The following is a 48,102-nucleotide window of genomic DNA, read 5'->3' as shown; positions in this document are numbered from 1 at the left end:
GGGGGGGGGGTGGGGCGCGCCCCCCCACACCCCGCGCGTGGGGCGCCGCACCCCCCCCGCCCCGCCCGCGCGGGGCGGGGGGGGGGGGGGGCGCCCGCCCCCCGGGGCACGGCCCGGGCCTCGGCCCGGGCGATCTCGCAGAACAGCGGGTACGCGTCGAAGCAGGGCGCCGAGTGCACCACGTTGTCGCCGGGCTCGACGACGGCGTGGAAGAGGTCCAGCGCCACGCCCGCCGAGCCGTGGCCGACCACGACCTGGCCGGCCGGGACGCCCTGCCAGCCGGCGATGATCCCCTCGATCCGCTGCGGGCGGAAGTCCGGGTACCGGTGCAGGTCGCCGGCGGCCGCGGCCAGGGCGGCCACGACGGACGGCAGCGGCGGGCCCGGGTGCTCGTTCTGCGCCAGCAGGTGTCTGGCGGCGGGGGCGGCGGCCATCAGTCGGCCTGGAGGACGTAGAGCCAGGAGTGCGGGGTGGCCAGCGCCTCGACGCGGTCGATCCGCAGCCCGGCGTCGGTGAACAGCTCCTCGTACGTCTCCTTGGTGTGCAGCGGCACGCCCATCATCGCGTGCGCCAGCTCGAAGCCGACCGAGAAGACCGGCAGGGCGCTCTGGGACTCGCCCGGGCCGCGCAGCATGGTGTCGCCGAGCACGAAGGTGCGGGCCTTCGGGAAGGCCTCCCGCATCCGGGTGAAGATCGAGGAGCGGGTGGCCGGGTCGGCCAGCAGGTCGTGCAGCAGGAAGAAGCTCATCACGGTGTCGACCTCGGCCACCTCGGTGGCTTCGGCGTCGTTGTCGATCTGGGTGCCGAGCAGGCCCAGGACGTCGGCCCGGACGGCGGTGACGCGGTCCTGCATCCCGGCCGTGGCGATGTCGCGGCGGGCGATGTCGGTGGCCGGGCGGCTGATGTCGATGCCCAGGCCCCGGGTGCCCTCGCGCTGCCCGACCACCCGGCGCACCCGGGCGGAGGTGCCGCTGCCCAGGTCGGCGATGGTGCGGAAGTCGATGCCGGAGAGCACGTCGGTCAGCTGCGCGGCGAACAGCGACTGGTCGCACTGGGCGGAGCCGAGGGCGACCATCGCCTCGTCGCGCAGGACGTCCTCGCTGTAGCGGTGCGTCCCCGCGCTCAGGTGCCCGGCGCGGCCGAACACGTCGTGGTACCCGCCGACGGCCCAGGTGAAGTAGCCGCGTGCGGCGGCGACTTCGAGACCCACCTCGGTGGGCACGTAGGCGGCGCCGTCGGCCTTGACGTAGCCGCAGTCGGCGGCGGCGCGCAGGACGGCCTCGGTCCGGGCGGTGTCGCCGCCCTGGGCGGTGGCCTCGACGGCCGAGAGCGGCTCGCCGCGCCCGAGCTTCTCCAGGACGCCGATCCGGTCCAGCGCGAAGATCACGTTGGCGGCGATGAAGCCGTTATAGGCGTCGGTCGACGTGATCGGCGACGGGGTGACGCCGCGCCAGGTGTCGGGGATGGCGGCAGTGGTCATGGTGGTGTCCGTTTCTCGGTGGGCGGGCCGGGTGCGGCCCGCGCGGTGGGTGCAGGTCGGTGGCCTGCGGTCGGAAGGGATGCGAAAGTCGGCGGGTCAGGAGGCCGGTCGCGAGGCCGGTCAGAGGCCGGTCGGTCAGGAGGCCGGTCGGGCGGTCAGGCGGGCGGCGAGCACCGGGCCGATGACGGCGAGCGCCTCGGGGCCCGTCATGGCGCCGTGGGTGCTCGGCACCTCGTGGACGTCGATCCGGCCGCCCACGTGGGGGCGCCAGCCGTCCGGGTCGGGGGCGTCGGCCGGGCGGTCCTTGGCGGCGGTGAAGACCACCGCGTCGCCGTCGTAGCCGGGCAGCGGGAGCGCGTGCGCCAGCTCGGCGTTGGCCTGGAAGACCGCGACCACCCGGGCCACCGCGGCGCCGCTGAGGCCCGCGAGCGGGCCCTCGCCGTGCCGGACCAGCTCGGCGTAGCCGTCCTCGTCCTCGGGCCAGGCGCCGATCTCCCCGGCCGGGTGGCCGAGCGAGTCGAGGATCACCGCCAGCTGCGCCGGGTCGTCCCGCCACTGCTCGGGCCCGGCCTCGCCGGCGCCCGGGTAGGCGTCCAGCAGGGCCAGCAGCCGGACCTCCTCGCCCTGGTCGCGCAGCAGCGCGGCGATCGCGTGGGCGACGGCCCCGCCGAAGGACCAGCCGAGCAGGGCGTACGGGCCCTCGGGGCGGACGGCGCGGATCTGCGCGAGGTAGTCGCGCGCCAACTCCGCGACGGAGGAAGGGCGGTGGCTCGGATCGGCCAGGCCCGGGGCCTGGAGGCCGTAGATCGGCTGCTCGGCGTCGAGGTGGCGCAGCAGCCCCGTGTACACCCAGCTGATGCCCGCGGCCGGGTGGACGCAGAACAGCGGCGGGCGCGAGCCCCGGGTGCGGATCGGCAGCAGGACGGGGAAGCTCTCGGCGCCCGGCCCCCGGGCGAGCCGCTCGGCGAGCCCGGCGACGGTCGGCGCCTCGAACACGGTGCGGACCCCGATCCCCTCGCCCGCGCCGACCAGCTCCCGCAGCCCCGCGACCAGCCGGGCGGCCAGCAGCGAGTGCCCGCCCAGTTCGAAGAAGTTGTCGTCCACTCCGACCCGTTCGAGCCCGAGCACGTCGGCGAACAGCCCGCAGAGCACCTCCTCCTGCGGCGTGCCGGGCGCCCGCCCGGCGCCGGGCCAGGCGGCGGTGTCGGGGGCGGGGAGGGCGCGGCGGTCGACCTTGCCGTTGGCGGTGAGGGGGAGGGCGTCCAGGGCCACGACGGCGGAGGGCACCATGTAGTCGGGCAGGGTCGCGCCGACGTGGGCCCGCAGGAGGGCCTGGTCGACCGTCTGGCCGGGCCGGGCCACGGCGTAGCCGACCAGGCGCCGGTCGCCGGGGCGGTCCTCGCGGACCAGGACGAAGGCCTGGGCGAGGGAGGGGTGCCGGACGAGGGCGGCCTCGATCTCTCCGGGCTCGATGCGGAACCCGCGGACCTTGACCTGGTGGTCGGTGCGGCCGAGGTACTCCAGGGAGCCGTCGGCCCGGCGGCGGGCGAGGTCGCCGGTGCGGTACATCCGGCTGCCGGGGGCGTCGTACGGGTTGGCGACGAAGCGCTCGGCGGTCAGGCCGGGCCGGTTGAGGTAGCCCCTGGCCAGGCCGGCGCCCGCGAGGTAGAGCTCGCCGACGACCCCGGCGGGGACGGGCCGCAGGGCGGCGTCGAGGACGTGCAGCCGGGTGTTCAGGATGGGCCGGCCCAGCGGCGGTGCGATCCGGCCGGACAGCGGGGTGGTCATGCTGGCGCAGACGGTGGACTCCGTCGGCCCGTAGGCGTTGACCATCCGCAGGCGGGCGGACCAGTGCTCGACGAGGTCGGGCGGGCAGGCCTCCCCGGCGACGGCCAGGGTCTCGACGTGCGCGAGCGCGTCGGGGGGCAGGACGGCCAGGGCGGTGGGCGGCAGGGTGACGTGGGTGACGCCCTGCTCGGCGATCAGTTCGGCCAGGGCCGGGCCGGGCAGCAGCTGGTCGGCGGTGCCGAGGACGGCGCGGGCACCGGTGAGCAGGGCCATGCTGAGCTCGGCGACGGCGGCGTCGAAGGAGGGGGAGGCGAACAGCAGGACGCGGCTGTCGGGGGTGGGCGCCAGGCTCTCGCGCTGGCTCTCGATCAGGGAGGCGAGGCCGGTGTGGGGGACGACGACGCCCTTGGGGCGGCCGGTGGAGCCGGAGGTGTAGATGACGTACGCGGCGGCGTCGGGGGTGGGGGCGGTGGCGGTACCAGGTTCGGCGTCCGTGAGGTTGTGCGCCGGGTGGCCGGAGGTGTCGAGGTCCTCGACCAGCAGGCGCGGGACGGCACTGTCGGCCGGCAGACCGGCGGCCACCGCACCGGTGGTGAGGACCAGGACGGGGGCGGCGTCGGCGAGCATGTAGGCGATGCGGTCGGCCGGGTAGCGCGGGTCGAGCGGGAGGAAGGCCGCGCCGGCCTTGAGGACGGCGAGCTGGGCGACGATGAGCTCGGTCGAGCGGTCCAGGGCGATCGCGACGAACCGCTCGGGGCCCGCGCCGTGTGCGGTGAGCAGCCGGGCGAGGCGGTTGGCGCGTCCGTTCAGCTCGGCGTAGGTGAGCTGCTCGGCGCCGAAGGCGAGGGCGACGGCGTCGGGGCGGGCGGCGGCCTGGGCCTGGAAGAGCGCCGGGAAGGTGGCGGGGGCGACGGGGTGGTCGGTGTCGTTCCAGGCCGTGATCAGCTGCCCGCGCTCCTCCGGGGCCAGGATCTCCACCTGGCCCACCCGCTGGTCCGGGTCGGCCAGCACCGCGCGCAGGGCGCGCTCGAACCGCGCGGCCGTCGCCGCCGCCGTGGCCCGGTCGAACAGGTCGACGGCGTACTCGACCGACAGATCCAGCCCGGCGGGGGCGCCGTCGCGGTCGAAGGTCTCGCCGAAGGCGAAGGTCAGGTCGAACTTGGCGAGGTCCGAATCCAGTGCCTCGACCCGGCCCGGCAGGCCGCCGAGGCGGATCTGTCCGGCGTCGCCGCCCGAGGTCAGCATCACCTGGCAGAGCGGGTGCCGGGCCGTCGAGCGCGCCGGGTTGAGCAGCTCGACCAGGCGCTCGAAGGGCACGTCCTGGTGCCCGAAGGCGTCCAGGGTGCCGATCCGGACGCGCTCCAGCAGCTCCCGGAAGCTCGGGTCGCCGGACGTGTCGGTGCGCAGCACCAGGGTGTTGACGAAGAAGCCGACCAGGTCGTCGAGGGCTTCGTCGGTGCGCCCGGCGACGACGGTGCCGATCGGCAGGTCGGTGCCCGCGCCCAGGCGGCCCAGCGTGGTGGCGAGTGCCGCCTGCATCACCATGAACACGCTGGCCCGGCTCTGCTGCGCCAACTCGACCAGGGCGCCGTGGAGTTCGCCGTCCAGGTGCAGTTCCACCGCCGCGCCCCGGCGGGTGGGCGCGGTCGGGCGGGGGCGGTCGTAGGGGAGCGCAAGCTCTTCGGGGAGGCCGGACAACGTCTGCTGCCAGTGGGCGAGTTGTTCGGTGAGCAGGGTGGTGGGCTGCTGCGGGGTGCCGAGGAGTTCGTGCTGCCAGAGGGCGTAGTCGGCGTACTGCACGGGGAGCGGCTGCCACTGCGGTGCGGTGCCGGCGAGGCGGGCTTCGTAGGCGGTGGCGAGGTCGCGCAGGAGGGGGGCGACGGACCAGCCGTCGGTGGCGATGTGGTGCATGAGGACGAGCAGGACGTGTTCGTCGTGCGGGAGGGAGAGCAGCGTCGCGCGGACGGGCAGGTCGTGGGCGAGGTCGAAGACCTGCCCGCCGGCCTCGGTCAGGGCGGCCTGGAGCTCGGCCTCGGTGGCCACCGACACGGTGTGCAGCGGGAGTTCGGTGCGCTCGACGATCAGCTGGTGGGGCTGGCCGTCGGTGGTCGGGTAGACGGTGCGCAGCACCTCGTGGCGGTCGAGGACGTCCGTCAGCGCGGCATGGAGGGCGGGGGCGTCGACCCGGCCGGTCAGGCGCACCGCGCACGGGGTGTTGTAGAGCGCGCTCGGGCCCTCGAACTGCTCGATGAACCACAGGCGTTGCTGCGCCGGCGAGAGCGGGATGCGCTCGGGCCGGTCGACGGGCCGCAGGGCCGGGCGGGCCGCGCCGGAGGCGGGTAGGACGGCGGCCAGGGCGGCCACCGTGGGAGCGTCGAACAGGGCCCGGATGGGCAGTTCGGTGCTGAGGGCGGCGCGGATGCGGCTGACCAGTTTGGTGGCGAGGAGGGAGTGGCCGCCGAGGTCGAAGAAGCGGTCGTCGATGGTGACGGTGGTCAACCCGAGGACGTCGGCGAAGAGTTCGCAGAGGGTTTGTTCGGTGGTGTTGCGGGGGGCGCGGCCTTCGGTGGTGCCGGTGTAGTCGGGGGCGGGGAGGGCGCGGCGGTCGACTTTGCCGTTGGCGGTGACGGGGAGGGTGTCGAGGATGACGACGGCGGCGGGGAGCATGTAGCTGGGGAGGGTGTCGGTGACAGCTGCGCGCAGTTCGCCGGCGGTGACGGTGTCCGCGCCTGTGCTGGCGAGGGTGGTGTAGACGACGAGGCGTTTGTCGCCGGGCTGGTCTTCGCGGACGTGGGCGAGGGCTTGGCCGACGGCGGGGTGGGCGGTGAACGCGGTTTCGACTTCGCCGAGTTCGATGCGGAAGCCGCGGATCTTGACCTGGTCGTCGGCGCGGCCGAGGAATTCCAGGATGCCGTCGGTGGTCCAGCGGGCGAGGTCGCCGGTGCGGTACATCCGCTCACCGGCGATGAACGGGCAGGCGACGAAGCGTTCGGCGGTGAGGGAGGGGCGGCCGGTGTAGCCGCGGGCGAGTCCGGCGCCGGCGATGTACAGCTCGCCTGCCACGCCGGCTGGTACGGGCTGCAGTGCGGTGTCGAGTACGTACGTCCGGGTGTTGGCCAGCGGGCGGCCGATCGGCACCACGTTCGGGACTGCTGAGGAGGGGGTCATGGTGAAGGTGGTCTTGATGGCCGTCGTCTCGGTGGGCGCGTAGACCGCGACGACGGAGGTGTCCGGGCACGCCTGGAACAGCCGGCGGACGGCCTCGGGCGGGACGACGTCGCCGCCGGTCCACACCTGCCGGACGGCCCGGAAGGCCTCCGGCGTCTCTTCGGCCATCAGCCGCAGCAGGCCCGACGGCGCCTGGACCAGGGTCACCCGGTGGGTGGTGATGGTCTCGGCGAGGCGCCGGATGTCCAGCTCGCCGGGCTCGGCCAGCACGATCGCCCCGCCGGTGACGAGCGGCGCCCAGATCTCGGTGGTGGAGGCGTCGAAGGCGGTGGGCGAGTGCAGCAGGACGCGCTCGTGGTGGCCCGTGCGGAAGTGCTGGTTGCCCAGCAGGTCCACCACGTTGCGGTGGGTGACGGCGACGCCCTTGGGCAGGCCGGTCGAGCCCGAGGTGTACATCACGTAGACCAGCTGGCCGGGGTGCACGGGCACGGCCGGGTCGCCCGCCTCGGGGGCCATGGCGAGCAGCGCGTCGGTGACCTCGACGGTGGTGAAGCCGCCGGTGGCGAGGACCGGGTGCCCGTGGTGGGCCGGGTCGGTGAGCAGCAGGCCGGTGCGGGTGTCGGTGAGGATGTGCTGGAGCCGGTCCAGCGGGTAGCGGTCGTCCAGCGGGACGTACGTGCCGCCCGCCTTGGCGATCGCGAGGACGGCCGTGAGCAGCCCGGCGGAGCGCTCCATCAGCACCGCCACCGGCTGCTCGGCGGTCAGGCCGCGCGCCAGCAGCAGGGCGGCGAGGCGGTTGGCGCGGCCGTTCAGCTCGGCGTAGCTGAGCTGTTCGGCGTCGGTGATCAGGGCGGGGGCGTCGGGGGTGGCGGCGGCCTGGGCCTCGAACAGCCGGGGCAGGCTGGTGTCGGGCACCGGGGCCGTCGGTCCGTTCCAGCCGGTGAGCAGGTGCTCGCGTTCGGCCGGGTCGAGGATCTCGATGCTGCCGATCGGGGCGTCCGGGTCGGCGGCGACGGCGCGCAGGATGCGCAGCAGCCGCTCGGCGAGGGCGGTCGCGGTGGCGTGGTCGAAGAGGTCGGCCGCGTAGTCGACGGCGCCGCGGACGCCGAGGCAGTCGCCGTCCGCCGTGAGGTGCTCGACGAAGTTGAAGTTCAGGTCGAACTGGGCCTGGGCCTCGCCGGCCTCGACCGGCCGGGCCGTCACCGGGCCGAAGGCGAGATCGCCGGCCCGCTCCGTGTTCAGGGTGACGAGCGACTGGAAGAGGGGGTGGCCGGCGGTGCGGGTGGGGTTGAGGTGTTCGACCAGGCGCTCGAAGGGGATGTCCTGGTGGTCGTAGGCGTCGAGGTCGGTGCGGCGGACGCGGTCCAGCAGTTCCCGGAAGCTCGGGTTGCCGCTGGTGTCGGTGCGCAGCAGCAGGGTGTTGACGAAGAAGCCGACCAGGTCGTCGAGGGCTTCGTCGGTGCGCCCGGCGACGACGGTGCCGATCGGCAGGTCGGTGCCCGTACCGAGGCGGGTGTAGAGGGCGGCGACGGCGGCTTGCAGGGCCATGAAGAGGCTGGCGTTCTGCGTGCCGGCCAACTCGGCCAGCGCGGTGTGCAGTTCGACGTCGAGTTCCAGCTCCGCGGCGCCGCCCCGGCGGGTGGGCGCGGTCGGGCGGGGGCGGTCGTACGGGAGCGCAAGCTCCTCGGGGAGGCCGGACAACGCCTGCTGCCAGTAGGTGAGTTGCAGGGAGACGACGCTCTCGGGGTCGTCCTCCTCGCCGAGCAGCTCGCGCTGCCAGAGGGTGTAGTCGGCGTACTGCACCGGCAGCGGCTCCCACTGCGGCTCGGTGCCGGCGAGCCGGGCCTCGTAGGCGGTGGCGAGGTCGCCGAAGAGCGGGGCGACGGACCAGCCGTCGCTGGCGATGTGGTGCGTCAGCAGCAGCAGGACGTGCTCGCCCGGCGAGGGGAGGGCGTACAGCCAGGCGCGGACGGGGAGATCGGCGGCGAGGTCGAAGACCTGCCCGGCGTCCGCGCGCAGCCGCTCGGACAGCTCGGCCTCGTCGGCCACCGGCACCCGGTGCAGCGGCGGGCGCCCCTGGTCGAGGATGTGCTGGTGGGGCTGGCCGTCGGTGGTCGGGAAGACGGTGCGCAGCACCTCGTGCCGGGCCACCACGTCCCACAGCGCGCCTTCGAGGGCGGCGGCGTCGAGCTCGCCGGTCAGCCGGAGGGCGAACGGCGTGTTGTAGAGGGCGCTCGGGCCCTCGAACTGCTCGATGAACCAGAGCCGCTGCTGGGCGAACGACAACGGGATCAAGGTCTGCCTCCGACTGGCGACTTACGGGTGCTGTGACTGCTGGGGCTGGTGTGGCTGGTGGGGTTCGGCGGTCGCGGGACGCGGCGGGCCGCGCCGCCGGCCGGGCCGGCGGCGGGCGCGCGTCCTGCGGTGGACGGGGCCGCGAGGTGGGCGGCAGGTCAGGCCGGACTGCCTGGGCGGCGCATCGGCCGCAGGGCCGGGCGGGCCTTCTTCGGCGTGGCCTTCTGTTCGCGCTCGGGCAGGACGGCGGCCAGGGCGGCGACCGTGGGGGCGTCGAACAGGGTGCGGATCGGCAGCTCCGTACCGAGGGCGGCGCGGATGCGGCTGACCAGTTTGGTGGCGAGGAGGGAGTGGCCGCCGAGGTCGAAGAAGCGGTCGTCGATGGTGACGGTGGTGAGTCCGAGGACGTCGGCGAAGAGCGCGCAGAGGGTTTGTTCGGTGGTGTTGCGGGGGGCGCGGCCTTCGGTGGTGCCGGTGTAGTCGGGGGCGGGGAGGGCGCGGCGGTCGACTTTGCCGTTGGCGGTGACGGGGAGGGTGTCGAGGATGACGACGGCGGCGGGGAGCATGTAGCTGGGGAGGGCTTCGGCGACGGCGGCACGCAGTTCGCCCGGAGTGACACTGTCTGTCGAAGTGGTGGTGTAGACGACGAGGCGTTTGTCGCCGGGCTGGTCTTCGCGGACGTGGGCGAGGGCTTGGCCGACGGCGGGGTGGGTGGTGAACGCGGTTTCGACTTCGCCGAGTTCGATGCGGAAGCCGCGGATCTTGACCTGGTCGTCGGCGCGGCCGAGGAATTCCAGGATGCCGTCGGTGGTCCAGCGGGCGAGGTCGCCGGTGCGGTACATCCGCTCGCCGGTGATGAACGGGCAGGCGACGAAGCGTTCGGCGGTGAGGGAGGGGCGGCCGGTGTAGCCGCGGGCGAGTCCGGCGCCGGCGATGTACAGCTCGCCTGCCACGCCGGCGGGTACGGGCTGCAGTGCGGTGTCGAGCACGTACGTCCGGGTGTTGGCCAGCGGACGGCCGATCGGCACCACGTTCGGGACCGCCGAGGCGGTCGGCATCGGGAACTGGGTCGCGCACAGGGTCGTCTCGGTCGGCCCGTAAAGCGCTCGCACCGCGATGCCCGGGACGGCCTCCAGCACCCGGCGGACGGCCGGGGCGGAGACGACGTCCCCACCGGTCAGCACCTCGCGCACACCGGTGAAGATGCCCGGGTCCTCCTCCGCGATGACGCGGAACAGCCCGGCGGTGACGTGCACGTGGGTGAGACCGTGCGCCCGGACCAGCTCGCGGATGGCGGAGGCGTCCAGGTCGCCCTGCGGCGCGACGACCACCTGGCCGCCGGAGAGCAGCGGCGCCCACAGTTCGTAGGTCGAGGCGTCGAAGGCGTGCGGCGCGTGGAAGAGCACCCGCAGCCCGTCGGGGTGGTGCCAGCACGGGTCCGTCGCGAGCTGCACCACGTCCCGGTGGGTGATGGCGATGCCCTTGGGCACCCCGGTGGATCCGGAGGTGAACATCACGTACGCGAGCTGCTCCGGGTGGAGCCCGGCGGGCTGGGCGCGCCGCCTGCGCGGGCCGTCGAACCAGCCCTCGGTGAGCGGCAGGACGGGGCAGGGGGCGTCGGTGGCCAGCGGGTGGCCCTGGTGCGCGGGATCGACCAGGACGAGCGCCGCCCGCGTCTCGGCGGTGATCTGCCGCAGCCGCTCGGCCGGGTGCCGGTCGTCCAGCGGGACGTAGGTGCCGCCGGCCTTGGCCACCGCCAGGATCGCCGTCACCAGGTCGGCGGAGCGGTCCATCAGGAGGATCACCGGGGTGTCGGCGCCGACGCCCGCCTCGGCGAGGTGGGCCGCCAAGTGTTCGGCCCGGGAGTCGAGTTCGGCGTAGCTGAGCTGTTCGGCGCCGGTGATCAGGGCGGGGGCGTCGGGGGTGGCGGCGGCCTGGGCCTCGAACAGCTGCGGCAGGGTGGCCTCGGGCACCGGCGCCGCCGGTCCGTTCCAGCCGGTGAGCAGGTGCTCGCGTTCGGCCGGGTCGAGGATCTCGATGCTGCCGATCGGGGCGTCCGGGTCGGCGGCGACGGCGCGCAGGACGCGGAGCAGCCGCTCGGCGAGGGCGGTGACGGTGGCGTGGTCGAAGAGGTCGGCCGCGTACTCGACCGCCACCGACAGGCCCGCCTGGGAGCCCTGTTCGGTGAAGCGGAAGGACAGGTCGAACTTGGCCACGTCCAGCTCGAAGGGGTGGTCCGCGCAGGCCAGGTCGCCGAAGGCGGCGGGCACCGCCGGGCCGCTCTCCAGGGCGATCAGCGACTGGAAGAGGGGGTGGCGGGTGGTGCGCGGGGGGTTGAGGTGTTCGACCAGGCGCTCGAAGGGGATGTCCTGGTGGTCGTAGGCGTCGAGGTCGGTGCGGCGGACGCGGTCCAGCAGTTCCCGGAAGGTGGGGTTGCCGCTGGTGTCGGTGCGCAGCAGCAGGGTGTTGACGAAGAAGCCGACCAGGTCGTCGAGGGCTTCGTCGGTGCGTCCGGCGACGGGGGTGCCGAGCGGGAGGTCGGTGCCCGCGCCGAGGCGGGTGTAGAGGGTGGCGACGGCGGCTTGCAGGGCCATGAAGAGGCTGGCGTTCTGCCGGCCCGCCAACTCGGCCAGGGCGGTGTGCAGTTCGGCGCCGACCTCGAACTCGGCGGAACCGCCCCGGTGGCTGGGCGCGGCCGGTCGCGGCCGGTCGTAGGGGAGCGCCAGTTCCTCCGGGAGGCCGGACAACGCCTGCTGCCAGTAGTCGAGTTGTTCGGTGAGCAGGGTGGTGGGCTGCTGGGGGGTGCCGAGGAGTTCGTGCTGCCAGAGGGCGTAGTCGGCGTACTGCACCGGCATCGGCTGCCACTGCGGTGCGGTGCCGGCCAGTCGGGCCTGGTAGGCGGTGGCGAGGTCGCGCAGGAGCGGGGCGACGGACCAGCCGTCGGTGGCGATGTGGTGCATCAGGACGAGCAGGACGTGTTCGTCGTGCGGGAGGGAGAGCAGCGTCGCGCGGACGGGCAGGTCGTGGGCGAGGTCGAAGACCGCCCCGCCGGCCTCGGCCAGTGCGTCCCGGAGCGCCTCCTCGGTGGCCACGGGTATGGTCCGCAGGATCGACTCGGGGGCCTCGGCGACCAGTTGGTGCGGCTGGCCGTCGGTGGTCGGGAAGACGGTGCGCAGCACCTCGTGCCGGGCCACCACGTCCCGCAGCGCGCCTTCCAGCGCGGGGCGGTCGAGGGCGCCGGTCAGTCGGAGGGCGACGGGCGTGTTGTAGAGCGCGCTCGGGCCCTCGAACTGCTCGATGAACCACAGGCGTTGCTGCGCGGAGGACAGCGGGACGCGCTCCGGTCGGGCGGCGGGCCGCAGGGCCGGGCGGGCCGCGCCGGAGGCGGGCAGGGCGGCGGCCAGGGCGGCCACCGTCGGGTGGTCGAAGAGCGCGCGGATCGGCAGCTCCGTGCCGAGGGCGGTGCGGACGCGGCTGACCAGCTTGGTGGCGAGCAGCGAGTGGCCGCCCAGGTCGAAGAAGCTGTCGTCGATGCCGACCGAGGCCAACCCGAGGACCTCGGCGAAGAGTTCGCAGAGCGCCTGCTCGGTTTCGGTGCGCGGGGCCCGGCCGGCGGCGGCGCCGCTGTAGTCGGGGGCGGGCAGGGCGCGGCGGTCGACCTTGCCGTTGGGGGTGACGGGCAGCGCGTCGAGGGTGACGATCGCGGCGGGCGCCATGTAGCCGGGCAGGCGGTCGGCGACGAAGGCGCGCAGTTCGTCGGGCCGGACGGGGCCCGTGACGTAGGCGACCAGGCGTTTGTCGCCCGGCTGGTCCTGGCGGACCACGGCGACGGCCTGGCCGACGGCCGGGTGGGCGGTGAACGCGGCCTCCACCTCGCCGAGTTCGATCCGGAAGCCGCGCAGCTTGACCTGGTCGTCGGCGCGGCCGACGAACTCCAGTTCGCCCGTGGTGGTCCAGCGCACCACGTCGCCGGTGCGGTACATCCGGCCGCCGGGCTCGCCGAAGGGGCAGGCCACGAAGCGCTCGGCGGTCAGGCCGGCGCGGCCGACGTAGCCCCGGGCCAGCCCGGCGCCCGCGACGTACAGCTCACCGGCGACGCCGACGGGGACCGGGCGCAGCCCGGCGTCCAGCGCGTACACCCGGGTGTTGGGCAGCGGCCGCCCGATCGGTACGGCGGCCGGGACCTCGGCGGCGGTGGCCATCGGGTGGCGGGTCGCGAAGGTCGTGGTCTCCGTCGGTCCGTAGCCGTTCACCACCCGCAGGCCGGGGCAGTGCTCCAGCACCCGCCGGATGGCGGCCGGCGAGACGATGTCCCCGCCCGTCCACACCTCGCGCAGCCCGGCGAAGGTCTCCGGGGCCTCGGCGGCCAGCACGTTGAAGAGCCCGACCGTCATCCAGGCGGCGCCGACCTGCCCCCGGCCGATCGCGGTCGCCAGCTCGGCGACGCCGAGCCGCCCGGCGGGGGCGACCACCACGCGGCCGCCCGAGAGCAGCGGCACCCAGAGCTCGTAGGTGGAGGCGTCGAAGGCGACGGGGGAGTGCAGCAGGACGCGCTCGTGGCCGCCGCCCGCGAACGCCCCGCCGAGCGCGAGGTCGACCACGGACCGGTGGGTGACGCCGATGCCCTTGGGCACGCCGGTCGAGCCGGAGGTGTGCATCACGTACGCCAACTGGTCGGCGCTCAAGGGGAGTCCGAGGTTCCCGGCGGTGTCGTCGCCCTCCGGGTCTCGTGCGCCCTCGGGGTCGAGCACGTCCAGTCCGGTCAGCGCGGTGTGCGCCCGGTGGGCGGTGTCGGCCAGCGCCAGCCGGGCCCCGGAGTCCGCGAGGACGGCCCGCAGGCGCTCGGCCGGCTGCGCGCCGTCCAGCGGCACGAAGGCGCCGCCGGCCTTGAGCACGGCCAGGATCGCCACCACCAGGGCGGCCGAGCGCTCCATCAGCAGCGCGACGGGGGTCTCCGGGCGGACCCCGGCCTCGACCAGCCGAACGGCCAACCCGTTGGCCCGCGCGTTGAGTTCGGCGTAGGTCAGCTCGACGTCGTCGGCGGTGAGCGCGACCGCGTCGGGCGTCGCGGCGGCCCGCGCCTCGAACAGCTCGGGCAGTGCGGCCTCCGGCAGTGGCGCGGTGGCGCCGGCCCCGCCGGTCAGCAGCCGCTCGCGCTCCTCCTCGGTCAACACCTGGACGGCACCGACGAGTTCGGCCGGGTCGGCGACGATCCGGTCGAGCAGGGCGAGGAAGCGGTCCAGCAGGGTGCGCGCCTCGGCGGGGGTGAAGGCGTCGGGCCGGTGGTCCAGGCGCAGTTGGAGGCCGTCGCCCGGGGTGAGGGCCAGCAGCAGCGGGTAGTGCGCGCTGTCGACGTCCTCGACCAGGGTGACGTGGGTGGCGCCGCTCGGGTCGGCCTCGTCCAGGGCGGACGGGTCCGGGTAGTTGCCGTACACCGTGACGGTGTCGAACAGGCTGCCCACTCCGGCGAGTTGCTGGATCTCGGTGAGGCTGAGGTGCTGGTGGTCCAGCAGTGCGGACTGCTCGTGCTGGAGGCGCAGCAGCAGCTGCCCCCAGCTCTCGGCCGGGTCGAGGGTGACGCGCACCGGCACGGTGTTGATGAGCAGGCCCACCATCCGCTCCACGCCCGGCAGGTCGTGCGGCCGGCCGGAGACGGTGGTGCCGAAGAGCACGTCCTCGCGCCCGGTGAGCCGGGCCAGCAGCACGCCCCAGGCGGCCTGGACAAGGGTGTTGAGGGTGACGCCGTAGCGGCGGGCGGTGCGGGCCAGCGCCTCGGTGGCCGCCGGGGTGAGGCCGGTGTGCAGGCGCAGCGGCAGCTGCGGGGCGGCGGCGGAGCGGCCGGGGGCCAGCAGGGTGGGCTCGTCGGCGCCCGCCAGGGCCTGGGTCCAGACGGCGCGGGCGGCGGCGCCGTCGCGCCGGGTGAGCCAGCGCAGGTACTCGCGGTAGGGGGCGGCCGGGGGCATCGGCTGCTGGAAGTACAGGCCCCACAGCTCCTCGGCGAACAGCGGGGTGGACCAGCCGTCCAGCAGGATGTGGTGCGCGGCGGCGATCAGCTGGTGGCGCCCGGGGGCGAGGGTGAGCAGGGTGTAGCGCAGCAGCGGCGGCCGGGCGAGGTCGAAGCGGCGGCCGTACTCGGCGGCGGCGATCCGCGCGGCCTCGGCCTTCGGGTCGGCGTGCGCCGTCAGGTCGATGGCGGTGAAGGGCAGTTCGACGCCGTCCGGTACGGCCTGCACGGGCGGGCCGTCGGGGCGCTGGTGGAAGCCGGCCTTGAGGTTGGGGTGGCGCAGCAGCAGCGCCTCGGCGGCGGCGCGCAGCCGGTCGGCGTCCACCGGGCCGGTGAGGTCGAAGGTGCAGACGGAGGTGTAGACGTCGGCGCCGTCGGTGTCGTACGCCGCGTGGAAGGCCATGCCCTGCTGGAGCGGCGAGGTGGGCCAGACGTCCACCAGGCGGGCGGGGGCGTGGTGTCCGGCGAGCTGGTCCAGTTCGGACTGGCCGAGCGTGACGAGCGGGAAGTCGGAGGGGGTGTGTCCGCCCGCGTCCGGCCGGTCGGCGTGCTCGGCGAGCGCGCGCAGCGCGGTGAACCACGCCTCGGCGAGCGCGGCCACGCGCTCCTCGGCGAGCAGCCCGGTGGCGTAGGACCACTGGGCGACCAGCAGCGGGCCCTGCGGGGTGTCGACGGTGGTGGCGTCCAGGCCGAGCACCCGGCCGAGCGCGAGGCCGGTCGCGGCGCCCTCGCTCATCGCCTCGGTGCCGGCGAGCACGTCCTCGGCGGTGACGCCCTCCGGCGCGAAGCGGCCCAGGTAGTTGAACTCGACCTGCGGATCGGTGTACCCCTCCAGTACGGCGGCGGTGGCCGGGTTGAGGTGGCGCAGCAGGCCGTAGCCGATGCCGTTGTCCGGGACGGCGCGCAGCTGCTCCTTGACCCGGCCGAGGGCCCGGCCGAGCCCGGGGCCGGCCGCGGTGACCTCGGACCAGGGCAGCGCCCCGGGGGCGAGCCGGACGGGGTAGAGGGAGGTGAACCAGCCGGCGGTGCGGTGCAGGTCGACGCCGTCGACGACCTCCTCGCGGCCGTGGCCCTCGGCGGTCACCAGCACGGCGCCGTCCGGACCGGTGGTCGCCGCGCCGCGCCAGTGGCCGAGGGCGAGCGCCAGCGCGGTCAGCAGCACGTCGTTGACCTGCGCGTGGTAGGCGGCCGTGACCCGGGTCAGCAGCGCCTGGGTGGTCTCGGCGGGCAGTACGAGCCGCAGGACGCCCTCGGTGGCGTAGGTGTCCCGGGCCGGGTCGAGCGGGCGCGCGCCGAGCAGCGGGTCCGGGGTGGCCAGGGCGGCCTCCCAGAGCGGGAGTTCGGCGGCCCGGCGGTCGGTCCCGGCCTCGGCGGTGAGCCGCTGGGCCCAGCGGCGGAAGGAGGTGGGCACCGGCGCCAGCGCCACGGCCCGGCCCTCGCGGACGGCGGCGAGCGCGGCGAGCAGGTCCTCCTCGACGATGCGCCAGGTGACGCCGTCCACCGCCAGGTGGTGGATCACGAGCAGGAGCTGCGAGGGCAGGCCCGGCCCGGCGTCGAACCGGACGGCCTGGAGCATCCGGCCGTCCTCGGGCGAGAGGCGCCCGCGGGCGGCCTCGGTCTCGGCGCGCAGCGCCTCCTCGGTGGCCGGGCCCGCGACGTGCCGCAGCGCGGCCCCGGCGGGGACGGCGCCGGGGGCGGGGACGTGCAGCGTCCAGGGGCGCTCGGCGAGCGGGGAGGTGCGGGCGCGGAAGACGTCGTGGTGGTCGAGCAGCGCCTGGAGGGCCGTGGCCACGTGCTCGGGCCCGCTCCCGGCGGGGAGGGTGAGCAGGGTGGACTGGTAGAAGCTCTCGACGGCGCCGTGCTGCGCGGCCAGCCAGTGCACGATGGGCGTCGGCGGCACCTCGCCGAGGCCGGCCCCGGCGGGTTCGGCGACGACCGGCCCCTCCAGCGGTCGGGCGATCCGGGCCAGCGCCTCGACGGTCGGCGAGAGGAACACCTCGCGGGGGGTGAGCTGCAGCCCGGCGTGCCGGGCCCGGGAGACGAGCCGGATGGCCACGATGGAGTCGCCGCCGAGCTCGAAGAAGGAGTCCGTGACGCCCACCGCGGGCAGGCCCAGCACCTCGGCGAAGAGCCGGGCGAGGGTGTGCTCCAGTTCCCCGGCGGGGGCCCGGCCGCCCTCCTCGGCGGCGGCGAAGACCGGCGCCGGCAGGGCGCGCTTGTCCACCTTGCCGTTGGGCGTGAGCGGCAGCCGGTCGAGCACCACGACGGTGGGCACCATGTGGTCGGGCAGCCGCTCGGCGCAGTACGCGCGCAGCTCGGCCGGGTCGGCGGCGCCGACGGTGTAGCCGACCAGGCGGCGCTCGCCCGGGCGGTCCTCGCGGACCAGCACCACGGCCTGGCGCACCTCGGGGTGGGCGGAGAGGGCCTGCTCGACCTCGCCGAGCTCCACCCGGAAGCCGCGGATCTTCACCTGGTCGTCGGCCCGGCCGACGAAGTCCAGCTGCCCGTCCGGCCGTTGGCTGCCGAGGTCGCCGGTGCGGTACATCCGGTCGCCGGGCTCGCCGAAGGGGCAGGCGACGAAGCGCTCGGCGGTCAGGCCGGGGCGCCCGAGGTAGCCCCGGGCCAGGTGCGGGCCGGAGACGTACAGCTCGCCCACGGTGCCCGGCTCGACCGGGCGCAGCCGCTCGTCCAGCACGTGGATGCGCACGTCCTGGCAGGGGTGGCCGATCGGGGGCTGCTCCTCGCCGGTGAGCGGCTCGCTCATGGTGACGATGACGGTGGTCTCGGTCGGGCCGTAGCTGTTGAGCATCAGGCGGTCGCGGCCGCAGCGGGCGGCCAGTTCGCGCGGGATGGCCTCGCCGCCGCCGATCAGGGTGCGCAGGGAGGGCAGCGGCACGTCCGGCAGGGTGGCCGCCATCGCGGTGGCGATGTCGGCGTGGGTGACGCCGTACTGCTCGATCAGCGCGGCCAGCGGCTCGCCGACCAGCTGGCTCTGCTCGCGGGGGAGCACCAGGGCGGCGCCGGTGGAGAGCGCCACGGCCAGGTCGGAGACGGAGACGTCGAAGCTGAGCGAGGCGGCCTGGAGCACCCGGCTGCCGGGGCCGACCCCGGTGGCGGCGACCTGCGTGTCGATCATGCTGGGCAGCCCGGTGTGGGTGACGGCCACACCCTTGGGCACACCGGTGGAGCCGGAGGTGTAGATCACGTACGCGGTGTTCCCGGCGCTCAGCGGCCGCACCCGCTCGGCGGCGGTGAAGGGGGTGCCGGCCTGGGCGGCCAGCTCGGCGAGGTGCCCGGGGTCGTCGAGCAGCAGCCGGGGGGCGCCGGTCTCGGGCAACTGGGCGGCGGCCTCGGCGGTGGTGAGCACCAGGGCGGCGCGGGAGTCGGTCAGCATGTGGCGCAGCCGCTCGGCGGGGTAGGCCGGGTCGGCGGGCAGCCAGGCGGCGCCGGTCTTGGCCACGGCGAGGATCGCGGCGACGGCCTCGGGGGACTTCGGCAGGGCGAGCGCGACGATGTCCTCGGTGCCCAGGCCGCGGGCGGCGAGCACCCGGGCCAGCCGGTTGGCGCGGGCGTCCAGCTCGGCGTACGTGAGGGTGGTGCCCTCGGCGTACAGGGCGGGGGCCTGCGGGGTGCGGGACGTCTGGGCGTCGACCAGCGCGGTCAGGGTCGGCCGCTGGTCGGCTCTGTGCGTCTGCTGGACCCCGGACATGTGGCTCTCTCCCTCGTACGGCTGGCCCCCGCGGTGGCGGGAACGGCTTGCTCGGTGACCTTCGGGGCGGTCGGCCCGGGCGGTCGATGGAGCGGCGGTGCGGTGGCGTGGTTCTGGCGGTTCTGGCGGTTCTGGCTGTTTTGGTGGTGCGGTGGTGCGGTTTCGGCGCTGGGCTGCTGCGGTCAGTGGCCGGACTGCTGGGCGAGCAGGCTCTTCGGCCGCAGGTCCTGCCAGTGCTGTTCGACGTAGTCGAGGCAGTCCTGTCGGCCGGCGGCGCCGAAGGCCTGCTGCCAGCCGTCGGGCACCGGGCTGAAGGCCGGCCACAGCGAGTGCTGGCCCTCGTCGTTCACCAGGACGAGGTAGCTGGCGTCGGGGTCCTCGAACGGGTTCGCCATCGTCGGTTTCCTCTTTGTTCGGAGAAATTTCGGGGAGGGGGGAATTACGCCGGAGCGCGGCTCACGGACCCCAGCCGGAGTCGGCGTTGGGCGCCGAGACGAGGGCGGCGGCGGCCAGGGGCGAGTGTGGGTCGGCGCTGCTCTGGACGCCCAGTCCGGCGACCAGCAGAACGGCGAGAATCCCGAGCATATGGTGAATGCGAACGGCAAGATTCTTCATCGTTAATTCCTTTTTCCGAGGGGGCGGTCGGCCCTCTTCGCTCGGAAATTCATCCTGCCGAGGCTCAAACGGGGGTGGAAGCTCTGGCCATGATCGGGAACACGCATTGCGGGAACCGGAAGCCCGAACAGACCATGTCAAAAACAGACAGATCTGATCCAAAGAGCGCCTGGCACTGTCAGATCAGTGGTGGGAACCGGTCACTGGCGAGGGTTTCGGTCAAACCACTCCCCCGGCGCGTCGGCGAGGGAGGCCCCGGCCCCGGCCTCCGGAAGCTGCCGAAGCTGCCGCAGGGGCGGGGGTTACGGAGCGTCAGTGCGGAAGGTGATGGAGCGTCAGCAGTGCGATCCCCGGCGCAGTTCCTCGCGGACGGCGGGCCAGTCGTCGGTCCACGTCCGCCCCGCCGAGGCGGGTGACTCCAGGGCGATCGTCGCCAGGTAGGCGCGCTTGAGCGCGGCCCGTTCGTCCTGCACCCGGCCCGAGGCCTGCTCGATCCGGCGCAGCCGGGCGTGCAGCCGCTCCAGCGCGCCCCCGCCCGCGAGCAGACGCCGCGCCTCGGGGCCGAAGCGGAAGCCGGCGGCGAGCAGCGGCCAGGCCGCCCGCCACACCCGGAACACCTCGCGGTGGCCCGGACCCCACTCCCGCTCGGCCCGGGACAGCCGCGCCATCGCCGCCCGCTCGGTGGGCGCGGCACAGATCTCGCGCAGCGTCCGCGCGAGCGCACCCCAGTCCTCGCCGGGCGCGTGCCGCAGCGCGGCGTGCAACAGGTGGGCCATCGAGCCGTGCACCACGGTGCGCGGCCACCGCGCGGCCACCGCCTCGGCCAGGCCCCCGCCGGTGTCGCCGACCAGCACCCAGACCTCGCGCACCCCGCGCTCGGCGAGCTCGGCCAGCACCTGCGGCCAGTGCTCCCCGTCCGTGGCCGGCCACAGGCCCAGGACCTCGCGCCGGCCGTCGGTGGAGATCCCGAGCGCCAGGTGCACCAGCGGGCCGCCCGAGCGGCCGCTGCGCACCGCGTCGAGGAAGACCACCGGGTAGACGGGGTCGAGCGGGCACCGGCGCCGCTCGTCGAGCTCGTCGAGCACCTGGTCGGTGATGGCGGAGACGGTCTCCCGGCTGAGCTCCACGCCGTACACCTCGGCCAGGTGCGCCACCAGCTCGCCCGAACTGAGGCCGCGCGCGGTGAGCGAGATGACCAGCCGGTCGAGGCCGGGCAGCCGGCGGGCCCGGGGGCGGACGGCCCGGGGGGTGAAGCTGCCCTGGCGGTCCCGGGGCACCCGCACCTCGACCGGGCCGACCTCGGTGAGCAGCCGTCTGGCCCGGGCGCCGTTGCGGACGTTGGCGCCGGGGTCGGTGCCGGGTTCGGCCCCGCGCAGGTGCTCCTGGAGTTCGAGTTCCAGGGCGTGCTCGATCAGCTGCTTGGCGAGCGTCTGGAACAGCCCGCCGTCGCCCAGCAGCCGGATCGCGCCGGAGCCGACCTGCTCGGCGGCGGCCTCCGCCAGCTGCCGCACCAGCCGCTGGTCCACCAGCTCGGCCAGGTCCACGGGTGGGACCGCCGGGCCGGGATCAGCTCGCAACAAGGGGTGCCCTCCGTCTGTCGGCCGTTCCGTCCGCCGACCGTCCGCCCCGGCCGCCCTGACGGGGCGACAGGCGCGACACGGCGGCCATCCGCCTGTCACCGCGGCCGGGTACGGTCGGGTCCGCCACTGCCGCGGTCGGCTCCCCCGCCTCCGGGCGCGCTCGGCTTCGCCGTCGGCCGCTGATTTCCGCGCCACTTGGGCGTACACTCACGGCAGTCAGAGCCCGGGGGGACGGCTTCCGACCGACAGGTGATTTCCATCCTGCCATTTCAGACGCCTGGCGGTGGCCGGTACGGGCATTCGTGAAACCGCAATGCCGAAGCCGGAAGGATGCCCAGATGTGCCTATCCCAGGACAACAGCGCGGGAATGGGGACACCGCAGCTCTGTGACCGGGGGATCGAGTTCTACCGGGTGGCGCTGGCCGAGGGCTGCGCCGCCGGAGACGCCCCCGAGTGCCTTCTCGCGATGGGCCTGCTGCGCTCCGTACCCGGCTCCGGCGAGCGGCTGACCCCTGTCCCGCCCGACATCGCGGCCACCGGCCTGACCCGGCCGCTCGAACTCGCCGTGCTGGGCCACCAGGAGCGGCTCGCCGAGCTGCGCACCGCCTTCACCGCCGCCGACCGCGCCTACCAGGACGTCATGCGCCGGGCCCAGCTGCCGGTCCGCCTCCTGACGGGCGAGGAGATCAACCCCGCGCTGGAGAAGGCCGTCGCCGCCTGCACCGAGGAACTGCGCACCGCCCAGCCCGGCGGCGGCCGCAGCCCCGAGCACCTCGCGGACGCCCTCCCGCGCGACCTCGCCCTCGCCGGGCGCGGCGTCCGCCAGCGCACCCTCTACCAGCACACCGTGCGCGCGCACGGCCCGACGCTGGCCTACATCGAGCAGGTCACCGCCCAGGGCGCCCGGATACGCACCCTGAACGAGGTGTTCGACCGGGTGATCATCTGCGACCGCTCCACCGCCTTCGTCCCGGCCGCGGCCGACCGCGAGGCCGCCGCGATGCTCATCCAGTTCCCACCGCTGGTCGAGTACCTGCTCAAGATCTACGAGTTGATGTGGGAACGCGCCGAACCGGTCACCTACCTGGAGGGTCGCCACCGCCCCCAACTGCTCACCGACCGCACCCGCCAGAACGTCCTGCGCCTGATGGTCAACGGCTACACCGACGAGGCCATCGCCTCCCGCCTCGGCATGAGCACCCGTACGGTCTCCAGCCACATCCAGAAGGCCAGCGAACTCCTCGGCAGCCGCAGCCGCGGCCACCTCGGCTACATCATCGCCCGCGAGGGCGTCCTGGACGAACCCCTCGACGACCTGTGACCGGCACCGGCACCGGGGGCCGTCGCCGTCGCTCGGCGGGACGGCCCCCGGGGGCCGGTGCTACTCGTAGCGCAGTTCGCCGGGCCGCATCAGGCGCAGGAGCTGCGGCAGGCCGAGCGCGGTCGTGAGGAGGACGGCGCCGGCGGCGATCGCGGACATGGCCAGCATGGAGCCCCAGTCGAGGGCGAAGGGCAGGCCCGCCGTGTACTGCAGGACGGCTCCCATCAGCAGGCCGCCGACAGTGGCCAGCGGCATGCCCAGGGCCATCGGGACGAGGGTCTGCCACAGCACCGACAGGCCCAGGATCCGGCGGCGGGTGCCGACGGCGTTCAGCACGCCGAGGATGCGGCGCTGCTCCCGGAACCGCTCCAACTGGCCGACCAGCAGGCTGAGGGCGACCAGCAGCAGGGTGACGGCGGAGCCGGCGGTGAGCAGGCGTTTGACGGCGAGGTAGGTCGGGTCGACGGCGCGGTCGAGGGGGGACCCGGCGAAGCCCTGCGGGTCGATCGCCATGACGGCGGTCGCGAGTTGCTCCTTCGGGTCCGGCAGGCCGGGGGCCATCGCGACCAGGACGGTCGCGGGCTGGCCGCGCAGTGCGGCGGCCGGGGCGGCGGCCGGGGTGAGGAGCAGCAGGCCGGAGCCGAGCCGCCCGTTGGGGTCGGCGCCTTCGACGGGCTCGACGGTGGCCGTCACCGCGGGCAGCGGCCAGGACGGCGGCTCGCCGTCACCGCGGAAGTAGGCGGCGTGGACGGTCGTGCCGGGCCTGGTCTCGGCGGCGGCGTCCGTGCCGCGGTTCGTTCCGGTGTTCGTTCCGTCGTTCGTTCCGGTGCTCGTTCCGGTGTTCGCTCCGGTGCTCGTGCCGCCGCCCGGTCGGATGGTCCGGCCCTGGACGGCGAAGGCGTCACCGTCCTTGCAGTCGGGCAGGGTGGCGAAACCGCGCAGCACGGCGCAGCCGGCGATCCGGACGCCGGGCAGCTCCCAGGACTTGGCGGTGGGAGTCTCCAGGGCGAACTCGGTGTAGGCGGCGGTGGCCTGCACCCCGGGGGAGCGCGCCAGCGAGTCGGCGAGCAGGTCGGCCTGCGGTCCGCCGCCGGGGAAGGACACCGACTGCTGGTACGGCCCGACCGCGGCGCGGGGGCCGGGGCGGCCCTCGTAGCTCGCGCTGACGCCGAGGAAGAGCGTCTGCAGGGCGATCGCCCCGGCGACGGCGACGACCACGCCGCTGACCGCGGCCGAGGCGGGTCCCGAGCTCAACTGGAGCCTTCGGATGGCGAGTTGCCAGGACACGCCGCCGCCGGAGCGCCGGGTGGCGGCCTCCACCAGCCAGGGCAGCAGGGTGCAGACGCCCACCAGCATCAGCAGCACGCCGACCGCGACCAGCAGTGAACCGCGAGTGTCCTGAACGGAGTTGAAGACGGCGGTGCGCCCCATCCCGGACGGGTTGTACTGCGTGGGCAGCGCCAGCGCGAGCGCCGTCAGGGCGAGACCGGCCAGCGGCAGCGCCAGCCGCCACCCGATCCGGCGCCGGCCGGGACCGGACCGGCGGACCACGCCGAGCGGGTCGACGGTGACCCGGCGCATCGCCAGCAGGGTCACGCCGACGCCGAGGAGCGGCACGACCACGGCGATCGCGGCGGCGATGGCGGGGTGCGGCGCGATGTCCTCGGGGTAGAAGCTGAAGCCCGCGAGCCGCAGGTGGCCGGTCAGCTGCCGGCCGAGCAGGAACAGCGCCGCGCCCGCGACCAGGCCCAGCACCGCGCCGACCAGGGACTCCCCGGCGGCGAGCCGGGCGGTCATCCGGCGGTCCGCGCCGACCAGGCGCAGCGCGGCGAGCCTGCGGTCGCGCCGTTCGCCGCCGAAGCGGGCGGCGGCGGCGAGGAAGACGCCGACCGGGGCGAGCATCACGGTCAGGCCGACGGCGTTGAGCAGGATCAGCCGGGGGTCCATCGGCTTGGGCGGCGAGAAGTGGCCGTACGAGGTGATGCGGTCGGCTCCGGCGTCCAGCGAGAGCCGGTCGCTGCCGAGCAGGTAGCCGGCCTGGCCGGGGCCGAGCAGACCGGCCGGGCCGATGCCGCCGACCACCGGGTAGGGGAGGCGGTCGCGCAGCAGCTGGTTGGCCGGGTCCTTCAGGAGCTCGGCCAGGGCGGGCGAGACGACCATCCGCCCCGGCGGCGGGTACGCGGCCACTCCGGGCGGGAGCGCCGCGTCCGGGCCCTCGGGCTGGACGACCCGTCCACGGATCGGGGTGCCCCGGAAGGTGGTGTCGGCGGTGGCGATGAGGACCGTCCGGTCGCCGGGCGTGGGCAGGTCCTCGTCGCGGAAGGTGTCGTTCTGCACGTACAGGCGCTCGTTGCGGTGCTGGACGATGCCGGGGAAGGAGGCGGTGAACAGCAGCAGGGCCACCCCCAGGCCGACGCCGCAGGCGGTGAGCAGCAGCCGCCCCCAGCCGTCCCGCCCGTTGGTGAGGGCCAGGCGTACGCCGAGGCCGAGCTGGTCCAGGAACGGCGAGCGGACCCGGTCGGCGGCGGGGGTGTTCGCGGCGGGGCTGCTCACGCCGGGGCCGCTCGTGGTGGAACTGCTCATATCGCGCCCGCCAGGTCGCGGGTGCGGCCGTCGCGGACGACGATCTCGCGGTCGGCGTAGGCGGCGACCCTGACCTCGTGGGTGACCAGGACGACGGCGGCGCCGGTCTCCCGGGCGGCCAGGGTGAGCAGCTTCATCACCCGCTCGCCGTTGAGGGAGTCGAGCGCGCCGGTCGGCTCGTCGGCGAAGACCGCCCTGGGTCCGGTGATCAGGGCCCGCGCGGCGCCGACCCGTTGGCCCTGGCCGCCGGAGACCTCGCCGGGGCGCTTGGCGGCCACGTCGTCCACCTCCAGGCGCTCCAGCCATTCGCGGGCCCGGGCCTCGGCGGCCCGGCGGCGCAGTCCGTTGAGGCGCAGCGGGAGCGCGACGTTCTCCAGGCAGGAGAGTTCCGGGACGAGCTGGCCGAACTGGAACAGGAAGCCGAACTCGGTGCGCCGCAGGGCGCTCAGCTCGGCGTCGGAGCAGGCGGTGAGGTCGCGTTCCCGGTAGCGGAGGCGGCCGCTGTCGGGCCGGGTGATCCCGGCGAGGCAGTGCAGCAGGGTGGACTTGCCGGAGCCCGACGGGCCCATCACGGCGACGAGTTCGCCGGCCGCGACGGTGAGCGAGGCTCCGCCGAGCGCCGGGGTGAGCCCGAAGTTCTTGTGCAGGTCGTGGGCGGCGAGCAGGGGTTCGGGCATGGTCAACGCTGGGACTCCGTGATGCGGGCGGCGAGTTCGTCCAGGCGGGCGGCGGTGAGCTCCAGCCAGCGCAGGTCGGCTTCCAGGTGGAACAGGGCGTGGTCGCAGATCAGCTGGTCGGTGAGGTCCCCGGTGAGCTTGCGGCGGGTCAGCTCCCGCATCTCCTTGAGGTGTTCGGCCCGCTGCGCGTCCAGGACGTCGGCCCCCGAGCGGCCGGTCAGGAGGGCGAGCACGACCTTCTGGTAGAGCGTGCTCTGCAGGTACGGCTGCGGGCTCTCCGGGTGCGCGAGCCAGTTGGCGAGGTCGGTGACCCCGGCGTCGGTGATCGCGTACCGCTTGCGCTCCGGGCCGTCGCCGGCCTCGACACCGTCGACCACCACCAGCCCGTTCTTCAGCAGCCGGGAGAGCGTCGCGTACACCTGCCCGTAGTGCAGACCGCGGTCGCGCCCGAAGTGCTCGTCGTGGAGGCGTTTGATGTCGTATCCGTGGCGGGGCTGGGTCTCCAGCAAGCCGAGGAACAGCTGTCCGAGTGACATGCTCCGGGACTATACAGGCCATGTATACACACAGGTGTATAGCGGGCCCCCTGGGGGCCCGGCCGGCGCCGCCGCTACGGCCGCGGCCTCCCCGAGCAGGACTCGGGGAGGCCGGAGCGGTTCGGTGCCCTGGTCATTTCAGACTTCCGTGGGCACCGGTGGTCAGCCCGCCTGGGCGCGCACCAGCCAACGCTGGTTTGCACTGGCAGTGCAGGACCAGACCCCGAGTGTGGTGCCGTTCGCGTCCGCCCAGCCGGGCAGTTCGAGGCACTTGTCGGAGATCGGGTTGTAGAGCGTGCCGTCGTAGCGGCGGACCCAGGTCTGGGCGTCGTCGGCGGTGCAGGTCTGGAAGGACACCTTGGTGCCGTTGCCGGCCGGCTTGTCGTTGGTGGCGACGCACCGGTCGGTGCCGGAGACCTTGACCTTGTTGTCGATGGTCAGATTGAAGTGCTGGGCGTTGCCGTTGTAGCAGTTGTAGAAGGCGACCGCCGTGCCGATGGAACCGCCCCAACTGTCGATGCACCTGCCGGGGTTGTAGGCGCTCCGGATCTGGACGCTGGAGCCGGCCGTGGCGAGCGTGTTGGCCTGCTGGTCGGTGAACGCGTACGGGTAGATCCGGACGTCGCTGACCGCGCCGTTCACGCGGCTGTCAGGCCCGGGGTACCGGGTGGTGGTCTCCCCGCCGATGTTCAGACTGCCGTTGGCCTTCCAGCCCGCAGGGACCTTCGCGCTTCCGGCCGCTCGGCCGTTGACGTACAGCGTCGCGGTCTGGGTGTCCGCGTTGAACGTGCCGGCCAGGTGGGTCCAGGCGCCGATCTGGGGCTGCTCGGAGTCGACGGCCGCGTAGTACGTGCTGGGGCGGAGCTGGTCCGACGAGGGCAGGTTGAAGGCCCACTTGCCGTACGTCGCGGAGTACTGCAGGTAGAACGGGCTGCGCTCGTTGCCGGTCAGGGAGACGGCGGTCTGGTAGCCGTTGGCGTTGTTGATCTTGACCCAGGCGGCGACTGTGTAGCTCTGGCCGGTGTCGATGTCGGCCTGGTTGGTGCTGCGGTAGAGGGTGTTGCCGTCGAGGACGGTCGCCTTGCCCGCGGCGCCGTTGTGGTCGGTGGTGCGGGTGAACGTGCTCGGGTAGAGCGCGTTGGCGGCGTTGCTGTCGACGGCGGTGGTGCCGTCGAGTGCCCACCAGAGCGGGTTCACGGAGGTGTCCGCGGCCCGGGTCGGTCCGGCCTGCCAGGTGAAGGCGGCGTTGGGGCTGCCGGGGTTGGTGGGCGCGCCCCACCAGATGTCGATCTGACCGTTGCCGCGCTTGCCCCAGAGACCGGCCGCGCCGTTGCCGGTGAGGTCCCCGTCCGAGCCGAGCGTCGGCCAGGTGTCCGGGGAGACGGAGCCGATCGTGACCGGGTTGGAGATCTGGGCCAGCGTCGGGACGGTGGCGGTGTTCCCACTGGTGTCCAGTACGGGCCTGCCGTTGCGGTCGGTGGACACCACTGTCCCGGTGGTGAAGGTGTAGGCGAGCAGAGTGCCCTTGCCGCCGTCCGCGGCTGCCTCCAGGTTCCGGGCCCACAGGCCGGGGTGGCCCTGCTTGGCCCAGTCGCCGGGGGCGATGAGCTCCTTGTCCTTCCACCCGGAGGCGGCGAGCCGGACGGGCTTGCCGAGGGTCTGGAGCTTGGTCGTGGGGTAGTACCAGAGGGCGGCGTCGGTGCCGTTCTCGGTGCTCTCGACGGTGAGCAGGCCGCTCTTGTTCTTGAACTGCAGCTTGTAGTCGAGGTCCGTGTTCGCCGGGTCGCCGAGTGCGGCCACGCGGAGGGTGTTGGACCAGTCGGTGGCGTTGTATCCGGTGGCGGTGAGCCAGGAGCAGTCCTCGCTGGCCGTCGTGACGCACTTCGGCTTCGGGAGGACCGACCTCGTGTCGACCCGGCCGTAGTAGCCGGTGTTGCCCGGATTCCCGTAGAGGTAGAGGTCCTTGTCGCCGGGGGCGTGGGCGACGATGTCGTCGATGTTGTTGCCGCCGGTCAGTGTGCCGCGGTGGGCGAACTGGATGTTGGCCCAGCCCTGTCCGGTGGGTGAGTCGTCGCGCTTGGCGACGAGGGAGACGGCAGGGCTCTTGGCGAGCGGGTTGCCGGCCACGGCGTAGGCGCGCAGGTCGCCCGACTGGTCGGGGGTGACGATGTCGGGCGCGCCGTCACCGGTGACGTCGCCGAAGACCGGCGGCGGGCCGTCCGGGTTCCACGGGACGTAGAAGGCGTACTGGGCCACCGGCGAGACGTTGCGGGCGTTGTCCATCACCTGGAGGTACACGATGTTGGTGCCCCAACGGCCCGGCAGGACGCTGACGCCGCCCTGCGGGAGGGAGGATCCGCATTGCCACTGGGCGCCGGAGAGCTGCGGGTCCCAGGACCACCGGGCGCACGTGACACCCGACGGCGTGCCGCCGTTGGGGGCGGTGTCGGCGGCGGTGAAGGGGACGATGCCCCACTCCCAGGCCTTCTTCCTGGTCACCTGTCCGTTGCCGGACGGCGGGAAGTGGTCGGCGAGCGAGCTCTCGGGAAGAGCGGTGTAGACATCGGGGACGGACAGGCTCGGGGGAGTCAGGTCGACCCCGAAGCGGCACGCGGGGGCGTATCCCGACGAGGTCAAGTCGTCGGTGGCGAAGGAGCCCCAGCCGTAGACGTGCCCGTCCTTGATCACGTCGGAGCGCACCTGGAAGGCGGCGTTGCCTCCGTTGCCCACCAGACCGGACTTCCCGGAGTCGACCTCGGGCACGCCCGGGAGGTTGTAGTCCCAGATCTTCGACCACGAGTAGAGCGAGTTCTGTACCGGGCTGTGCACGGTGGCGTTCAGTGACACCGCGCCGTTGAAGTTGCTGCCCGCGCCGAGCCAGCCGACCGAGGAACCGTCGCAGCCCTGGTTCTCGGCCCACGGCGACGCCGTGCCCGGCGGTGGCCAGACGTAGGTGTTGGTCGGGGTGTCCGGTGCGCGGTCGTACTCGACGACCACCACCGGGTTGTAGGTCAGGCGCTTGAAGGCCATCTTGTTGGACTCGTCGCCGGCGAACACGCCGAAGGTCAGGTTGTCGTGGGTGGCGGCGCGGTCCCGGTAGACGGAGGTGACGTCGTACTGGAACTCGCGATTGTCGTAGCAGCCGCTGCCGCCGGAGCCGGCGACGTCGGCGCGGCCGAGTCGGCCGCCCACCACGGTGGGCGGGTTGTTCCAGGTGGTCTGGTTGTTGATCGGCCCGGTGAAGTAGAGGTCCACCGGGTAGGTGGTGGTGCAGGAGAAGTCCGAGGACTCGTACTCCCAGACCGACATGGTGGCCTTGTTGATGACCGTGCCGCCGAATCCGCGGGTGTCGATCTGGAAGTAGGACCGCTCGATCCCCTTGTCGACCTGGTACCCCTGGTACCCGACGCCGGGGCGGGCGTACTGGCCGTCGGAGGCGGTGGTCTGCCCGTAGCGGGGCGTCTTCGGGTACGCCTGCTGGGTCCAGGTCCAGGCGTTGCCGCTGCGGGAGTCGTAGATCCACCCGGGATCGATGAACCAGGGGCCCTGGCCCTTGCCGAGCACCGAGGCGTCGGTGGTCAGCTCGACGGCATCGCCGGAGGCCGTGGTCGGCATGGTCGCGACCCTGGCGCCCGTGCCGGGCCCGTCCGCGCTGCTGGGCTTGTCCGACTTGGCGGGAACACCGGCCTGGGTCGCGCCGTCGCCGTCGGCCGGGGCGGCCTGCGCTGCCGCGGCGGACTTGCCGGCAGGGGCTGCGGGGACGGTACCGGCCGTGCTGCCCGAGCTGTCCCACATCCGAGGGGCCGGGGCGTGCCAGCGGACCTTGCCGTCCTTGCCGGTGGCGGTGAGGTTGTTGGACCCGTCGTCCATGACGGTGACGCCCTGACCGGTGGTACCGAAGCGGATCTTCTTCAGCAGCGGGCTGTTGGCGGCTTCGGCGGTCTTGACGATCAGGACGGTGCTGAGGCCGCCGAACTTGTCGGCGGTGGCCTTCAGGTCGATGCCCGGGGCGACATCGGGGTAGATCAGGCCGTCGCCGTCGTCGTCGAGGGACGGTTTGGTCAGCGGGAACGGCGAGTCGATGACGAGCTTCTCGCCGTCCGGGCTGGTCAGCGTGCCGAGGGGGCCGCTTCCGCCGCCGGACAGGTGGACTCCGGAGGAGGCGGCCCGGGGGCGGTAGCCGCCCGTCGGGTCGGCGACGAGCTTGGGGTCCAGAGCGGCCCAGATGCCGTCCTGCTGCCTGACGCGTTGCTGGTCGGCGTGCTGGGAACGGGAGAGGTGGCCCTCGGGAGTGGCGACCGTTTCGCTGTACTCGTCCGTCAGTTCTGGTACGGGGACGGGCTTGCCGGTGGCCTTGGCCTGGGCGATCGCCCGGTCGGCGGCCGCAGCCGCAGGCTTCTCCTTGGTCTGCCTGGCGTCTGCGGCGGCCATGGCCGCCAGCAGGTCCGGGGAAAGCGTTCCGGGTGTGGTGGTGGGCGTGGTGGGCGCCGGGGCGGCGAACGCGACGGGTGCCACCGAGGTCAGGGCCAGGACGAGGCCAACGGCCGCGACGGATGCGCGCGTGGACGGGGTCCGTGGACGAAGACGCGTGCCGGAGCGGGCGCCGGGCGGAGCGGCAGGCATGTGGTGAGGTTCCCCCCTCGCTATGACAATCGGATCTGCCCCTCTGGCCGATCGGTAAAGGACAGGCACAGGGGGCGCCAGCAAGCTCCCGCAATGGCAAACTGATGGTCAAATCATTTAGGTGGTCAACTGTCTGGTTTGGGGGTGGGCGAACCACTTTGACTCCCTGTGACATGAATCACTCCACGTCGTGATCGGTCAACTCCTCGACCCGGGGCCGCATTACCCCCTACTGTCCGCCACAGTCGTCTGTCCACGCCCTAGCTGAGGACGTGGCTACCTATGGGGGGGTAACGGTGCCTGTTCGTCGTGTCCGTTTGCCGTGGTCGGCAGGGAGGGGAGCGCCGCCACCAGGGCGGCGTCGAAGCTCTCGTGTCGCTTTTGTGAGCGCTTTGACCGTGCTGAGTGCTCTTGTGTCACCTGTCGTCCCGGCGCTGGCTGCGCCGGTGGCGGACAAGGACAAGATCTGGTCGCCGCCGGGTACTCCGCTGCCGAAGACGGCTTCCGTGCCGGGCTCGCCGGAGGAGCCGAAGTCGGTACCGGCGAAGAAGGGTTCACCGGACTGGGTGCCGCCGAAGGGCACTCCGAAGAGTGCCTCGGGCTCGGCTGTCGCCCTGCTGGATCCCGCGCCGGCGCCCGGTGCGAAGGCCGTGCGCAAGGGTCCGGACGGTGCCGAGGTGCGGGAGTCGGCGGCCGGGGCCTCGAAACGGGCCGGTGACCTGCCGGTGTGGCTGGCGCCTGTCGCGCCGGATACCGCGCCGGAGGCCTCGGGTGCTGCCCCGGGCACGGGCGCCGGTCCGGCCAATCCGCCGGTCAAGGTGAGTGTCGCCGACGCGAAGGCCGCCGGCGCCGCCGGTGTGCAGGGAGCCCTGGTCACGCTGGAGCGCGCCGAGCAGACGGACGCGACGAAGGTGCGGCTGGGCCTGGATCTGTCCGGTGCCGGGTTCGGCGGTGGCTTCGCCGAGCGGGCACAGCTGGTGTCGCTGCCCGCGTGTTCACTGACCACGCCCGAGGTGGCCGGCTGCCTGGCCCGCACGCCGGTGCCCTCGCACTACGACGCGGAGGCGAAGAAGCTCGTCGCCGACATCGATCTGCCCGCCGTCGACGCCGCTCCGGCGAAGGGGTCGCGAGCCGAGTCGAAGTCCGGGGACCAGGCGCCGTCCGGCGGCCCAGCGCTCGCAGCCCCGGCGACGATGGTGCTGGCGGCCGAGGGCACCCCGTCCAGCGGCCTCGGCACCTACAGCGCGACCTCGCTCTCCGCGAGCCAGGCGTGGACGGCCGGCAGTTCGTCGGGCTCGTTCACGTACAGCTACCCGGTCCAGTCCCCGCCGTCGCTCGGCGGCGCGGCGCCCCAGGTGGCACTGGGATACGACTCGGCGGCGGTCGACGGGAGGACCTCGTCGACCAACTCCCAGGCGTCCTGGATCGGTGACGGCTGGGACTTCAGCTCGGGCTTCGTCGAGCGCTCCTACAAGGCGTGCGACAAGGCCGGGATCGCCGGATCCGGCGACCAGTGCTGGGGCGGGGCGAACCTGACCCTGTCGTTGGGCGGCCACTCGGGCGAGCTCGTGCCCAACGACCCCTGCGTGTCCGGTGACGCCAAGTCCGAGCAGTCCACGTGCACCTGGCGGTTGAGGAACGACGACGGGACCAAGGTCGAGTTCCTCACCGGCGCAGACAACGGCACCTGGAACGGGTCGTACCTCAAGATCACCGACAGCTCCGGCACGGTCTACTACTTCGGCCTCAACCACCTGCCCTCCGCGTCCGGTACGCCGACCAGCACCGGCCCGGAGAGCAAGTCGGCCTGGACGGTTCCGGTCTACTCGCCGAACGCGGGTGACCCGTGCTACGACGCGGCCAAGGCCAAGGGCTCCTGGTGCCAGACGGCATGGCGCTGGAACCTCGACTACGTCGTCGACGTCCACAACAACCTGACCACCTACACCTACGCGCCGGAGGCCAACTGGTACGCCCGCGGTGGCGGCCAGAACCGCGGCAGTGGTGTGAACTCCTCGTACACCCGCGGCGGCACGCTCGCCTCGATCGGCTACGGGCAGCTGCTCTCCGATCAGCTCGGTGCGAACGGTGCCCATCAGCCCGCCGCGAAGATCGACTTCGAGACGGGCGAGCGCTGCGTCTCGGGCGCGGCGGCCTGCGACCCCGCGCAGCGGACCTCGGCCAACGCGGCCAACTGGCCGGACGTGCCGCTCGACAAGCAGTGCGCCGAGCAGGGCACCTGCTCCAGCTACGGACCGACCTACTGGTCGACCAGGTGGCTGAACGCCGTCACCACCTCGATCCGCTCCGGCGGCTCGTACCGCCCGGTGGACCGCTACGAGCTCACGCACACGTTCAAGAAGCCGGCCAATTCCGATGAGAACACGCAGATCCCGTGGCTCCAGGCGGTCAAGCGCATCGGCAAGGACACCTTCAACGGGCAGACCGACCAGGCCTTGCCGGAGGTCACCTTCGCGGACCTGATGCTGCCCAACCGGGTGGACGGCCTCGTTCCGGCCCGCCCGCGCTACTACCGGCCGCGGATCGAGGTGATCACCGTCGAGACCGGTGGCACGATCGCGGTGGACTACAACCGCGAATCGTGCATGCGCACCACGGGCAAGATGCCGTCCTCGGCGGACGGCAACACCATGAGCTGCTACAACGTGAAGTGGTACGACACGGGTGTGGCTGCGATGGTGGACGACTGGTTCCTGCGCTACCCGGTCGCCTCGGTGACCGTCGACCCGAACTCCAATCTCATCGCCGGCTCGGCCACCAAGGTCACCGCCTACGAGTACGGACCGGCCGCCTGGCACCGCAACGACGGCGCCCTGGTGGACGACAAGTCCCGCACCTGGGACCAGTTCCGCGGCTACGCCAAGGTGACCGCCGTGACCGGCTCGGGCAAGGACGGCGCGAAGTCCAAGACGTCGACCAGCTACCACCAGGGAATGGACGGCGATCTGAAGGCGGACGGATCGGCCCGCTCGGTGACGGTATCCGGGCCGACGAGCGGCGGCCGCCGCGACGACGACTGGCTGTCCGGCCGGGTGCTGGAGAGCGACGTCTACGTCGACGCCGACGCGGCCGCACCCGAGGCGTCCACCGTGAACACCAGCAGTGGCCCGGTGACCACCGCGACCCACAAGCGGCCCGGTCTGCCGGACCTCGTCGCCCGGTACGCGGCCACTACCTCGACCAGCACCTCGACCAGCCGGACCACCACCGGAACCCGGGCCACCTCGACGGTGACCACCAGTGACCCGGCGAACGGCAACCGGATCAAGACCAGCCTCAGCACCGCGGACGGCACGCCCGACGTCTGTGTCCGCAACTCCTACGCCACCGGCGCGAACCCGCACATGACCGGCCTGGTGTCCGAGGCGCTGACCGTCTCCGGCGCGAACGCCTGTACGGCGACGCCGACCGCGGCGAACACCGTCTCCAGCGCCCGTACGCTGTACGACGGTGCGGCGTTCGGCTCTGCGGGCGCCAAGGCGGAACCGACCGGTGCGCAGGTGCTGGACCGCTACGACGGCTCCGGCGCGGCTCAGTTCGTGACCACCGGCACCTCGGCCTACGACGTCTACGGCCGCGCCACCAGCGCCACCGACGTGACGGCCACCGACAGCGCCAATCCGAACGGCGCCACCGTGACCACGACCTACGGCTCGGCGAACCCGGGCGAGCTGCCCAACCGGACCGTGACCGGCACCCCGGCCCCGGCGGGAGCGCCCGACGCCGGAGCCAAGCGCAACACCACCACCACGCTGAACCCGGCCCGTGCGCTGCCGATCGCCACCACCGACCCCAACGCCCGTACCGTCACCCAGTCGTACGACTCCCTCGGTCGACTCAAGGCGGTCTGGACCCCGGGCCGTGCGACCAGTGCGAGCGCCAACTACACCTTCGACTACACCGTGGACGGCACAGCCCGGCCGTCCACCGTCACCAGCCGGACGCTGCGCTCCAACGCGAGCTACGCGGTCTCCACCCAGATCATGGACGGCCTGGCCCGGACCATCCAGACCCAGGCCAGCCCGGCCATCTCCGCGTACCACGGCCGACTGCTGACAGACACCTTCTACGACTCGCAGGGCCGCACCAGCCGGACCTTCAACACCCACTACGACGACACCGCCGGTCCGAACACGGTCCGATTCAACGCGATCCCCGCCGACGTCCCCGGCCAGACCTCCACCGCCTTCGACGGCATGGGCCGACCGGTGAGCACGCAGTTCATCGCCCTCGGCGTGCTGCAGAACACCACGACCACCGCCTACCCGGGCGCCGACCGGGTCGACGTGTCGCCGCCGGCCGGCGCCACCGCGACCAGCACCCTCTCGGACGCCCGCGGCCGCACCAGCCAGCTGTGGCAGTACAAGACGCCGTCCGCTACCGGCAAGCAGACCGACGCCGACGTCACCACGTACACCTACACCCCGAGCGGCCTGGCCGCGACGCGAGTCGACGCCGCCGGGAACAGCTGGAGCTACGGCTACGACCAGCGCGGCCGTCAGGTGAAGGCCGACGACCCGGACACCGGCGTCTCGACCCGCACCTACGACAGTGCGGGCCGCCTGGCCACCACCACGGACGCGCGCGGTCAGTCGATGGCGCTCACCTACGACCTGCTCGGCCGCAAGACCGGCACCTACAACAGCACGGTCAACCCGGCCAACCAGCTCACCGGCTACACCTACGACACCGTCGCCAAGGGCCAGGCCGCCAGCTCCACCCGGTACGTCGGGGGCGCCGGCGGAGCGGCCTACACCAAGGCCGTCACGGAGCTGGACCCGGCATACCGGCCGACCAAGTCCACCGTGTCGATCCCCGGCAGCGAGATCGGCAAGACCGGGCAGGCGACCTACGAGTACGAGACCGTCTACGACCCGATCACCGGCGCCGTGACCACCGAGTACCGGGCCGCCGTCGGCAACCTCGCCTACGAGTCGATCGGCTACAACTACGAGATCTACGGCCTGCTGCACGACATGGGCGGGGCCGACGACACCTATCTCCGTCAGTCCGACTGGGACGCCTACGGACGCAACATCCGTTCCACCGTCAACCCGTTCGGCTGGCAGATCGTCACCACCAACACCTACGACGTGTCCACCGGACGTCCGCTGACGCAGTACGTCGACAAGCAGACCTCCACCGACGGCACGGTCCAGAACACGACCTACGCCTACAACCAGGCCGGCCGGATCACGGCGATCCGGAGCATCCCGAACAACACCCCGGCCGCCACCGACCTGCAGTGCTTCTCCTACGACCACCTGGGCCGCCTCACCACCGCGTGGAGCGACACCGGGCGGCTCGACCAGCCCACCCCGTCCCTGGCAGGCCAGGGGGCCTGCGCCAACTCCACTCCCACCAGCGGGGCTTCGGCACCTTCGAAGACGACGGTGGGTGGCAACGCCGCCTACTGGCAGGACTACACCTACGACCTGACCGGCAACCGCACCAAGCTCGTCGACCACAACCCGGCCGGGGACCAGTCCAAGGACGTGAAGGTCGACCAGACCTTCCCGACCCCCGGCACCCGCAACACGCCGACCACCGCGGCCGGCACGGGCGGCGGCACCGGCGGCCCGCACGCACTCGCCGGCGGCACGTACACCTACGGCTCGGCCACCGCCCCCCAGGGCACCGACGAGTACGACGCGGCCGGCAACACCACGAAGATCAACAACCCCAACGGCATCAAGATCCTCAACGCCGGGTCCGTCCTCAAGTCCGGTGAGAGCGTGCGCTCCAACAGCGTCCGACTCGCCATGCAGGACGACGGCAACCTGGTGCTCAGCTCGCTGCGCACCGGCCAGGTCCTCTGGTCCACCAACACCCAGAACCACCCGGGAGCCTGGGCCACCATGCAGGACGACGGCAACTTCGTCGTCTACGACCCGCAGCGCGTCCCGCTCTGGTCCTCGCAGACCTGGGCGGGTAACGCCAGCGGCTACTTCGCGACCGTCCAGGACGACGGCAAGTTCATCGTCTACGCGCCCGGTTGGAATTCCAAGTGGGGCACCTCCACCTGGAACGCCGCCGACTCGGCCAACGCCTCCACGCTGACCTGGGACGTCGAGGGCAAGCTCGCCTCACTCGCTCAGGGTTCGGCCGTCACGACGTACGTCTACGACGCCGACGGCAACCAGCTGATCCGCCGCAACCCCGGCAAGGTCACCGTCAACCTCGGCGGCGGCGACGAACTCACCTACGACACCGGTACCAAGACCAGCACCGGTACCCGCTACTACAGCATCCCCGGCGGCATCACCCTGGTCCGCGAGAGCCCGACCAAGCTCACGTACCAGTTCGCCGACCACCACGGCACCAACACCCTGTCCATCGGCCGCGACAGCCTCGTCGAGACCCGCCGCCCCACCGACCCCTTCGGCGCCCCCCGCGGCACCACCTCCAGCACCACCGCCTGGGCCGGCGACAAGGGCTACGTGGGAGGCCTCAAGGACGACGCCACCGGCTTCACCAACCTCGGCGCGCGCCAATACCAGCCCAGCACCGGCCGCTTCCTCAGCCCGGACCCGCTACTCCTGCCTGCGGACCCGCAGCAGTGGAACGCCTACGTGTACAGCAACAACGACCCGGTCAACAAGACCGACCCCACCGGCATGGCCCTGGAGGAGTGCGCCAGCGGGATGGCCAAGTGCTCCAACATGGGCACCAAGATTGAGGGCGAGGGCGAGAACTACCAGAAGATCGTCGCGCAGATCCAGAAGGAACAGCCTGCCCGACACGCTGGGTACGTGCGGTTCAGGATTGCCAAGGGGCTTCCACTGGGGCAGGGTTGGGTCGGCAGCATGCCGTCCAATGTTGAGGCGGAGAAGGCGGCTGCACGCCGAGCTTATGGCTTTGAACTAGAGAACGAGTACAAGAAGAACACCCAGTTCAAGTACGAAACGCAGCCCGGGCAGACCCAGATCCCGGGAGCGCAGCCGTACGACTCGTTCGCGACGGGCCAGGCCAAGAAGTCCGAGTTGATGGTCTGTGCCTACATCGGGGCGCTCGACTGCCTTGATGTGAAGGCGATCACGGGTTGGGCCGGGGCGGCTCCGAAGAAGGAGTACCCCGAAGACGATGGCGACGAGTCTCCCAAGGGGAACGCGCTCCGGCACTTCGTCTGGCAAGCCATGATCACGGCCAAATACGGGCGTCAGGACGCCGAGATGGTGGCTGATGCCCACGAGGCGTTCGGCGTGAGGGAAGGCCATGACTACGCCGACCACATTTCCGACCTGGTGAACAACGAGTACGGTCGGAAGATGGGCGAGAGGATCGGTGCGGCGAACGCCGGGGTCTCTGACTCGAAACTCAAGACGGCGATCCTCGATGAGGCGAGGAGGTATATTGCCTCGAATGACTTTGCCCGCCCGAGCGATTTCGAGTAGAACGCTGTGCAGTATCTGATACGTCTGGAACGGAGATATCGGGTGATTGTGTCCTTGAGGTCGGGCCGGGTGTGCACCCGGAAAGGGCTGCGTGCCCTGACCGTCTCTCTGGTCTGTACTCTGCCGCTGGCGGCTTCGTGCACGGTGGCGAAGGAGCCTGTCCCGGCTGTTATTGGGTCCTGGAAGGCGCCCGTCGCTTCGATCCAGTTCCTGGAGGGCGGCAAGCTCGGCGAGGTGAGCCTGCTCCCCGCCATGTGTCGTGGAGGGAAGTCTCCGACCGTGGTGAAGTTCACCGGCACCTGGAAGTACGGGACGCTTTCCGATGCTGGACCTGGCGCGGTCGCCCAATTGGTCTCCGTCGACGGCGATCTGAGGTGCGAGCGGTTCTTCCAGTACGTCAAGCGCCAAGGTGAGGAGCGGTTGCGACTGACCGATGCGGACGATGGCGGCGTGCCGTTCGCCGCGTTCCTTCGGCAGTAGGTCCGTTTCGAGAGCCGCCCCATCCGATGTGTCGGATGGGGCGGCTCTCGTAATGGAGCATGGGCGACGCGGGGTCGGGGGTCTTCGTGGTGCTGCGGGACTGCTACTCCGGGGGTGACCGAGAGATCTGTCTACGGGAGGAGCGGAAAGGAGCGGTGGCCAGGCGGGGCGGCCAGTCGCCGGGGGAGCGCGCAGCGGGGCTTCTCCGGGATGTAGGGGCTCGGAGAGCGATGGCTACAGCGCCCGGTTGGAATTCCAAGTGGGGCACCTCCACCTGGAATGCCGCCGACTCGGCCAACGCATCCACGCTGACCTGGGACGTCGAGGGCAAGCTCGCCTCACTCGCCCAGGGTTCGGCCGTCACGACGTACGTCTACGACGCCGACGGCAACCAGCTGATCCGCCGCAACCCCGGCAAGGTCACCGTCAACCTCGGCGGCGGCGACGAACTCACCTACGACACCGGTACCAAGACCAGCACCGGTACCCGCTACTACAGCATCCCCGGCGGCATCACCCTGGTCCGCGAGAGCCCGACCAAGCTCACGTACCAGTTCGCCGACCACCACGGCACCAACACCCTGTCCATCGGCCGCGACAGCCTCGTCGAGACCCGTCGCCCCACCGACCCCTTCGGCGCCCCGCGCGGCACCACCTCCAGCACCACCGCCTGGGCCGGCGACAAGGGCTACGTGGGAGGCCTCAAGGACGACGCCACCGGCTTCACCAACCTCGGCGCGCGCCAATACCAGCCCAGCACCGGCCGCTTCCTCAGCCCGGACCCACTGCTCCTGCCCAACGACCCGCAGCAGTGGAACGCTTACGTGTACAGCAACAATGACCCGGTCAACAAGACCGACCCCACCGGCATGGCCCTGGAGGTTTTCTGGGATGCCGATACCGGTGGCGCAACGTTTACCGTGATGCCGTCAACTGTGGCGGGGCATCACGATACGGTAATTGGCGGCACGTCGCGCCATCCGACTACGAGGAATGTCTGGGTGCCGCCGCGGATAGTTCCAGCGAAAGAGAGGGAGATCCTGGTCTGCTTGCAGTTCCGTTTGCGTCATCCCTCTTCTCGCCTTCGGGCCGTGCCTACCAGAATGGCGGGTGTCTATCAGGGTGCTGATTAACAGATTTAATCGAGTCGGCCGGTGGTTCAGTCGGGCGCTGCTGAGATATCTTGCGGTGTGCGTGGCTCCCGTGTGCGTTTTTATGCTCGTTCTTTCAGCATTTGCGCCCGGAGGGCATGACGCCAATGGATTCTCTCGAGCCGACTCCCTGGATAGCCTCAAGCTGCTGGCGCTCATCTCGCTCACAATAACTGTCCCCACACTGTTCTTTCTCTTCCTGGTCTCTTTTTGGGCGGCCAGGGGGAGGAATGTTCGAGGGGTGGCTGCCGTGTTGTTTGCTCTGCCCCCACTGCTCTATCTCCTTGCGGGTGCTTGGCCCTTCCTGCTGATGAGCGCACTCGGTGTGATCTACGCAATGGTAGTGATGCCCGCGCCTGCTCCTAGATCCTGATCTTGCGACATCTGGGCCCCCGGGCGCGTGATGCGCATCGGGGACCCAGATGTTTATTCTGGGCACTTACGGTAACTTCCCGTTCAATCCTGATGGGGCTCATCGAGTAATCGCTCGGCGAGCCCGCCACGAGTGGGGGATCATGGAAGGGAGGGGGGAGTGGCAGGAATCTTGGTGCTCACTCGAGTGTGTGCCGGTGGAAGGCGTATGGCTTACCGTTTGTACGGTGGCCGCACTGCCGCTGGCAGCTTCGTGCGCGGTGGCTGACGATGACTGGCGTGGACGCCGGTCAAGGACCGTTCGCCCGACAGTAGTCCGTCGGCTTTGGGTAGCCAGTAGGTCTGTGCCATGAGCGCCCCATCCGGTTTCCGGATGGGGCGCTCAGCTGACTCGTGGGGCCGGGTCCTGCGTCGGCCCTCGGCATGGCCGTCAAGGCGATCCTGCGCTGACCTGTTCGGACTGTCGCAGATGGTGGCGCGTGGCTTCTGAGGGGGCGGGGCGGTCTTCGAGACGGCCTCGCTGCCAGATCGTTTGATGGAGGGTGCGTGAAGGGGCAGCGAATTGTCCTGTGGAGTGTGGTCGGCGGGTTGCTGGGTGTCCTCGGGTTGGGCTGGGCCGTGTGGATGACGGTCCGACCTTCCGGGCCTGAGGTGCCTGATCCGGTCGGACGGTGGGCCGGAGGAGCGGCGGCTGTCGAGCTTCTTCCGGAAGGGCGGGTCGGATCGGCACAAGTGCCGGCCCGTGTGTGCAGCGCTGCCTTGGTGGACCGGGAACAGTCGACGGAGATTGAGGGGCGCTGGAAGAAGTCGGTTCTCGATGACGTGGGGCCGGGGGTCTACGTGGACGCGACCCGGAAGGATGGGAGCGGTAGTTGTCGCTTCTGGCTGACGGCCGAGGAGAACGGAAAGGACCTGTGGGTGCTGGTCGATCAGGGGTTCGTCATGAAGAAGGACTGAGATGTCGCGGTGGATTCGATTCCTGGCGGTATGGAACGGGGTGGGAGTGATCGGGATGCAGAGGCCGAGCCGGGTGCGTGGACGTGGGAGGCTGCCTGTTCTGGCTGTCTGTGTGGCATCGGCTCTGCCGCTGGCGGTTTCGTGCACGGTGGCGAAGGATCCTGTCCCGGCTGTCATCGGGTCCTGGAAGGCGCCCGTTGCTTCGATTCAGTTCCTGGAGGGCGGCAAGCTCGGCGAGGTGAGCCTGCTCCCCGCCATGTGTCGTGGAAAGAAGTCCTCGACCGTGGTGAAGTTCACCGGCACCTGGAAGTACGGGACGCTTTCCGACGCCGGACCTGGCGCGGTCGCCCAATTGGTCTCCGTCGACGGCGATCTGAGGTGCGAGGGGTTCTTCCAGTACGGCAAGGACCAAGGTGAGGAGTGGTTGCAGCTGACCGATGCGGACGACGGTGGCGTGTCGTTCGCCGCGTTCCTTCGGCAGTAGGTCCGTTTCGAGAGCCGCCCCATCCGATGTGTCGGATGGGGCGGCTCTCGCAATGGAGCATGGGCGACGCGGGGTCCGGGGGCGTCAGGGGGGTGTCAGGAGTGGGGTGGTGATCGTTGGGATGTCGTCAAGAGTGGTCGAGGTCCGGGGTGGGGTCGGGTGAGGTGGGTGGGTGCCGAGTCCTCCGTTGCCTGATGTGCCTGGTCCCACTGGTGGTTACCGCAATGCGCCTACCGGGGTGCCGCCGTACGGCGGGCCGGCGGTGCCGCAGCTGCCGGCTCTGGACGGGACGCTGGTGGTCGACTTCGCGTTGGTGGGCAAGGCCGGGGCGGATGCGGGGCGGGCGGCTGACGGCATGGCTGCTGCCTGGACGGCGCTGAGTTCTGCGGCCCTGTCCGGCGCGGCGCCCTGGGGGGATGATCCGGCGCTCGGGCAGGGCTTCGACCAGGTCTTCGCCCAGCCGCGGGACGATCTGCTGAAGGCGGTGCAGGCGCTGCCGGACACCTTGCGCAAGCTGGCCGATGCCCTAGGCGCCACTCGCAGCACGTTCGAGAAGGCCGACGAGCACGCCACGGAACTCGCCTGGACGTTCCCGGTGCCCGGTAGCGGCGGCGCGTGATGGCGGTCGACGCCCCCAACGCCTCGCTGCCGGACGGGTTGCAGAACCTGCTGATGATCCTGGTGGGGAACAAGTGGCCCACGGGGAACGAGAGTGCGCTGCGGGCCGAGGCGGATGCCTGGACCGAGGCGGCGAAGTCGATCCGTGCCTGTGTCCTGGACCTGGCGGACGCCAAGTCCCAGCTCGACCAGGGTCTGAGCGGTGCCACCAGGGACGCGTTCGACGCCTATCTGGCCAGGCTCGCCGTCGCCGACGACGCCGCGCTGCCGCTCATCGCCCAGTGCTGCGACGCCGCCGCCGACGCGCTGCACAACCTGGCGAACCAGATCGAGACCCTGCGCATCGAGATCATCGGTGCGCTGGTGGTCCTGGCCGTTCAACTGGCCATCGACGCAGCGTTGTTCCTTTTCGGCGGGGCCGAGGCGGCGCCCGTGGAGATCGCCTTCACCAGGGCCCTGGTGTGGGCCTTCCTGCGCAAGGCGCTGATCAGTGCGGTGACCCGGGTCGCCGAGTCGGTGCTGGCCCAGGTGGGCTTCGACCTGCTGGCCCAGGTGATCGAGCTGGGCCAGGGCCACCGCACGTCGATCGACGGCGGCGAGCTGGGCACGGCCGCCGTCAACGGGGCGGTGGGCGGCGCGGTCGGTGTCGGTGCCGGGTGGCTCGGCAAGGGGCTGGGCAAGGGTTTGGGCAAGGGGCTCGGGAAGGGCTTCACCTCGCTGACCGGCAAGGAGGCCGGCGCGTTCGCCAAGGGCGCGGCCGGGCTGGTCTGGAACACCGGCTACGGGGCGCTGACCGGGATGGCCGAAGGCGCGGCGCAGGATGCGGTGTTCGGGTTGTCGGGCGACTACGTCTCCGGCGCGGCCAACGGCGCGTTCGCCGGGGCGTGGGGGTGGCGGCACGGGGTGATGAACCCCGGGAACAAGTTCTCCATCTCGCCGGGCGACCACATCGAGGGCTGGCTGAACGGCCGGTTGGAGGGCCCGCGCCCACCGCGCGGCGGTACGACGGGGGACGGCACGCCAGGGGGCGGCCCGTCGGAGATCGAGCTCGTCCCGGTCGGGGACCTGCCCCATGAGCTGCCGCCGCTGCCGCCGCAGGACACGGACCTCTCGGGCCTGTTCCACGAGATGGGCCACTTCCCGGCCCCCGTCGGCGACTTCAGGCCGACGCACGGCGGCACCTCGGTTCCGCACCGCCCGCAGCCGAGGACCGTCTCCGACATCGTCCTGGAGGAGCTCAGCCCGGGCGTGCGCCAGCCCTCCTGATGGGGCATCAGGAGGGCTGGCGTCGGCGCGGGGACGGGGGTGTTACCGGCTGCCTGCCGGGGCGAGGGGGGCCAGGGGGCCGGGGTAGAGGTATTCCTTCGCCGGGATCGTGGTGCCGTGGGCCCAGGCGTCGAAGAAGCCCTTGAGGTCCTTGCCGGAGACCTTGGCGGCGAGGGCCTCGAACTGGGGGAAGGAGGCGTTGCCGTAGGCGTGGTCGGCGGTCCAGCGCTTGAGGGTGGCGAAGAACGTGTCGTCTCCGACGGTGCGCCGCAGGGCGTGCATCATCAGGGAGCCCTTGAAGTAGAGGGCCGAGGCGAGTTCCTTGCCCTGCCCGGGGTCGTAGAGCTTGGTGGACCAGTACTCCGGCTTGTTCCGGTTCTCCTCGACGCCGGGGGCGTAGAAGCCGGTGTCGAGGTTGCTGCCCTGGTGTTCGTCCCACAGCTGGTTGGCGTACTGGGCGACGCATTCGGCGATGCAGCCGTCGCGCCAGTCGGTGAACGAGACGCTGTCGCCGAACCACTGGTGGGTGATCTCGTGGACCGCCGCGGAGTCCCAGAAGTAGTTGGTGTAGGTGGGCCGGCTCTGGGTCTCCAGGTCCGGCGCGCCGGTGCCCGTCTCCTTGGTCCAGCTGCGGACGATGGCGCCCGCGGAGGAGAACGGGTACGGGCCGAACTTGGAGGCCAGGAAGGCGATGATCTCGGGCTGCTGGGCCTCGGTCGCCTTGGCCATGTCGTCGATCGGCACGTCCGGGCCGTAGGCGGTGATGACCGGCGTCCCGTCGGGCAGCGCCGAGCGGTGGACGGTGAACTTGTCGATGGCGACGGTGCTGAGGTAGGTCGCCATCGGCTTGTCCTCGCGCCAGCGGAAGGTCGTCGAGCCGTCCTTGCTGGTGGTCTGGCCGGGCCGGCCGTTGCCGATGGCGGTCCAGCCGTCGGGGACGGTCGCGGCGAGCGAGAAGGTGGCCTTGTCGGACGGGTGGTCGTTGGACGGGAACCAGGAGGTCGCCGAGTGCGGCTCGCCCATCGCGTTGACGCCGCCGGACACCAGCTGGTGCCAGCCCTCGGGGTCGGGCTTGCCTGCGTACACCACCCGCACCGCGAAGGTGGCGCCGCCGGTCACCCGGCGGGCGGGCACGATGTCCAGCTTGTGCGTGCCGGAGCGGGAGAACGACTTGGCCGGGGTGCCGTTCACGGTGACCGAGGTGACCTGGAAGCCCTTGAGGTCCAGGGAGAGGCGGTCCAGCGACTGCAGGGCCCGGGCGGTGACGGTCGTGTCGCCGTTCAACTGGTCGGGGTGCGCCGGGTCGTAGGCGATCCGGACGTCGTAGTTCGCCACGTCGTAGCCGGTGTTGCCGTCCTCGGGGAAGTACGGGTCCCCGATGCCGGCCGCTCCCGCGGGGGCGGCGGTCAGGGCGACGCCGAGGGCGGTGGCGGCGGCCACCAGGGTGACGGCCTTGCGGCGGTGGCGACTCAGCGGTGTGCGCATCTGTGGCTCCTGGGGGCGGGCGGTCAGGACCGGGGGGCGGCGGGGACGGTGGCCGGGTCGGTGGGGGCGGCGGGCTTGGCGGGGGCGGGCTTGGTGGTGGCGAACTGCCAGACCACGCCGATCATGGCGTTGGTGCTGGTCGCCTGCGTCGCGGGGTCGACGTTGGCGAGGTTGTCGCACGCGCTGTGGATGCAGTCCGAGACGCCGCTGCTGAAGCCGGACGACGGGATGCCCGCGTCCCCGAACGGCTGGCTGTCGGAGCTGTCCAGCGGGATGTCGAAGGTGGCCAGGCCGCGGTCGGTGAACCACTTCTCGAAGGCCTGGAAGGCCGCGGTCTCGTTGTTCTTCGCGTCCTTCACCAGCAGGTACTGCTGGAGGTTCTTGCTGCCCGCCTGGTCGAGGTTGAGGTACAGGTCGATGGCCTTGCGGTCGCCGGCGGACAGGTTCTTGACGTAGTCCGCCGAACCGACCATCCCCAGCTCCTCCGCCCCCCACCAGGCGAAGCGCAGGTGCCGCTCGGGCTTCAGCTTGGCCTTGGCCACCTGGAGGGCGGTGGTCAGGACGGCCGCCGAGCCGGAGCCGTTGTCGTTGATCCCCGGGCCCATCGTGACGCTGTCCAGGTGGGCGCCGGTGAGCAGCACGTGGTCGGGGTCGCCGCCCTGCCAGTCGGCGATCAGGTTGTAGCCGTCCTTGCCGTCGTGGGAGAAGCGGCGCAGCTGCGTCTGGAAGCCGGCCCGGTCCAGCGCGTGCTTCATGTAGGCCACCGACTCCGCGTACCCCTTGGTGCCGTGCGCGCGGTTGCCGCCGTTGCGGTCCGCGATCCGCTGCAGGGCCTGGAGGTGCGGCATCACCTCGGCCGCCTCGACGGTGGGCGCGGCGGGGGCGGGCCTGCGCTCGGCGGCCGTCGCCGCGACGGCGGGGACGGTGGACAGCAGCAGGGCGGCCCCGAGGACGTGGGCGGCGAGGGACACCAGACGGCGGGAGGGCATCACGCGGGAGCCTTTCGGAGGCGGGGCCGGGGGGGCTTCCCCCGGCGGACTCGACCCACCCTGGTCCGTCGATGTCAGGAACTTGTCGAGAGGCTGTCGGGAACCGGTAGGGGTGCTTCCGGAGGGCGACTTACGATCATCCTCATGTGCGCACATGTCGTGGTCGCCGAGGACGATCCCAAGCAGGCCGACCTGGCCCGCCTGTACCTGGAGCGGGAAGGGCACCGCGTGGTCGTCGTCCACGACGGCCGGGCCGCGCTGGAACAGGCCCGGCGCGGCCCGGCGGACCTCCTGGTCCTCGACGTGATGATGCCCGTCATGGACGGGCTCGACGTCTGCCGCGCCCTGCGCGCCGAATCCGCCCTGCCGGTACTGATGCTGACGGCCCGCACCGCCGAGGAGGACCTGCTGCTCGGCCTCGACCTCGGCGCCGACGACTACCTCACCAAGCCGTACAGCCCGCGCGAGCTCGTCGCCCGGGTCCGGGCCCTGCTGCGCCGCGGGTCCCGGCCGCTGACCCCGGGCGCTCCCGCGCCAGCGGCCGCGCCCACCATGGCGCCGGCCGCGCCGCCCGCCGCCGCGCCGCCGGCCGTGCTGACCGCAGGGGCCCTCACCATCGACCCCCTGCGCCACGAGGTCACCGCCGACGGACGGCCCGTCAGCTGCACGCCCGGCGAGTTCCGGCTGCTCCAGGTGTTGGCCGCCCAGCCCGGCCGGGTCTTCACCCGGGCCCAGCTGCTGGAGCACCTGCACGGCATCGACCGGTACATCACCACCCGGACCGTCGACACCCACGTGATGAACCTGCGCCGCAAGATCGAGCCCCAACCGCGCCGCCCCACCCGCTTGCTGACGGTCTACGGCATCGGCTACAAGCTCGCGGAGGGGCCGCGCGGTGCGTCGTGACGCCCCGCCGCGCCGCAGCCTGCTGGTCCGGCTGCTCGCCCTCTCCGCCCTGGTCTCGCTCTGTTCGATCGCCGCGACGGCCTGGCTGACCGCCCGCACCACGACGGGCGCGATCAGGCAGGAGCAGCGCCAGGTCCTCGCGGATCAGGCCCGGATCTACCACGAACTGCTCGGCTACGCCGCGACCCACCCCGACTGGACGGGCGCGGAGAGCACCGTGCGGCGGCTCGCCGCCGACACCGGGCAGCGCATCCTGCTGACCACTCCGCGCTTCGAGCCGGTCGTCGACTCCGCGGCCGCCGCACCCGGGTCACCGCCGTCGGCCGCCACCGCACTCGGGTCACCGGGCGCCACACCGTCGGCCGCCACGTCGTCGGCGCCGCCCCCGGGCGCCGCCGACCGGACGGTGCTGCCCCGGACGCCCACCACCACCGTCGACCCGCTCTCCGTCGACCTCGCCATGCTGCCCGACGCCCCGGCCGACCGGATCGACGCCCGCGCCGTGGGCCCGTTCCGGCTGACGACCGCCGAGCGCGCGGCCATGGAGGAGGCCGCGCGGAACCGGGCCGGCTGCCTGCGGTCGGAACTGGGCGTCGAGGCGACCGTCACCGACGACGCCGCCGGCCGCCCCGTGGTGAGCGTCCCCGGTGGCCGGCCGCTCGGCGTGCGCTGCGCGCCCCCGCTGGTGCTGGACGCCCCGACCCGCACCGAGAGCGCCGCCCTCGCCGACCTCACCGCGCTCGTCAACGCCTGCCTGGAGCGCCAGCAGATCCGGCCCGTGACGCTGTCCCTGGGGCTGCAGTGGGCCCCGGCCCGCGACCGGGAGCAGGAGCAGGTGATCTCCGCCTGCCTCGCCAACTCCCGCCGGCAGCAGCTCGTCCGGTACGTGGCGCCGCCCGTGCTGCTGTTCGTCGGCGCGCCCGCCGGCGCGGCGGACCAGGCCCCCGCGCTGTCCGCCCCGCACCGCGGGCGGGTCGCCGAGGTCGCCGCGCTGGTGCTGGTGGTCACCGTGGCGATCACCACGATCGTCGGCCTGCGGCTCTCCCGGCCGCTGAACGCGCTCACACGCGCCGCCCGGCGGATGGCCGACGGGGACCTCTCCGCCCGGGTGTCCGCGACCGGCCGCGACGAGATCGCCGGACTCGCCGCCGCCTTCAACGCCATGGCGCAGCGCCGCGAACAGCTGGAGGAACTGCGCCGGGCGATGGTCGGCGACATCGCGCACGAGCTGCGCACCCCGCTCAGCAACATCCGCGGCTGGCTGGAGGCCGTCGAGGACGGCGTCGTCACCGCCGACGGCGCCCTGACGAGTTCGCTGCTGGAGGAGGCCCTGCAACTCCAGCACCTGATCGACGACCTGCGGGACCTCGCCGACGCCGACGCCGGTGAACTGGCCCTGCACCGCGAGCCCGTGGACGTCGAGGACCTGCTGGCCCAGGTCGCCACCGCGCACGGCGCCCGGGCGCAGGCGTCGGGCGTGGGGGCGGCGGGGGGCGGAGCGGCCGCGGAGAGGACCGCCGGGGCGTGGTGTGGGGGCGGGGCGTGGGGGGGGGCGCGGGGGGGGGGCGGGGCGGCGGAGTAGCGCGGGGGCGCCCCGCG

Annotated in this window: 23 protein-coding genes; 10 read left to right on the top strand and 13 right to left on the bottom strand. The window is 72.6% G+C overall.

The features are described 5' to 3' along the window. The 7 genes from ACFV61_RS12285 to ACFV61_RS12255 all read right to left on the bottom strand — a co-directional run. A partial coding sequence (locus ACFV61_RS12285; protein ID WP_380491465.1) for an aminotransferase class I/II-fold pyridoxal phosphate-dependent enzyme occupies positions 1-434 on the bottom strand: 434 nt, incomplete at its 3' end. Continuing rightward, positions 434-1,480 (bottom strand): SAM-dependent methyltransferase, encoded by a 1,047-nt coding sequence (locus tag ACFV61_RS12280; protein ID WP_380491463.1) that lies wholly within the window; start codon positions 1,478-1,480, stop codon positions 434-436. The genes ACFV61_RS12285 and ACFV61_RS12280, both read right to left, overlap by 1 nt. Positions 1,481-1,615: 135 nt before the next feature. After that, on the bottom strand, positions 1,616-8,731 hold the full coding sequence (locus ACFV61_RS12275; protein WP_380491462.1) for an amino acid adenylation domain-containing protein: 7,116 nt from the start codon (positions 8,729-8,731) through the stop codon (positions 1,616-1,618). A gap of 158 nt (positions 8,732-8,889) precedes the next feature. Further along, on the bottom strand, positions 8,890-18,444 hold the full coding sequence (locus tag ACFV61_RS12270) for an amino acid adenylation domain-containing protein (RefSeq protein ID WP_380491460.1): 9,555 nt from the start codon (positions 18,442-18,444) through the stop codon (positions 8,890-8,892). Between the two features lie 182 nt (positions 18,445-18,626). Beyond that, positions 18,627-18,839 (bottom strand): MbtH family protein, encoded by a 213-nt coding sequence (locus tag ACFV61_RS12265; protein WP_063349684.1) that lies wholly within the window; start codon positions 18,837-18,839, stop codon positions 18,627-18,629. Positions 18,840-18,900: 61 nt separating this feature from the next. Then, positions 18,901-19,029, bottom strand: coding sequence for a hypothetical protein (locus ACFV61_RS12260; protein ID WP_380374146.1), 129 nt, complete (start codon positions 19,027-19,029; stop codon positions 18,901-18,903). A gap of 365 nt (positions 19,030-19,394) precedes the next feature. Then, on the bottom strand, positions 19,395-20,603 hold the full coding sequence (locus ACFV61_RS12255; protein WP_380491458.1) for an IS256 family transposase: 1,209 nt from the start codon (positions 20,601-20,603) through the stop codon (positions 19,395-19,397). Positions 20,604-20,977: 374 nt separating this feature from the next. Here ACFV61_RS12255 and ACFV61_RS12250 point away from each other — a divergent pair, with 374 nt between their 5' ends. Next, positions 20,978-21,961: a LuxR C-terminal-related transcriptional regulator gene (locus tag ACFV61_RS12250; RefSeq protein WP_380374142.1), complete on the top strand. Its 984-nt coding sequence runs from the start codon at positions 20,978-20,980 to the stop codon at positions 21,959-21,961. Positions 21,962-22,021: 60 nt separating this feature from the next. On the opposite strand, the gene ACFV61_RS12245 is transcribed toward ACFV61_RS12250, so the two are convergent. The 4 genes from ACFV61_RS12245 to ACFV61_RS12230 all read right to left on the bottom strand — a co-directional run bounded on the left by ACFV61_RS12245 (position 22,022) and on the right by ACFV61_RS12230 (position 30,272). After that, complete coding sequence (locus ACFV61_RS12245; RefSeq protein WP_380491457.1) at positions 22,022-24,544, bottom strand: ABC transporter permease; 2,523 nt, start codon at positions 24,542-24,544, stop codon at positions 22,022-22,024. Further along, positions 24,541-25,221 (bottom strand): ABC transporter ATP-binding protein, encoded by a 681-nt coding sequence (locus tag ACFV61_RS12240; protein WP_063349686.1) that lies wholly within the window; start codon positions 25,219-25,221, stop codon positions 24,541-24,543. Before ACFV61_RS12240 ends, ACFV61_RS12245 begins: the two co-directional genes overlap by 4 nt. 2 nt (positions 25,222-25,223) lie before the next feature. Then, the gene (locus tag ACFV61_RS12235; RefSeq protein WP_363374032.1) at positions 25,224-25,757 is read right to left on the bottom strand and encodes a PadR family transcriptional regulator; all 534 of its coding nucleotides are present in this window, start codon (positions 25,755-25,757) and stop codon (positions 25,224-25,226) included. A 162-nt stretch (positions 25,758-25,919) separates the two neighbouring features. After that, positions 25,920-30,272, bottom strand: coding sequence for a LamG-like jellyroll fold domain-containing protein (locus ACFV61_RS12230; protein ID WP_380491455.1), 4,353 nt, complete (start codon positions 30,270-30,272; stop codon positions 25,920-25,922). A 491-nt stretch (positions 30,273-30,763) separates the two neighbouring features. Here ACFV61_RS12230 and ACFV61_RS12225 point away from each other — a divergent pair, with 491 nt between their 5' ends. From ACFV61_RS12225 to ACFV61_RS12195, 7 genes are all read left to right on the top strand, one after another. Next, complete coding sequence (locus tag ACFV61_RS12225; RefSeq protein WP_380491454.1) at positions 30,764-37,795, top strand: RHS repeat-associated core domain-containing protein; 7,032 nt, start codon at positions 30,764-30,766, stop codon at positions 37,793-37,795. Between the two features lie 6 nt (positions 37,796-37,801). Continuing rightward, complete coding sequence (locus ACFV61_RS12220) at positions 37,802-38,275, top strand: hypothetical protein (protein WP_380491452.1); 474 nt, start codon at positions 37,802-37,804, stop codon at positions 38,273-38,275. Between the two features lie 230 nt (positions 38,276-38,505). After that, positions 38,506-39,408: an RHS repeat-associated core domain-containing protein gene (locus ACFV61_RS12215; protein ID WP_380491450.1), complete on the top strand. Its 903-nt coding sequence runs from the start codon at positions 38,506-38,508 to the stop codon at positions 39,406-39,408. Between the two features lie 936 nt (positions 39,409-40,344). Further along, on the top strand, positions 40,345-40,755 hold the full coding sequence (locus ACFV61_RS12210; RefSeq protein WP_380491448.1) for a hypothetical protein: 411 nt from the start codon (positions 40,345-40,347) through the stop codon (positions 40,753-40,755). 112 nt (positions 40,756-40,867) lie between these two features. Continuing rightward, positions 40,868-41,239 (top strand): hypothetical protein, encoded by a 372-nt coding sequence (locus tag ACFV61_RS12205; RefSeq protein WP_380491446.1) that lies wholly within the window; start codon positions 40,868-40,870, stop codon positions 41,237-41,239. Positions 41,240-41,435: 196 nt separating this feature from the next. Continuing rightward, positions 41,436-41,858: a hypothetical protein gene (locus tag ACFV61_RS12200; protein ID WP_380491444.1), complete on the top strand. Its 423-nt coding sequence runs from the start codon at positions 41,436-41,438 to the stop codon at positions 41,856-41,858. After that, positions 41,858-43,123, top strand: coding sequence for a hypothetical protein (locus ACFV61_RS12195; protein ID WP_063349692.1), 1,266 nt, complete (start codon positions 41,858-41,860; stop codon positions 43,121-43,123). Before ACFV61_RS12200 ends, ACFV61_RS12195 begins: the two co-directional genes overlap by 1 nt. A 42-nt stretch (positions 43,124-43,165) precedes the next feature. Here the strand turns inward: ACFV61_RS12195 and ACFV61_RS12190 are convergent, their stop codons facing one another. Both ACFV61_RS12190 and ACFV61_RS12185 read right to left on the bottom strand, forming a co-directional pair. Beyond that, entirely contained in the window at positions 43,166-44,608 is a 1,443-nt protein-coding gene (locus ACFV61_RS12190) for a M1 family metallopeptidase (protein WP_380491442.1), read from the bottom strand. A 23-nt stretch (positions 44,609-44,631) separates the two neighbouring features. Further along, positions 44,632-45,597 (bottom strand): M20/M25/M40 family metallo-hydrolase, encoded by a 966-nt coding sequence (locus ACFV61_RS12185; RefSeq protein WP_380491440.1) that lies wholly within the window; start codon positions 45,595-45,597, stop codon positions 44,632-44,634. Positions 45,598-45,741: 144 nt separating this feature from the next. On the opposite strand from ACFV61_RS12185, the gene ACFV61_RS12180 reads away from it, so the two are divergent. Together ACFV61_RS12180 and ACFV61_RS12175 are read left to right on the top strand one after the other, a co-directional pair. Continuing rightward, positions 45,742-46,503, top strand: a complete 762-nt coding sequence (locus ACFV61_RS12180) for a response regulator transcription factor (RefSeq protein WP_380491438.1) — start codon at positions 45,742-45,744, stop codon at positions 46,501-46,503. Further along, on the top strand, positions 46,493-48,085 hold the full coding sequence (locus tag ACFV61_RS12175; protein WP_380491436.1) for a HAMP domain-containing protein: 1,593 nt from the start codon (positions 46,493-46,495) through the stop codon (positions 48,083-48,085). Before ACFV61_RS12180 ends, ACFV61_RS12175 begins: the two co-directional genes overlap by 11 nt. The last annotated feature ends 17 nt before the right edge of the window (positions 48,086-48,102 follow it).

Source organism: Kitasatospora sp. NPDC059817 (assembly GCF_042731835.1).
Taxonomy (GTDB): Bacteria; Actinomycetota; Actinomycetes; order Streptomycetales; family Streptomycetaceae; genus Kitasatospora.
The sequence above is the reverse complement of the archived record's forward strand: the minus strand, read 5'-3'. Positions and strand labels throughout refer to the sequence as shown.

Coding starts and splice junctions, on each gene's coding strand:
- ACFV61_RS12280 (WP_380491463.1), bottom strand. CDS start 1,480: ATGACCACTGCCGCCATCCCCGACACCTGGCGCGGCGTCACCCCGTCG.
- ACFV61_RS12270 (WP_380491460.1), bottom strand. CDS start 18,444: ATGTCCGGGGTCCAGCAGACGCACAGAGCCGACCAGCGGCCGACCCTG.
- ACFV61_RS12265 (WP_063349684.1), bottom strand. CDS start 18,839: ATGGCGAACCCGTTCGAGGACCCCGACGCCAGCTACCTCGTCCTGGTG.
- ACFV61_RS12260 (WP_380374146.1), bottom strand. CDS start 19,029: ATGCTCGGGATTCTCGCCGTTCTGCTGGTCGCCGGACTGGGCGTCCAG.
- ACFV61_RS12250 (WP_380374142.1), top strand. CDS start 20,978: ATGTGCCTATCCCAGGACAACAGCGCGGGAATGGGGACACCGCAGCTC.
- ACFV61_RS12245 (WP_380491457.1), bottom strand. CDS start 24,544: ATGAGCAGTTCCACCACGAGCGGCCCCGGCGTGAGCAGCCCCGCCGCG.
- ACFV61_RS12240 (WP_063349686.1), bottom strand. CDS start 25,221: ATGCCCGAACCCCTGCTCGCCGCCCACGACCTGCACAAGAACTTCGGG.
- ACFV61_RS12235 (WP_363374032.1), bottom strand. CDS start 25,757: ATGTCACTCGGACAGCTGTTCCTCGGCTTGCTGGAGACCCAGCCCCGC.
- ACFV61_RS12215 (WP_380491450.1), top strand. CDS start 38,506: ATGGCTACAGCGCCCGGTTGGAATTCCAAGTGGGGCACCTCCACCTGG.
- ACFV61_RS12195 (WP_063349692.1), top strand. CDS start 41,858: ATGGCGGTCGACGCCCCCAACGCCTCGCTGCCGGACGGGTTGCAGAAC.
- ACFV61_RS12190 (WP_380491442.1), bottom strand. CDS start 44,608: ATGCGCACACCGCTGAGTCGCCACCGCCGCAAGGCCGTCACCCTGGTG.
- ACFV61_RS12185 (WP_380491440.1), bottom strand. CDS start 45,597: ATGCCCTCCCGCCGTCTGGTGTCCCTCGCCGCCCACGTCCTCGGGGCC.
- ACFV61_RS12180 (WP_380491438.1), top strand. CDS start 45,742: ATGTGCGCACATGTCGTGGTCGCCGAGGACGATCCCAAGCAGGCCGAC.